Genomic DNA, 52,631 nt, shown 5'->3' on the forward strand with positions numbered 1-52,631 from the left:
AAAAATAAAGGAGGACTTTGTTTCTGGGTATAAAAGAAAAATGGTATAAAAGTAACTGGATGCTACCCCTATAATGCATATTCTAAGAATACCAGTGCTTTTCCAAGGATAAAGTAATAGACATACCGACAGAATGAATACTAGTCCAAGATGAAAGATATACCCATATCTAAATTCTCTAAAGAATGGGTTACCAATTAACAAACCCGCTACCATAATTGCTATGCTAAGCCAAACGACAATATAATATGTTTTTTTATTAAATTTATTATTAAACTCCCTCATACTTACCTCTTTGATTTTTAGTCTAAATCCATCCTTTAAATATATCATTTTTAAAGATGAAATAGGTAATCAATACTGTTGATTGAAGGAAATTTCAATTAGATGTCGGCTATTGGCTCACCATTTTCGAGGTGGGTCAAATAAACCAAGATTACCACAAGTAGTGGCAGTCTTGGTCTTTAATCAATGTCCAGTTCTACTTAGACAATCCCACAGGGATCGTTTAATAACCATTTACAAAGTTATTTATTGTTTCCCTTTCGTCATCCGTCAGTTCCCTTTTAACATGCTTTTTGAATTCCTCACTTACTTTCTGTTCATCACCACCGCAACTATCTGTATATTTCGCAATGGCCCTGAGCTTCGCAACTTCCTGAATAAATTCCTCTTTTGTAATAGGTCTTTGATGCGAAGGGATATATGTATCTGCATCAAATAATTCCAATTCGTCTAATAACTCCAGTGTTGTCTTGATGGTATAGTTATCTTTCTTCGAAAAAATATCTGGGTAAATGCAGTCACCGAGAAACAGAATCTTTTCTTCTTTGATATATACGATTACTGAATCTGCAGCATGATCTCCCCCGACATGTTGTACGATACAGGTTACCCCACCAAGGTCAATTTCCACCCGTTTTTCAAAGGTTACATCCGGCAAGACTATTCTGATATCCCGGTGATCCGTATATTCATTTTTAATGGCCCTCGCACAAAATTCAATTTCCGTTCCTTCTCTCACTCGTTCATCTATTGCTTCATCCGACCATGAAAGAGGAATGAGCTTCTCCATTTCAATCTTTGTTTTTGAAGAGGCAATTGAAACTGTATGAGGTAATCCCGAAAGACCAAAGATATGATCCCAATGCCAATGAGTAAGAACTACCATATCGGGATGTGAAACCTCACCTTTCAAAGTTTCTTTCACGAAGTAATTTGCATGATCTTCCGAGTTTCCTGCGTCAATCATTAACGTCTTGTTATTGCCCACCACCATTCCTAGAATGGGCCTGTCAGTCTCCGATATTGGAGTGATATACCAAAAGCTTTTACCTATCTTGTTAATTGAGTGCATAACGGGATGCCTCCTTTCTTTTATATTTTAAGTCGAATAGCGGTTGTTTACTCATAGAACGATTACTGCCTCTATTTATCGTACTGTTCACCTCACCTATTTAAGCCACTTTTGGAAAGTATCTTAAACTTTAAGAAATGTTCACATGAAACTTGTTCCCTCTATAAAAGACCGGCCATCCTTTGATATACTGAAAATGGGTGATGGATATGTACAAGGTGTTTATTGTTGAAGATGATCCTAAAATCAGAAATTTAATGGGACAGTACTTGGCAAAATGGAATTTCCAATCGGTTATGGCAGAGGACTTTGAAAATATTGATGGGCAAGTACTCCAAGAAAAACCCGACCTAGTCCTGCTCGATCTAAATTTACCCGGGCACGATGGTTTTTATTGGTGCAGTAGACTTCGTCAGCTTTCAGACATACCTATCATAATTATTTCTTCCCGTTCGCAAAGTATGGATATTGTGATGGCAATGAACATGGGTGGGGATGACTACATTCAAAAACCATTTTCACTCGAGGTCCTTGTGGCAAAAATGAATGCGGTCTTGAGACGCTCAGGCTTCATTCAAAACAAGGAAAAGGACTTATTTACGGTTGGGGAGATCACTCTTAATCTACATAACTCCTTTGTTACGTACCGGGGAAAAGAAATTTCCCTCACGAAAAATGAATTTCAAATACTATATCTCCTCATGAAAAAAGCAGGACAAATTACCTCCCGGGATGAAATTATGCGGGTCCTATGGGAGGATGAACAATTCATCGACGACAATACACTTACAGTCAATATGACGCGGCTACGCAGAAAGCTTGAGGAAATAGGTCTAGAGGGCACCATCACGACGAAAAAAAAACAAGGATATCTCCTTCAATGAGATGGAAACACTATCTTTTTGACCAGCGATTTCTATTGTTTACCTTTTCCATGGCTCTTCTTCTAACATCCATGATCTTAATCCTTGATCCGAATTTGCATATTCATCTAAGTAATCTTCTCTATCTATTACTTTTAATGATTCTGCCTTTTTCAACATACCTGCTAATTGATTTCCGCAAGAAGAAAAGATTTTTTCAGCTATTAAGGGAGAAGACCGAATCAGGATTTAGTCTAGAACCATCGCATTCTAACACATATGAACAGAGACAAATTACACAACTATTAAAAATTCAAAGTGAGCTATTTGAACGTAAAATTGAGGGATTGAAAAATGAACAAAAGGAATGGCATGAATATACAGTCTCCTGGGTTCATGAAATAAAAACACCCATTTCTGTCAGCAAGATGTTATTCGAAACCGAACATGGCTCGAAAAGCCTAGAAGAGGAAATAGATAAAATCGATTATTTAGTGGACCAAGCCCTGAACTATGCCAGAGTTAGCAATTTCAGCAAGGACTATTTTATTCAAGAACTGAATGTTGAACATATTATAAAAGAGTCCATAAAGGGGAATCGAAAGGTATTTTTAGCAAAAAACATAAAGCTTGTGCTCGACCTTTCCCGGCTTGAAGTTCTTTCCGATAAAAAAGGTCTGCTTTTCATTCTCAACCAGATCCTGTCAAACTCCTTAAAATATACGCCAGCAGGTGGCGAAATCACTGTTCAAATTAACAAAGATGATAAAAGAATTACCATACGGGACAATGGAATAGGGATTGTCAAAGAGGATTTGGTACGGATATTTGATAAAGGTTTCACCGGTAAAAATGGAAGACAATTTACCTCCTCAACCGGAATGGGGTTATATCTTGTGAAAAAAACAGCCGATAAATTGGAACTCCAGCTGTTCGTTGATTCCATCGAAGGCAGCTATACCGAAGTGTCCATCTCTTTCTCAAAAACGGTTGATTTGTTCAAGGAGGAATTAGATACCTTTATGTACTAGAAAGGGGCCGCCAACTAGAAGCCCCTTTCATTTACATTTTCACCAACAAATAATACTTCCGCCATGTTACAAGGTAGTATACAGAATAAATAGCTAGGTATATGGCAATCGTAGCCGAAAACGGCAGCAACACCTGGATATGCGCAAATCTGGCTAATGCCACAATGATAACGGTACTACTCGGGATGGCAATGACTAATGGAAGCATAAAGACCGGTAGTAATTGCTTGGCAATAGCATTGCTTATTTGCTTATGGCTCATGCCGATTTTTCTCAGTACTTGATAACGCCCCTGGTCAGCAGTGGCCTCGGTTAGCTGTTTGTAGTACAACATACTTCCAGTTGCGAGCAGAAAGACAATCCCCAAAAAGGCACCAATAAAAATCAGCAGTCCGTAGGTTTGGACTCCCTTTTGGTATTCGTGATAAAAGGAAGTGAATATAAATGAGTCATCTTCCATTCTTACATCCTTTCGAACCATTTCTTCGATTTCATTTATCAGTTTCTCCATCGACTTATCATTAACCAGTTTATAAATTTGCATCTTTTCAACATTCCCCTGTTCCCTCAACTCCTGATACATCTGATCATTGATTACCATTGGAAAGGCGGAATAGTTTTGATTTAATAAATGCCTTTTTTCATATTTATCAATTGTCACCTTTACCTGATCTGCCAGTATAATCGTTTTTCCGGTGTATGGATCCGTGGCTTGATTCAAATTCCCGTCATTAAAGACAAGTGCCTTGCCGTCTTCAATATCCTTCATTGAATCCAGGCCTATTTTTTCAGCCAATCGTTTGTACTCACTCTCCATAATAAGAATCACCGGAAACTGATCTGGCCATCTTTCCGTCGGAGAAAGGTCCCCTTCCACCTGTAAATACTCCATTGTATCTGAAAAAACAACCTTGTGTTCCTGGCTCTCATTAATCAACTTTCCAATCTGTGTATCGGTTTCGTTATTCCTCGATGTATACATGATACTCAAAGGATTATTTTCATTCGCGCCGGCATTCAAGTTTTGATGCAAGCTGAAGATGGTCCCCAGTACAAAAAGGGTAATGGTACTTAACAGGGCAATAACCGATAAAATAAGTACATTTCCTTTTATCCTGAAACGGAGATGGGAGACACTAATTAAATTTGTCCCTTTAAAATAGATACCCTTCATTCTTGCAATCCAATCTAATAAAGCAACCAAAACGGAATGCATAAACAAAAAGGTCCCAACCAAGACAAATAGCAGCGAAAACAGGAATGCGGTAAAACCATATTCCCTGTATATTCCCGAATCGCTTGGTAGCAGCATTCCATAACATCCTATTCCAATCATAACAATAGATAAGACGGCAGCAATCCTTGATCCCTTCTGCTGTTTATCACCCTGATTATCGGCTTTAAGGAGTTCCATCAGTGTATAGCGATAGATCATCCGATAATTTCGAAATGATGTAACCGCGATAATGGAGATAAACACAATCAACGACTGAATGATTGCTTTATTGGAAATATCAAAATGGGCGATGAAGGAAAATCCCATTAATTTAACTAACAGCATGGCGAACAATTTCGATAGAAGAATGCCTATTCCGATAGCCGCCCCGAGTGCGACAAACCCCATGATAAGATTTTCATAGAAAAGGAGCTTGGCAATCTGCTTCTTCCGCATTCCAAATAAAGAGTATAAGGCAACCTCTTTTTTTCGTTTTCTAGTAAAAAAATGATTGGAATACCAAATAAAAATAGCTGAAAAAATCAGCAGCAAAACCGATGCTGCCATGAAGGCTGGTTGTACCTTTCCTAAGGCCGTTGCCGAATGGACAATCTGGTTATTGTACTGGAGCGAAACAAAGATAAAGTAAATCATCATGCTGAATACCATCGGGTAGAAATACAACAAATAGGATCGGGTATTCTTTTTAATATTTGTTTTGGCAAGGCTAAATAATGTCATAGCGGCCGCCTCCCCCAAGAGTGGCAAGGATATCGATAATTTGCCCGAAAAATTGTTTCCGGGTTCGGTCGCCCTTCCTGATTTCCGTAAAAATTGCCCCGTCTTTGATAAATAAGACGGAATTGCTGAAACTCGCTGCATAGGCATCATGCGTTACCATCAGGATGGTTGCCTGCTGCTGTTCATTTAGTTTGGTGAGTGTGGAAAGTAGCATAAACGCAGACTTGGAATCCAGTGCCCCTGTTGGTTCATCGGCGAAAATCAAGCTGGGATTCGTAATAATGGCTCTTGCCACAGCCGTTCTCTGTTGCTGACCACCAGAAATGCTGTAAGGATAGGATTCTAAAATGCTATCGATCCCCAGCACTTCAGCTACATTTTTCACCCTCTTTTCAATCTCCTGGTAGGGAACATTCGATAAGGAAAGTGGCAGAATCATGTTTTCCTTTACAGTCAATGTTTCAATTAAATTGTAATCCTGAAAGATAAAACCCAGTTTCTCTCTTCGGAAATCAGCCAAATCCTCTTCTTGCAGGCGTAGGATACTTTTTCCCTCGATATTGATTGTCCCTGAAGTCGGGACATCGATGGTTGACAACACATTCAAAAGTGTTGTTTTGCCTGCACCCGATGGCCCCATAATGCTGACAAATTCCCCTTTAAAAACCTGAAGCTCGATATCATTCAATGCAGTATATACATTCCCCTTCGATCCAAATACCTTTTTAATGTTCGCGGCTTCCAAAACGATTTGTTTTTCCATTTCATCATCCCTTATTTAGCTTTATATATCTAACTATAAGAGAAATAGATAGCTCCAACCATAACTTATCCTTACAATTCATAAGAAATCCTTACAATTTTGTAACCCAGCAAAAAACTAATAAATAAGACTACATAATAATCTGATATAATATGAAAAAATGTATGTGAATGAATAAAGAATCAATATAATTAATCTGTAGGCGATTCATAATTTGAATTTTCGTGGGTGATAAGATGAAAATTTCAATAGAAGAAATAAACAAAGAACTGGCAGAAGAAATCCTGATAAGGTGCCATGAAGTAGATGAAGAAATAGACGAAATCGTAAACAAGCTGAAAACGGAAGAACTCATTGTACTCGGATATCAAAATGATCAAGTTCACCGTATTAAGCTTAGTGATATTTATTATTTCGAGGCAGTTGACGGAAAAGTTTTTATTTACTGCAAGGATAACGTTTTTGAGGTAAAACAAAAGCTTTATGAGTTAGAGGAATTATGCAGTGGGAAGAACTGCTTTCGTGCATCCAAATCAACTATTTTGAACATCGCTAAAATTTCATCCATTTATCCGTCCATAAGCGGTCGATTTGAGGCGGTGCTTGATAACGGGGAACGTGCTACTGTATCAAGACAGTATGTGCCTGTCCTTAAAAATAGGCTAGGATTGTAAAGGAGGGATAAGCTTGAAGATGTCCGAATTTGTACAAAAGATGATAAAAGACTTTTTAATCATCTTTGCATTCATCATCATTATGATTACTATTTTGCGGCAAATCTATTATCCCAATATGGTCTTTGAATTGAGGTCGATTTATATTATCATGGCCTTTTCATTTATAAGTGCAATAATGGGATTTATTTTGTATTCTCCTAATGACATAAGTGAGAGGAAAATGCGCATAAGAATGTTCATTCATTTTTTCAGTTTGGAAATCCTTTTGATTGTCCTTTGTAGCATTTTTGGAATTGTGAATAATGCGGTAGACGTAATCATTCTTGTACTGCAAATTGCTGTAATTTATTTTCTGGTTCGTCTGCTATCATGGCAAAAGGATAAAAAAGAAGCCCAAAAAATCAACGAAAAACTAAAGGCATTTAAGTAAGAATTTTAGGAGATTGGTCATTAAGTTCATAAAGCAGCAATGACTGCTACAGATTAGTATGCGGTAAGCCATGTAGCTTATCGCTTTTTTGCATCTTATTTGCCCGTGGATACAACTTATCGAATTTCTATATACTTCCTTTCAGTCGTTTAATATGATGAATTCATAAAAAATGATTCGAAAGAAGGAATAACTACTATGGGGATTATACTATTATTTATTGCTTTGATTTTTGAGGTTGTTTTTGCAATCTACTGTATTGCAACTAAACAAAAACATAATAAAATAAAAAATTGGTTTAGGATTGCTGTATTTTTCACATTTGTCATACTCACACTTTCATCGGTGATTGTGTGGAGTTTCCGCTGGGTCTTACTTACTGTACTGCTTTTCATTTTAGCGGTAAAAGGAATGGTTTCTCTTAACCGTAACAAGGGAATTACTAAAAAGCCCAAAACCTCTAGATTGGTGTGGAAATCCATTTTTATGATAGTGGTAACGGTATTTGCATTTGCACCTGCGATTGTTTTTCCACAGCATCATTCACTAGAAGTAACAGGTCAATATGAAGTTGAAACCGCTACTTACACATATATTGACAAAAACCGGGCTGAGGAATTCACTGACACAGGCGACAACCGATTTGTGAATGTGGAATTTTGGTATCCAAAAAATGGAGATGGAACATACCCACTATTGGTGTTCTCCCATGGAGCAACCGGTGTTAAATCAAGCAATACCTCTACCTATACTGAGTTAGCAAGCCACGGTTATGTAGTTGTTTCAATCGATCATCCTTATCATTCCTTTTTTACGGTTTCGGATGATGGAACGAGAGCTTTGATTAATTCAGATTATTATCTTGAAATTAGCAATCTGAATAAAGACGGCATTTATACAAATGAAGAACTCTATGGACTCATTCAAAAATGGATGAAACTTAGAACAGACGATATGAATTTTGTAATTGATACGATTCTTGATAAATCTAAAACTGAAAATAATACCTTATATCAACTTATTGATACAGAGAAAATCGGTGTGTTCGGTCACTCAATGGGCGGTGCTGCAAGTGTTTGGCTAGGCAGAGAACGTGAGGATATAGATGCAGTTGTAAATCTTGATGCCCCATTCTTTAGCGAGCTTCTTTACAAGAAAGAAATGGATGACTTTGTAGCAAGTAACGACTCATATACAACACCACTTTTTAATATTTATTCGGACGATGTTTGGACACAGCTCGAAAGTAACTCTCTTTATGCTGCGAACAAACTCAATAATGAACCATTCAAAAATGCATACACTGCTCATTTTCAGGGGGCCAAACATTTAAGCTTGACTGATTTACCTCTTTTTTCTCCTATGCTTGCAAATCTTCTGCAAGGTGGAAAAGCGGATATTGATCCATATTACTGTATCGAAACTACAAATGAACTGATTGTTAAATTTTTTGACTATGAATTAAAAGGCATTGGCCATTTCTCCCCTGAAGAGACATATTGAATATAGTCTAGCAGTTTAAAAAAATTCATTAAAGGCTGAGGTATACATGTGTAAACTGTATGGCTCAGCCTTTAATAAGGTATTAATACATTTTTTATCGAATATGATTTTAGTGATAAAGGAGTGATGTTGTTGAAAACAGCATTTGTTAATATTCTTTTAAATATCTTGTTCTATCCCTCACCGGAAATAATGATTACCAAGGAAGAAGAAAAACAATTTAATGATTTGTTTGAAAGCTCTTCTGAAAAAATGAATAAACTTGTTGATTACAACCTTTCATCCCCTAAATATAAGTTTCTCCATTATTTGTCGCATCACAAGTCATTCGTTTTGCACGGCTCAAATAATAAGCAAATAGATTCCTTTGAACCTCGAGAGCAAACCTTATTTAATGGTAAAAAGACAACAGCAGTTTTTGCTACTAAAGATCCGATTTGGTCCTCTTTCTATGCCACCTTGGACAAGAAAAAAATAATTGGAGATATTAGAAATGGATCCATTTCAACTAAAAAGAAAAAGATGTTTCACTTCTACTCCTTAACAAAGCCTACACTTTTAAATGATCCGTGGATTTCAGGCATGATTTATTTATTACCAGAAGATTCTTTCTCCCATATAGGCGGCAATGATACCATCCAATTTAATGAATGGATTAGCATGACAGCCGTAACACCAATTGTAAAAATAGAATTAGAACCAAGCGATTTTTACTTTAGAAATAAAGTGGCATCTCATCGTTCTAATGAATCTATTATTCAGTCATGGTTCTTTTACAAATTGCGAACTTTATATAAATGAACTACTCACTACTAAGTTACGAGATTCCTGTGAAAACAGTGTCACCACCAGTTATATTAACGGACTAGCTCTACCTAATAACCTTTTATAGGCAGTTGTATATGTAAATGGAGGTCGAATCATGAAATGAGGGAAAAGATATGAATTATGACTGGTACCGATCCAATCCAATGCCTTTTCCGTACCAATAGGGTTATGGACAGATGGCCATGTTGAGAAAACATGGACATGGTGATGAGCATCATGGTTCTCATGGCAAACCAGGACATCATGGCGGTGGCCACGGCAAACCATCACATGGGCACCACGGAGGATTTCAAGGTGGGCTGCCATTCTTGGGTGGATTAGCAGGAGGTTTACTGGCAGGAACATTATTGAACCAACCTGATTATTCCCCGTATGTGTCTAGTCCAAATTATGGCCACTATCCTGCATATACTCCAACACCATACCCACCCTATCCAAATTATTCGTACCCGCCGTATGGAAACTACTACTAAATCCTACCATCAACTAATTTAATAGCCATCACTAGGAAAAATTGTGATGGCTTTTGTTACGTCAGATTTTTGGCCCGGCCTTTACAGAATCGAGAACGACACTTCTTTCTCTTTAAGGGAGATATTAGCCTTTGTTTTTTGTCTTCCCTTCTCCTAATGTTTCTATAAAATTTACGAAGGTCTTCACGACATTCCATTCCATGGATTCCTTATGGTAATACATCCATGTTCTGCGTATTAATGGGTCTCCGTTTTGGTCAGTCAAATCTATTTTATATAATTCCTTCGTATCTTTAAGCATTCTGCTGGACATGATCCCATAGCCCAATCCGTTTATAACCATTTCCTTACAAGTATCAACATGGTCCACTTCTATGCTGATTAGCGGCGGCTGGGTATAGTTTTCGGCCCACCAATTATCAATTAACGAATTTAATAAGTAATCGCCGCTATAATCAATTCTGGGGAGATGAGGCAAATCTGCCATATCAATTTCCCTACTTGACATAACTGAAATACTTTCTTCAAATAATAAATGTTTCTTAAGTCCTTTATCGCTATAGTCGCCTCGAATAAAGCCGATATGAACATCCTTGTGGTGTATAAATTGAGTTACATCCTTACTCCAGCCAGTAATCACTTTAAACTCCACATGGGGATATTGTTCTTTAAATAATTTTAATAGATGGGGTAGTTCATAATTGGCGAAAAATTTAGACACACCTAATTTTAAGGTTCCTGCAACTTCATTACCTGCGTCATTATTCATATTCCGGACATGCTCTTTAATATTATTAAATTGAGCAAGGATATCATCAGCACAATGAACAAGATATTCTCCTTGTGGGGTAAAATGAACCCCTCTGCTTTCTCGTGTTACGATTTTGACACCCAATTCTTCCTGCATGTTCTTTATACGGTTCGTTAAAGCTGGCTGGGTAATAAATAAAAGCCTTGCTGCTTTTGATATGTTCTTCTTACTATAGAGAACCTTCAGTATTTCCCAATCACGGTAGTCCATTATTTACCTCCCAAAAAATGCCATATAAGTTTTTTTAATATCATCCTATATTTTTTTTGCATTTTATTTATTTCAATTATTGCATTATGATTGGTTTGTAGCAATTGATTATTACTTCCTTAAAACCTGATTGAGATCTTTGAACGCAAGGGTTTAAAAGGAAAATTTATAGAAGTCTCTATCTGCAGGACAAAACAAACTTATTATAGGGAGAGAAATTTTTTATGTGGATTATAACTTGTTATTTAGACTCAACTATTTCTTTGTTTGAATTTAGCACTGAACAGGAAGCAAGAGAAAAACTCAAAGACATGAAAGGTCTTAAAATCCTTTCTGAAGTTGTATACTACAATGATGAATGCTTTCTGCAAGAATCAGCATAAACTACCGAAATTTAATACAATTGTTTGCATAAAACGAAAAGGCCAATGTTTTAAACATTGGCTTTTTCGTTACTTTATTTAAAAAAGGATATTACTAATTTCACAACTAATTGTAGTCCTACTGATTGCCTTGGTCATTATTGCACTAAACCACTTTATATTAGCTCAAACAATCCCAACTTTTTAAAGTAATTACAAATTATACAAGAGAGGCTTAACTATTGTCGCTTTTTTCAACGACATGAATAGTTAAGCCTTTACATAATTATTAATTATTTTGATGAGCTTGTTTTGGAAAATGTATCTTAAGTTTACCGATAACCACAACGAAAATAGCCAATATAAGAGGCAAAATAATATGAAAGCTATGGCCGAGACCTTCAAAGAAATGGCCAATCACCTTATCACCTAAGATCATCTCACCAGCCGTATAGCCTAGCAGTCCTGCTCCTAAAATAACGATAATAGGGAACTTTTCCATAATGGCCATTAAAAGTTGGCTTCCCCAAATGATTAATGGAATACTAATAGCTAGTCCAATAAGAATTAGTAGCATGTTTCCATTTGCTGCACCCGCAACCGCAACAACATTATCTAAACTCATAACTAAGTCAGCAATAATAATTGTCTTGATAGCCCCCATTAAATTTGAACTTCCTTTAATATCTTCTTCTTCTTCGCCTTTTAATAGTTTAATAGCAATCCATAAAAGCAAAATACCACCAATAAAGTTCAAGTACGGAATCTGTAATAAATAAACAGCAACAAATGTTAACCCCACCCGTAGTCCTATTGCCCCAACGCTACCTAGAACCACAGCCTTTTTCTGATATTTTGCGTCCAAATTACGGCAAGCAAGAGCTATAACAACAGCATTATCGCCACTTAAAATAATATTAATAAGAATAATTTCAAATAAACCGACAATAAACTCACTGCTCATTGAATCTTCCCCCTTTTTAAAAAATTTAGGTAACGTAATAATATTAAACTATCTTATATAATTTAGTAAATTACTTATTTTGTTATAATTAAATTTTTTTTTCAAATGATAGTTCCTCATTTATCAGTTTGTATTTTTTGAAATTCTACTGTATCAGAATACTATTTAAAGGCAGCTTTCGAAAAGAACCACAAATAAGGCTGTTGATTTTACTCAACAGCCATAAAATGAATTAAATTAATGGGATTCTAATGCATCCAATCCCATTTGAGCTAGAATTTCATGTCCAACAAGAGATGGGTGGATATCTCCAGGTATAAGGTTATTAAACGGATACAATCCGATTTCATATGCATTTGCAATTCTTACACCTGGATAAAAATTATTTAATCCAACTAGTGATTGATTTATACCTAGAATAAGAGGATTACCATACAAGTTTATTGGGTGTGATGGACCAAGAGCATTAAACGGATTATAAAAATTATATAGTACTATTTTCACATTGGGATTTAAACCGTATATTTTTTTTATAATTAAAGGAATATTATTATTTAAGTTAAAAGCAGCTGGTTTAATTTGCTGTTCTATTAATCCCCTTATAGCCGCCTCGTCAAGGCTTCCTCCACTCGCCACTAATGCATCTTTTATTGGCTTTAACAAATCATTACTACCAATATTCAGTGTAATATAATCCGCCTTATTTACTGCTTGAATAAACTTTTGATCATTATTCAGTGCATTTAACAGATCTGTAGTTTTCCATCCTGGTACAGCAAGATTCCGAACACGCAAGTCAGCTTCTTTCCCGATTAAATAAGGAAATGCTTCTTTAGAGGGTTCTTCAGTACTGTCGGTAAGACCATATCCAAATGGTATGGAGTCCCCCAATGCAACTAACGATTTTTTTGCATTTTCACTCTTGGCAAATCCTGATGTTGTAAAAAATAAACTGATAACTAAAAGTAACGGCAACAGCTTTATAATTCTCTTCAACTTTTTCACTCCCTCGCCCTATTTATGTAATCAACTTCAATTATATTTAGGTAAAAAGAAGGTGTTTGTCGAACTAAAAAGTAGAATAATATTTATTTAATGCAAAAAAGCGACTAGTTGGCCAAAACAATGCTATATTTTGTAGAAATAATGGAAGAAGACTTGTTTAGTACCAGAAGAAGAATAATTAGCTACCCATAATTTTTGTGAATTTTAACCCAACGACTTCAAATATATATTCCCAAACTCTGCTGGCGTTCGTATTTCATATCTTCTTATAAAAGTTATATGAATATAGTGTCAATGTTTAATATCTACTATTACCAAAATAATGGTCCTTAGTGAGATAAATCACAATGCGCCAAAGTTTTTAATGCTAACATTATTAATGAGGTTAGATAATTATCACCTAGAAGTAGCCTTCTTTTTTTCACTAATATTTGTTCTATTATATTCTTCTCATAAAGGGAGATTGCATAAAGGAGAGTTATAAATGGCTGAAGAAAAATTGTCTGAATTAATTAGTCCTGAAGCTATCATTAATTTTGAAACTGGTGCAATTAAAGCAAGCACTTTGGATTCAATTATCAATCTTTTACCATTTGAAATGGGCTTTTGCGATGCTAACGATATTTTCCGCTGGTATTCAAATAATCCAAACCGCGTGCATGGTCGTCGTAAAGAAGCGATTGGCCGTCATGTGCTTGAGCTTCACCCAAAAGTGGCTCACCATGTTGAAAAATTGTTGAATGATTTTCATTCAGGAAAGCGTGACGATTGGGAATTTTGGTTCCCAAAACGCTCCGGTGAAACTAGTCAAATTTACCAAAAGTTCATGGCAGTACGAGATGAAAACGGGAAATATCTTGGATGTATGGATGTGACCGTTAATATTGACCTTTTCCAAGGAAAAGAAGGTAAGCATACCCCTGAAACTATTGACGAATTTATAGATTTTAAGCCTGAGTAAAAAATACCTTTTCCATATGAAAAGCCGCTGAAAGACACACTGGATTCCCAAATGTGTTTTTCTCTTATAACAGAAGTTTTGGTGGTTACTTATGCTACCATATAGAGCATTTCTTCTTAAAGAGGAATGCTTTTTATTTTTGCACAAATAAACACAATAACAACAAAATCTTTATAAAAATGAATAAAAGTTTATTGTTTACCGATAAATAACATGTTAATATCTAATAAACGAGTACTCAAAGAATGTCAGCTCGAAGATATTTTAGAATACAAAAGTGACTAAAAAGTAAAAAGAGGTTGATTAATAAACATTATGAAGGAAAGTAGGACTTAATAAAACAATCATTGAGGGAGGTAAAACCATGGACATAAACAATTTGATTATTAAAAATATTACTAACCCGCATGAGCTGGAGAGAATGTTTAGAAATGACCCCGAAGCCTTTAAAAAGTCATTCTTACACGCATGGGAACAAAATCCTGATTCGCAGGTTCTTGCTGTTTGGTATGAAAGATTGAATTTCAAGGAGACGGAACATACAGAAAAAGCTTCCTTGTTTCAGAAAGGTTTCTTATTCATGGGCATTTTAGCCATACTTGCCGGGATAAGCACCAGGATCATTTTCCATTATGTCGAACAGCAAGCAATTGCTCCAATAAACCTTGTTTTTGGAATTCTTCCCTTTATTGCAGTCTATTTTGTATACAAAAATAAACCTCAAAAAAAGGTTCTTTACACACTTGCAATGTTGTTCCTAATCTCCGGGTTGTATCTTAATATGCTGCCATTAAATGAAAACGACAGTACTATCCTTGCATATTTGCACCTTCCTATATTTTTATGGGGATTGATAGGACTTGCATTTACAGGAAATGAGTATTCAAAAGGCAGCACAAGATTAGCCTATCTTAAATTCAATTTGGAATTTTGTATACTCTACGCCAGCATGGCTATTAGCGGAATGCTTCTAGCAGGATTAACAATGCAGTTATTTAGCATTGTCGACTTGAATATAGAAGAATTCTATTTTAGAAATATCGTGTTATTTGGTGCTGCCGCTCTCGCTATTGTGGCTACCTACCTGGTATCAATGAATCTTAAACTTGCTAAGAATATTACACCATATATAGCTAAAATTTTTAGTCCACTTGTTCTAGCTACACTGATTGTCTATCTAATAACAGTCATTTCGGTCGGAAAAAATCCATTCTTGGATAGAAATTTCCTAATCGCATTTAACGGAATACTCCTTGGTGTCTTGGCTGTTACCATATTTTCGATTACAGAAAGCGGCACAGACGAGAAAAAGAACATCTCTGATTATATAAATTTTGCCCTAATTGTTCTTGCTCTTATCATTGACAGTGTGGCTTTATCCGCTATAGTATTCAGACTTTCTTCTTATGGAATTACGCCAAACAGACTTGCTGTTTTAGGCGTAAACATACTTATCTGGGGAAATCTAATTTGGATTATGGTCTCCTATATGCGGTTTTTACAAAACAAAACTGGGCCTTCAACCATCCAAGATGCGGTTACTAAGTATTTGCCTGTCTACGGACTTTGGGCGGCCTTCGTTACCTTTACTTTTCCTTTCATTTTTAATTAAAAAGGCTCAGTTAAAATAAAAAGATGCTGATCTTTCTTATATAGGCCAAAATGAACAAGTTTATTATTCATAAACTTGTTCATTTTTGGCTTTTTATCTATAAAAATCTCATTTACTTATGGTATGGCTCACCCCTATTAATACGAAAAGCCCGATACACCTGCTCCACCAAAATCAATCTCATTAATTGATGTGGAAAAGTCATTTTTGAAAATGACAAGGTATCATTAGCCCGCTTCATGACATCCTTGCTTAAGCCTAGTGATCCTCCGATGACGAAGGCAATTTTGCTTTTCCCGTAGGTTGCTAGGTTATCAATGTCCTCTGCTAGCTGTTCAGAAGACTTCATTTTGCCCTCAATTGCTAAAGCAATCACATGAGTGTCGTCCGATAGCTTGGCAAGAATTCGCTCTCCCTCTTTTTGTTTCACCTGCACCATTTCTGTCTCACTTAAGTTTTCCGGTGCCTTTTCGTCAGCAAGCTCCACAATTTCCACTTTGGCATAGGCTGTTAATCGTTTTAAGTATTCATTGATCCCTTGGATCAAGTATTTTTCTTTCAATTTACCAATTGTCACAATTGTGATGTTCACACTTATCCCCACTCTGCTCACATTTTACAAACACATTATCCACAGAACTTATCCACATATCCACATTTTCTATCCACATCTTGTATGGGAATATTAGTTCCCTACAACATATACCGCCTTATTTTGACAAAATTCACAGGTTGTTGATAAGTTTTCATCCTCAATTTTCGTCATAATCGGCGCAACCTCGTGTTCATCCACCACTATATCTAACGCTAATTCGATATGTTCTTCACAACATTTAATCATTTTTACTTCCTCCATCAAATCTTACCCACAACTACTTGGGAATTATGGGTATAACTTTTCTATAATCATTTTTTCTATCCACATGTTCTTATCTTACCCATTTTATCATATAAATTTGTCCACAAAAAAGCAGGAGAATCTCCACTCTCCTGTTTACGAATTCTACATAGATTCGCTTGCCAATTTTATTGTAGCCTTTTGTTTTTCGCCCGCTCGATAGAATGTTACCTCCATTGTGTCTCCTACCGATTTTTTATATAAATGCTTTCTCAGTTCAACTACAGATGAAATTTTTTTGCCGTCTAATTCCACGATTACATCAAGCTCTCGTAATCCCGCTTGTGATGCCGGTGTATTTCGTACCACTTCTAAAACAGCCACTCCCTCTGTTATGTCATTTGGTAGATGTAAGGTTTGCAGACGGTGATAGGAGGATATTTCGCTTAGTGACCGAAGCTGTCCCACTCCTATAAATGGTCGCTTCACCTCACCATATAGTTCAAGATCTTCAATAATAGGCTTTGCACTTGTAATGGGAATCGATAGACCAATTCCTTCAACCGCTTCCTGTGCAATTTTCATCGAATTGATGCCAATTACTTCGCCCTTAATATTCACAAGCGCTCCTCCACTGTTTCCTGGATTAATCGCTGCATCCGTTTGCATGACCTCAGCATTCCAATCAGGTATGCCGTCCTGATTAATATCAACCGGAATCGTCCGATTTAAGCCCGAAATGATTCCTTGCGTAACAGATCCAGAAAATTCAAGTCCCAATGGGTTTCCAATAGCAATGACTGGCTCGCCAAGATTAATATTGTCGGAGTTCCCAAATTCGGCAATCTTTTCTACATGACCCGCATCAATTTCAATTACCGCAAGATCCGTCCATATATCACTTCCAAGTAATTTTCCTTTCACTCGTGATCCATCACTTAGGCTTACTTCTATATCTGAAGCACCTTCGATGACATGGTGATTCGTGACGATAAATGCCTTGCCATTTCCTTTTTTATAGACAACCCCTGAACCTGTCCCCGCCGTCGTTGCTTCCTCCGACCAAAAATTTGTTTGCTGGAGATTAACGACTCCTACGACTGCCTCACTTACACGGTTCACAGCATTGGTGATCTCAGATGTCACATTTACGTTAATGGTTTGCTGGACACTTTCCCCGGTTGTTGGTGCTTTTTTCTCTACATCATCTAGCCCATTTACCTCTTCTGGCGGGGCATTCTCCCTGTATGGAAGTAAATCATACTTTGATAATGTCGGTAATAATACAATAACTAGTAATGCCCCTATTATGGCTCCAATTAATGCTGATAAAAACCAGCCACCACGACCACCTCCACTTCTAATCTTGCGATTTACATAATCCTGATCATAATACCCCATACCACCATTTCTCCTTTTTAACTTTATTCAGCTGAAGTCACCCACTTCTATAAGTGGGGGCAAATGCAATTAGAGTAACTAATCCAGTTGGGATTCAAACCCAGGCTGAATCAAGTTAAAGCCTCCGGCGGATGCCACAGATTTTCAAAGGTAATTTTTCGAGTAGGCTCGAAAAAATCTGGGCGCAAATACGCCAAGGCGCATTTGATAAAACATTCTATCCTCAATTTTACCCACATTTTATGGAAATCATGACCGGTTCTGGACATACGAAAGGCAGGAGCCAACTGCCCCTGCCTTTTTTCCCTATGATTATGCGTTTTTCCGTTCCATTACATTAATCCCAATTCCGATTAATACCACTCCCATTAATGTCAGAATACTAATCGGATATAGTAATTCACTCATGGGTGCTCCGTAAATCGTCGCTGCTTTTAAGCCTTCCATCGCATGTTTAATTGGCACAAAGTTCGATACCTTTAATAGAAAGTCTGAGCTGACAATTTCCAAGGGCCAATAAGCCCCACCAAGCATCGACAAACAGACTGACACGAGTGATATAATCGCATTAAATTGCTGTGTGCTTTTCACCACACTGACTAGAAACAGTGCTAAGGCAACAATTGAGAACACATATGGAATTAACACAATTAATGTTTTTCCAAATCCCCCGTAAAAGTCCACCCCAACTGCATAGCGGAACACGAAAAAGATAAGGGCAACTTGAACGTATCCCATGAGGAAGCTATAAACTAAATTCCCTGCGTACATCTCCCATTTTTTTAAAGGGGATAAAATCATTCGGTCCCAAACTCCCAATGTCCTCTCCTCCAAAATATTATGGACATTATAGGAGATCGTGTAAATGACGAAGAATAAGGTAAACCCAAAGATTGTCTGGAGCTGATTATCAATGATCACAGCATCATCACCACGGAAAGAAGCAGCCTGAATCTTGAATAACGGGTTCTCTTTCTTTTCTTTTAATTCCTCTAAAATGGGATTTGGATCGATATGTGCACTTGTAGCAGTTGCCTTTTTAATTTTATCTTCCATCAACATGTCGCTATAAAAGGTTTGAAGATAGCTTTCCAATAAATGAAGATTAGATGTCACTGTTGCAACAACTATTGTGTAAGAGTCCCCCTCAAGCTTCACAGCCGCCTCTGCATCACCTTCACTGACCATTTTCTTTGCCTCATCTTCGGTAACCGGCGTAAATTCAAAGGACTCAGACTGCGTTAAATCCTTCCAAAGTGCTGTTTCTTCAATATTTTCAATATCTGTATAAATAGGCACACTGATCGTTGAATAATTTGCCGCGCCTAATAACAAGGCAAAGACAATACTCATCACGGTCATGCCAATCATAAGCATTGGCTTGCGCAAAAATAATCTAAACTTTGCCTGTAAAATACTAATCATATGGCATCACCTCTTTTCGGAAAACTTAGAACAGCCGCTGTCAGCATCACCAAACCAAATCCGAGCAAATAATAAATATGGTGAGAAATCGCGGAAAGCTCAACTCCTTGCAGTAATTGCAATAATGAAGCCATACCTGCTCCATTTGGTGTAAAATTACCCAACATCCCGATGACCGATGAGGTTTCACCAATTGGGGTAAAGCTACCACCTAAAAAAGCGAAAATAGCGACGATCACATTTCCAAAAAAGCTCGATACACCTTCTGAATTGATTCGGTAATTTAACGCCGTCAACAATGCTCCGACTCCGCCTATCGCAAAGCATAATGATAAATTAACTAGGAAAAATCCGAGAAGATCCTTCCAAACGACATCAAATACAAGTGAAGTAACCCCATATAAAATTGATTGCTGAACCATTGCAATGATCACGATTGAGAAGAAGATACCTCCCAAATAGGACCATCTTGATGTATTGGATAAAATAATGCGGTTGAACACCTGCAATTGCTTTTCACGATACGCAAACGAGCCAACATGGGAAGCAATAAACATAATAAACATGACGCTCATACCGACAGAATAATATTGCAGGGAATTGATTGGTTCTCTTTCTGTTACTGTTTCGATTTCTCCTAGCTTCGCACTGCCAACTTCCTCTAACTGAATACCCGCTTTCCCAATGACAGTCATAGAAGTCATTTGCCTTTGAAAATTCGCCAAGATATCCTCCACTACCTTTGGAGCGATCTCTTTTGCTTCATTTTTATATAGCTTGATAGTCGCTATTGAAGGATCATCAAGCAATGCCGATGAAAGAATATCAAATGTATAATTCTCAGGTATCTCAATAACAGCGGAATAACTGTCATCATTTTTAATTTCATTCAATTCTTCCGGCTCGACTTGTTTAAGCTCGACAATTTCTTTTAATTCCTTACTACCAAACACTTCATCTAGCAATATTCGTGTGGGACGAAGCTGATCTGCTCCCTGTATTAACGCTGTTTCAGCTTCCTGTGGTAATCCTTCTGCCTTTACCTTCTGAACAAAAGCATCTATATCCTTTTGTTCATCACTATGGTCAATAAAAGCGACCTTAACTGAAAGGGATTCTGCGCCACTTGCCATCACTCCACCTAAAGCAAATCCAAGAATAGCAATGAGGACGAGTGGCATCAGAACTAAAACGAGTAGTTCCTGAGGATTCCGTAACAACACCAATAGATCTTTTTTTATAAATGGAATAATCATTTCCTCACCCCCTAGTCCCTTAACGCTCTACCTGTCAGATGAAGGAAAACATCTTCAAGTGTCGGTGCTTTTACTTCAACTGAAATTAATGTTGTTCCCGTTTCATCAGCAAATTGAGAGATTTTTTGGAACAGATTATACTCCTTCGGAACAATAACCGTAACATCACGGTCCTGACCCTTTACTTGACGAACGGTCGAATCTCCTTCAAGTAACTGAATAAATTCCTTTTTTGCCCGCTCTACCTTGATTGAAATTGTATTTTCAGAGGATAAAATATTCTTTAACTCTTCCTTTGTGCCGGACGCAATAATATGACCTTTATCCATGATATAAATCCGGTCACATAAGAACTCCACTTCCTCCATGTAGTGGCTCGTATATAAAACGGTCATTCCACGTTCCTTGTTAAGGCGCTTTACGGTTTCTAAAATATAGTTACGAGATTGTGGATCAATCCCCACCGTCGGCTCATCCATAATGATGATTTCTGGATTATGCAGCAATGCCACCCCGATATTCAACCTTCTTTTCATACCACCTGAAAAAGTTTTCACGAGATCCTTTCTACGGTCGGTTAAGCCGATCTGCTCCAATACCTCTTCAATTCGCTCCCTCAACTCAGCACCCTTTAACCGATATATCTCACCAAAAAATCGTAAATTTTCTTCCGCTGATAAATCCGTATACAACGCGATTTCCTGAGGAACCACTCCTAAAATTTTACGTATAGCCTGTGGGTGTTTAATTGTGCTTTCATTCCATAACCGTACATCCCCGGAAGTCGGAATCACTAATGAGGAAAGCATGGAGATGGTCGTCGATTTCCCCGCTCCATTCGGACCTAGTAATCCAACAATCTCTCCTTTTTCCAAAAACATATTAATTCCTTGTGCGGCAAACTTTTGCTTATACTTCTTCGATAAATCAATTATCTCTAACATCCCGTCATCCTCCTTTATAGTTTTATCATAGACCTTCGCGTCCCCATACAGCACTATCTCGCGTCACTTGTTTGTGGTAAAAACATGACCTGAGTCATTTTTGTTATAAAAGCACTATGCGCCCGCTTATCGGCGACAAGCATAAGACGAGCGCTGACAGAAGGCGCTTTTTGCTTTCAGAAGCAATTGCCTTAGACCAGAGAGCCCATGGCGCCTAGTGCTAGACATTGAAAAAGGGCTATCCCTCGTTTCTTGGATAACCCATTCCTATTATGTAATATCGTTTTTTACGGCAAAAATCGCTAACTGAGTACGGTCCCGAAGCTCTAATTTGTGCAAAATCTGTGTAATATGGTTTTTTACCGTCCCGATCGATAAAAATAATTCGTCGGCAATTTCTTTATTGGTCTTTCCTTCGCCTACTAATCTTGTAATATCCAACTCTCTAGCAGACAAAGGCAATTCAAACTTTTTCTCCACCTTATGTAGTAACCGCGGCATCACCTTTGCCATAACCTCTTCATGAATTGGAAGTCCCCCTTGAAAGCAGCTATAGACGGCCTGTATCAATGTTTGTTGATCTGATGTTTTTAGTAAAAAGGCATTGGCACCATATTTTAATGCCTGGATTGCATATTCGTCATCATTAAAAGTTGTGAGGATTAAAATCTTCACATTTGGCCAGCGTTCCTTGATCTTTCTTGTCGCTTCAAGGCCATTCATAACCGGCATCCGAATGTCCATTAGCACCATATCAATCACATGGCCCTCCATTTTTTTGATTGCTTCTTCTCCGTTTTCTGCCTCAGCAACTACCCTTATTTGTTGGTCCTGTTGCAGCATAAGCTTCAAGCCCTGTCTCACAATTGATTGGTCTTCTACAATCAACACATTCCACATGTAAGATCCCCTCCCTTACATTTTCACTAACGGAATCATTCCTTTAATCACAAACTGTTCATCCGTTTGATAGACTGCTAATGTTCCACCTAATTCCTCAATACGCTTTCGCATATTCGAAAGTCCAAACCCCTCTTCAAATGGTTCCTTCTTGTAAATTCGGTTTGTCATGATAAACTCCATGTTTCTGTCCGCCGTTTTCCCAAGTACCACCTGTATCTCACGTGAATGGGCATGGCGCATGGCATTTGTTAGGCCTTCCTGGATAACACGGTAGAGTACTACACTTTGTTCATTTGTGAGCCGATCTGAGAGGATTCCTTGCTTTGTTGTAAACTGAACCATGATATGACTTTCTGCCTCAAGCTTTTTAATCAGCTGTAAAATCGTAGCAATTCCTTCATGCTCCCTGTCCTTTAAAGTTCGTACTGCGAAACGGGTTTCTTCTAGGCTCTCTTTCGCCAATTCCTTTAACTCATTATAATGTTCTGGACCTTGCTTGATAGAAAGAATTTCTATTTGCATTAATAGTGCTGTGAGCTTATGTCCTACCGAATCATGAATATCCCTTGCAATCTTCGTCCTCTCCTGATAGCGTGCTTCCTCCTCCGAAACAAGTGCCACCCTTTTAAGCTTTCGATATTCACCAAGTAATTCCTCATAAAGATTTCTCTGTTCCTCCCGCTTTGTCCAGAGCCCATTAACCTGAATGGCAAGAAGATAGAATAAGAGAATATAAACGTACTCGGATAATTCCATTTCCGTCATCAAAAATAATCCAATTAAACTCGCTAGCGTTATAACCACAAGCTCTTTAAATCGTCTACTTCCTAGCTGGTTTGCTGCCAAAAACGCTACAAACATCAGTAATATGAGTGTAAATGGGTTCCCTTCTTCAATAATCCCAAGCACCAGAAGCAATCCGGTTATCCCTCCATATGAATAAATAGGTTTAGGAGAGATTTTCAGAAAAAAATAAAGGGTCATGACTGCCGCACAAATGATGATTGAATACGCGGTTGGTGTCGACTTTTCGAAGATAAAAAATAACCCCCAGAGCACCATTAAACCTGCTGTTTGTAAAACAAAAGCTTTCATACCATCCCCACTTTCATCCTAATTTCAAATTACTAGAAATTTATGGATACGGCAAGTGTTATTCCAAAACTAAAAAGCCCATCTGATAAAAATCAAATGAGCTCTTCCTTACACAAACGCAAGCTTAGTTGGAATCTTTGGATCGGTATCATACAAATCAAATTGTTCTCCAACAACATACCCTTTGCTTTCCAGGGTTTGCTTAACTGACATACGTGCTAATTCTTTTAAATTATTGTCCTTACTTAAATGGGCCAAATAGATTCGTTTCGTGCGGTCTCCGATAACATCTGACATCGCAAGTGCAGCATCCTCATTCGAAACATGCCCGACGTCACTTAAAATACGTCGCTTAATGCTCCATGGATAATGACCCATTTGAAGCATCGAGACATCATGGTTGCTTTCGAAAACATACGCATCCGCATTTTCAATCGTACCCTTCATACGGTCACTCACATAACCTGTATCCGTAATTAAAACAACCTTTTTCCCATCATGATGAAATGAATAAAACATCGGTTCAGCCGCATCATGTGAGACGCCGAACGATTCTACATCCATATTTCCAAATGTCTTTACCGTCCCCATTTGAAAAATGAACTTCTGCTCTGTTGGGATTTCTCCAATATTGTGCTCCATTGCCTTCCATGTCTTTTCATTAGCATAGATGGGAAGCTTGTACTTTCTAGCAAGTACCCCAAGCCCCTTAATATGGTCACTATGCTCATGTGTCACAAGGATCCCTGAAAGATGCTTAATCTCTTTGTTAATTTCCTTAAATAAAAGTTCTAGTTGTTTACCACTTAATCCGGCATCTACAAGCAAGGAATGCTTGTCTGTCCCAACATAGAACGCATTTCCCGTGCTCCCGCTTGCAAGCACACTAAAATGCAACCCCATAGTCCTTCACTCCGTCTTTTTAATAATTTGTCCTTCAATGGCATTCACATAAATTTCTATCTCATCATCAATGACAACATGCCAAGTCGGTGCCAATAGTTGTGATTCTGAATATGGAAGCAGTGGGTAATACCCAATTTCCACTTTAGACACATGACTGCCTGATTTTAAATGGTGATTATTTAAAAGGTTTGCTAAAGTCTTGAGTGGTGGGATTAACTCCTCCAGCTCATACTCTTGAAACTCCGGGATTACTGTTTGCTCATACGCTATAGCTTCATGGTCGTCATTCACATATAAATATATGACCCCACTAATATTGAGAGACTGGCCAAACACCTTGTAATTATTATGTTGTTGGACTAAAACGATAGTACCTGCCTCTTCGTCTACACTCCAAACCGTATATTTCTCACCAGCAAGCAAATGTTCCTTCACAAATTGCTGAATTTTCATGTGGTCGGTTAACGATATTTTAATAGGTTCCTTAAATTCACCCTTTAACACACCAGCGGTTTCAATATTAACCACTTGGTTTTTAAGACTTTTTACATCGTCCTCTGTAAAAGTCTGAACCTTTCCACTGATATAGCTTAATTCCTTCGGTTCCTTCGGTAAGGCCTCGTACGTAATATCCTCATTCGCTAGCTCTTCATCATTAGTCATTTCCGCAAGGGCATCTATTTGGCTGCTATCCCTTTTCTGAGCAAGCTGATATCCTAAAAAGATGTTGAGAATCAGGAAGACAATAATAAATAAAGACTGAGTTTTACTCCAATCCATCTTCATGCCCCCTTATTTCCTCATCCTTTATATCAACCTTTGACCAACTTCCATTATACCTGTATGACCAAACCGGTTGAAGTGAAAAAAACTGGGGATTATCTTCATTCTCCATCATCTCATATGCAACCGTCACACTATCAAGCAGTTCAGGATTAAAATTCGGCAAAGTGGTAATTGTCTCCATTACTTTTTCACCCTTGTGAAGCTTCGTATCATCTAGAGGCATACCAATTTGTAGGTGGATTAAGGGATGTTTATATTTCACAATCTCATTATTTTCCCAATGCTGTGTGATATCCGTTAGTCCCCTGCTACTAAAGACCGGAATGTTTTTGACATATAATTTAAACACAGTCGTTTGGCTCTCTTTATTCCAGCTAAAAAAGCGATAGTCGTCTGTCCAGCCAACATGTTCATTAACAAAATCGATGCTTGTCTGAATTAAATCTGTCGTGTCTGTCTGATTCCCGCTCATTCTCGTTGGATTAAAGAATTCAATATACTTCTTATTGTTATAGACTCTGAGAAGTTTTGTACCATCCGTATAAACCTCACCTGTTGTGAGCATATCTCTTTTTACAAGGTTTGGATCTGTAAATAAACCATCAATAAAGGTATTTATATTTATCGTATCGATAAAATAGTCAAGACGATTTACAAACGTTTCATCTTTTGGTAAAAAGACAGAGTTCGTGTCGGAAAGTTCATATTCGATCTGTTCGGGATATCTTGTCGCCGTTGTATAGAAGGTTCCTTTAAAATCCCTCGTAAACCTGCTCTCAATCCGGCCTTCATACACCAAGTTATCTCCTGTTGACACAAAGTACACAATTCCTTCCCCACGATCCTCTGAATTCACATCTATTACAATTCGATCAAATGAAATCAAAGAGTGTTCTTTATCATTAATGTTGATAAACGATTTATAAAGCTGCAAAGGAAATGGGTCAGGGAAGAATATTTCAACATGTCCATTTCGACTCAAAAAGTTCGCTACCCCATTTTCTTGGACTGTATGTGTAATGTTTTGAACCTCGTGAACCTCCCATGGGCTGATCTCTTTCATAACTCGATTTAACTCTGTCTCATTAAAGGTTCCAAAATGTTGACCCTCAATATGATAGAGAATTTTACTTGGTTTAATGATTTGAGACGTTTCCTTTGTAAAATTTTCGTTTACTTCATCCATTAAATCATCTGTTGCCAGTTTTTTGTATTCGGGCTGATAGGTCCACAAAGTCCACGTCAGAACGATGCTTGAAAGCACCAAGACGATTAATATGGTCGTTTTAATTGATTCATACTTCATCCCAATCATCCTCTAGCCCTTCTTGATTTTCATCAGTTGGTAGAGTAAAGAAAACAGTTGTTCCAACCCCTTCTTCACTTTCAGCCCAAATTCTACCTCCATGAGCAGCAACCATTTCTTTGGCAATGGCGAGTCCTAACCCTGTTCCTCCTAATTTACGGGTACGTGCTTTATCTACGCGATAAAAACGGTCAAAAATACGATTAATATTATCTTTAGGAATCCCAACACCCTGGTCACTTACACTAATCACAATTTGATTATTTGCCTCAACCACTTGGAAGATAACCGTACCTCCCTCTGGTGAGTATTTCAAAGCATTTGAAATGATATTATCAAGCACCTGTGTAATCTTGTCCGGATCCATTTCAAGATAAATTGGCTTCTCCGGTAAATTACGTACGAAGGATACATGCTGCTCTTTCGTCATTTCAAAACGGTCAATAATTCTATGGAAGTATTTAATAAAGTTGATTAAGTCCTTTGTTAATTGGTAGTCCTTGCTATCAAGTTTTGATAGCTTTAGCAAATCATTCACGAGTCGAATCATTCGCTCAGTCTCTGTTTGTGTGACATTTAAAAATTGAGGCGCAATTTTTTCGTCTTTCCATGCACCATCTGCTAATGCTTCAAGATAACTCCGCATTGTCGTTAATGGTGTTCTTAATTCATGTGATACATTCGCAACGAACTCTCTTCGTTCACTTTCAATCTTTTCTTGCTCAGTGACATCATATAAAACGGCAATTAACCCATTAATAAAGCCTGACTCCTTCTTAATAACCGAAAAGCTAACCTTAATAATGTATTGCTTTTTATGGGTACTAAAATCAAGTATTTCCGTATCAATATCATGAACAAGCTGCTCAAACGTATATTGTTCATCTAATCCCAAGATGGATACAATGGATTGATTTAGAACTGTTTCACGTGAAACATCCAGCATGTTGACTGCGGGCGTATTAATCAAAATAATTCGGCCTTTTTTGTCTGTAGCAATGACCCCATCTGTCATATGTGCCAATACAGAGGAAAGCTTCCGTCTTTCACCTTCTGTCGTTGCCTGCGCATCCTGAATTTTATTGGATAAATTATTAAAGGTCATCGCTAGTTGACCAATCTCGTCACGGCCAAATACTTTTACCTTCTTCGAATAATTTCCTCTTCCCAATTCCACAACATGCTTCCTCATCGCAGAAATCGGTCTAGTAATGGTTTGTGCAACAAAGATTCCTAGTATCGCAGTAATTGCCATCGCAATCCCTGTCCCTGTTACAAAAATATCGTTGATTTCTTTAATGTCATCATAGACATTTTCCATCCTGCCGATTAAATAAATAGCACCAATGATGTCTCCATTTGAACGAATCGGGGTTGAGGAAATATATACACGATCAACGGACTTTTCATCTAAACGTACGCCATCCGGATTGTCACCAAGTAATAACGTACGTTTGACCAAATCATAATTGGCTTTTCGTCCAACAATACCTTGGTTGTACGGATCTGAACTTCCGATCACACGGCTTTTATTATTAATTACCTGGATTTCCTGAATATCCTCTGACTCATAGTCTTGTAAAATGTTCCGGATGTCCTTTTCTAAAGTTGAGGGATCCTCCCTCTCCTTCATCATTTCCTGCTCCATGCTAAACGATAGCATATTGACGCGTTCATTTAACGATACTTTAAAGTTTTCTACTAATCGCAGCTCCAATTTCCCAATAAAATATACACCGATAATTTGCATCGCAATTAAAATGAGAAGCAAATAAATGAGTGCAAATTTAAAGTGAATGGACTGGAAAAAAGCTAGTCTTTTCATTTTTGGATTTACTCCTGATCAGGGTTTCGTAAATAATAGCCCACTCCACGTCTTGTTACAATCCACGTTGGATGACTTGGGCTGTCTTCAATTTTTTCCCGTAAACGACGAACGGTTACGTCTACTGTTCGGACATCCCCGAAATAGTCATAGCCCCATACGGTTTGTAATAAATGCTCTCTTGTCATAACCTGGCCAAGGTGCTTGGCTAAATAATGCAAGAGTTCAAATTCACGATGGGTTAATTCAATCGTTTCACCACGTTTACTTACGACATATGCATCCGGATGGATGACAAGCGAACCTACCGTGATTTCACTTGATGTATCCTGGCTAACGGCCTCCGAGATTTGTTGGTGTCTTCGTAGATTTGCTTTTACACGAGCAAGCAGTTCTCTTGTACTAAATGGCTTTGTTACATAATCATCTGCGCCAAGCTCGAGTCCTAATACTTTATCAATTTCAGAATCCTTTGCCGTTAACATGACAATTGGCATATCATGTTTCTTTCGTATCTCACGACATACCTCCATACCGTCTTTATGAGGTAGCATGATATCAAGAAGAATAAGATCAGGGTCCACTTCTTCTACTTTTTCTAATGCTTCTTTGCCATCATAGGCACAAATCACCTTATATCCTTCTTTTTCAAGATTAAACTGTAATATATCCGCAATTGGTTTCTCATCATCAACTACAAGAATTACTTTTTCCATTTGCATTTTCTCCTTCACTTTGAAATAAACGCACTTTTAAGAAGTCTCCATATATATAGTTCGAATTGTCCTTATTATTTTGCTCCTTTATCTCTAACTTTAGCAGAAAAAGGGAGGTATATCATTAAATGTGTTAAAAAAAACAGTGATATAGGCCTTCCGTCCATCCTTCATCATTCTTTATACTTATGAAAAAACCTTCAGCATCATGCTGAAGGTTTTGAATCTAATTATTTATAGATAATCTAATGGGTTTTTTAAGGCCCCATTTATATATACTTCAAAATGTAAGTGAGTTCCTGTAGAGTTACCAGTTGACCCCATTACACCAATTTGTTGACCTTTTGACACGGTTTGTCCAACACTTACATTGATGGAAGACATATGAGCATAAACTGTTTTCATTCCATTGTTATGGTTAATCACAATTTTATTGCCAAAACCTCCATCATATCCAGCTTCAACAACTGTTCCGTTATCAGCTGCCTTAATCGCATAATTGCTAGGTCTTGCAATATCAATACCTTTATGGAGACTTCCCCATCTATATCCAACATGACTAGAAATATAACCGCCAACTGTTGGCCATGCAAGCTGACCAGATCCTCTAGAAGGAACAACCTTTGTTCCTTTTTCGATAATCTCTGACACTGGTTCTTTGATGATAACTTCATCAAGCTTATTCGTTTCGGTTGTCACGCCATTGATCGTTTTATATTCATAGTGAACAGTCTTTTCACCATCTTGACCTTCTTGGGTTACTTTTCTGTCACCTTTAAACATATTTGGATTATCATTAATCTTCGTTTCAAACTTAATTGTTTCTTTTTGGTTCTGCTCTTTTTTAACAGCAACTGTTAAAAATGGTTTATATGCTGTTACATTTAACTCTTGTCCAATTTGAAGCAGAGCATCTGCTGTCATCCCTGGGTTTAACGCTAATAAATCAGCTGTCGCTAATTCATGGGCTACTGCAATCGAACCTAGAACATCCCCTTCTTTGACCTGATACTTTTTCTCTTCTAAAGTCCCCTTTTGAAGCAATGTAACAGTATCAACTGGGCTATGAACTTGTTCTGGTGAAATTTTTTCATCAGAAGTTGAAACTTTTTCTACAAATGAAACGTCTAATAAACGAGATTGTCCTTCAGCTAATGCTGGTAAAGGTTCTTCAGAGTTTGATCTAGCCTCAAGCTCCTGCAACTCTTCTTCGTTTACATATTGTAATTTTAGTTGTTTAAGAGCTTCATTTGCATCTTCCTCATTCTTAAGGTATGCAACTGGCTCTCCGTCAATTATAATAGCCTTTGCTTCTGCTGCAATTTCAAGTTCGATCTCTAGCTTCTTTGCAGCTGTTGTATTATTAAATGTCGGAAGAAAAGCTTGTTCTTCAATAACGGATACATTATCTGCAACCAAGGATAATCCTTGATACTGATCCTTTAAAGAATTGACCTTCTGATCAATTGCTTTTTCAACGACATTTTTGTTATCTACTGTTCCAACTCTTTTGCCATCTATGTATACGTGATACACGGTTTGGATCTTTGTATCGGCTGATACTGTTCCAAATACGAGTGTAGAAAGTGCGACAGATGTAATGGCAACTCGTTTAAATAACGTCATGTATGTTCTTGGTGCTTTTTCTTTTTTATTTTGGTTTGACACGGTCTTTCCTCCCTAAACAAAGGTTGCTTGTCCGAAATACTCGTTCCTCTCACCCTGTGAGTTGAAAAGCGTTGTCTTACAAAATACGCCAAGACGTATTCGATAGTTCGACAAATCTCTCTATTTTACACTTTACTAATTTACCATAGAATTTGAAAAAAAGTATACTAGTTTCCAATATGTAATACAAATGTAGTATTACTGTCATATTTTTACACTAAAATTGTTGGATTTTGACATCGACTTAGTTCTTTCCTCTTATAAAACCATGCATTATTTAAGGACTTCTGTCGATTTTCCACATCGAAAGGCACATTTGTAAAAAATGGCGTAGCTGAAATGGCATAAGACGAAAAAAGACGCATCACATAAGTGACACGTCTTTTTAGTCTAGTTCCAGGCGCCATCGGCTCGAGGCTATAAGCCAATCGCTTCGGAAGGTAAACTGCACCTTCTGTCAGCGCTCGTCTTATGCTTGACTTGTACAGGAAGTGCTGACATCGACGTTTGCCACAGGACGTAGCGGTAGTTAGTCGATGTTCCTCATACTGGGCGCCTTGCGCTTTTTTCGCATTATGCACCTGGTGGCATATCTGTATCATCAAACCTTCGTTCGAGATTGACGAATTTATTGTATTCCTTTACGAATGCCAGTGATACTGTTCCAACTGGACCGTTACGTTGCTTAGCAATAATGATCTCAATGATGTTCTTATTCTCTGATTCTTTGTCATAATAATCGTCACGGTATAAGAAGGCTACAATATCCGCATCCTGCTCGATACTTCCTGATTCACGAATATCTGACATCATCGGACGCTTGTCCTGTCTTTGTTCAACTCCACGGGAAAGCTGTGATAAGGCAATAACCGGAACCTTTAATTCACGAGCTAAAGCTTTTAAGGAACGTGAGATTTCAGAAACCTCTTGTTGTCGGTTTTCGCCACTTCTACCGCTTCCTTGGATTAACTGAAGGTAATCAATCAGAATCATCCCTAATCCACTTTCCTGCTTAAGTCTACGGCATTTTGAACGAATCTCATTCACTCGAATACCTGGAGTATCATCAATATATATTCCTGAGTTTGATAAGCTCCCCATTGCCATCGTGAGCTTTCCCCAATCCTCAGCTGTTAATGACCCTGTACGTAGGTTTTGAGCGTTGATGTTTCCTTCTGCACAAAGCATCCTCATTACGAGCTGCTCAGCACCCATCTCAAGGCTAAATATCGCAACATTCTCATCTGTCTTTGTTGCCACGTTTTGTGCAATATTAAGGGCAAAGGCTGTCTTACCAACAGATGGACGGGCTGCCACGATGATTAAATCATTTCGTTGAAACCCTGCTGTCATTTTGTCCAGTTCAGAAAACCCTGTTGGGATTCCTGTAATATCGCCTACACGATTATTAAGTGTTTCAATATTATCATAGGTTTGGACAAGTACATCTTTAATATTTTGGAAAGCACCCGCATTTTTACGGTTCGCTACTTCCATAATATTCTTTTCAGCCTCACCTAAAAGTGCATCCACTTCATCTTCGCGTGAATAACCATCGGTTGCGATCGTTGTTGCAGTACGAATGAGTCGGCGTAAAATGGACTTTTCTTCAATGATTCTTGCGTAGTATTCTATATTGGAGGCTGTTGGTACGGATCCTGCCAAATCACTTAAGTAGGAAACTCCACCAATTTCATCTAAAATTTTCGCATCCGCTAACTCCGAAGTAACCGTAACAAGGTCAACCGGTTCACCTTTATCTGAGAGACTTAGCATCGCGTCAAAGATCTTCTGGTGGGCTGTCCGATAAAAGTCTTCTGGAATCAATAATTCTGAAGCAAGAGTTAGCGAGCTCGGTTCTAGAAAAATTGCACCTAAAACGGCTTGCTCCGCCTCTATGTTTTGCGGAGGAATACGATCAGCAAAAATGTCACTCAACTATTCTCCACTCCCTTTATTTATATGAATTTATGTTTATTGTCTAGCTCCAGGCACCATCGGCTCTCTGGTCTAAGCCGATAAGCAGGCACCTTGCGCTTTTCTTAGTCTATTTATCTATTATACTTATTTCGGAATGAAAAAGCTTGTTATACGAAAAAAATGTGGTCTTGTATGATAACAAAACCACATTCTTTATTTTATCTGTTTCCTCTATTCCATTTCAATGGAAATTACTGTTCTTTGACTTGTACCTTCACAGTTGCTGATACTTCTTGATGTAATTTGACAGGTACATTTGTATAGCCTAACGCTCTAATTCCATCAGGAAGGTCAAATTTACGCTTATCGATTTTGATTCCATGCTTTTTCGTAAGCTCATCGGCAATTTGCTTACTTGTTACGGAACCGAATAAACGTCCGCCCTCACCCGCTTTTGCTTGCAATTCAACAGTTAGAGTCTCAAGCTTTTCTTTCAATTGCTTTGACTGCGCTAATTCTTCTGCCGCTTCTTTTGATTCCTTATTTTTCTTTGCTTCTAATGTTTTCATGTTTGCTGGTGTCGCTTCAATAGCGAGGTTTTGCTTGAGTAGGAAATTGTGTGCATACCCATCAGATACGTTCTTCACTTCTCCCTTTTTTCCTTTACCTTTTACATCTTTTAAGAAAATAACCTTCATTCCTTGGTACCTCCCTCTAAATACTCATCTATGACTAAAAGTAGTTGTTCTTCTGCTTCTTCTATCGTTGTATCATCTAACTGTGTAGCCGCATTTGTCAAATGGCCACCGCCACCTAGGCCTTCCATAATCAACTGTACATTGATCTCTCCTAATGAACGAGCACTGATCCCAACTCGTGAGTCGTGCCTCATCGAAATCACAAATGACGCGACTACATCGTTCATTGTTAGCAATGTATCTGCTGCTTGAGCAATCATCACTTGGTCGTAAGTCTCATTTTCATTTCCTTTTGCAATCGCAATTCCATTTTTATATATAAACGCTGACTCAATAAGTCTTGAGCGCTTTTTAAAATGATCCATGTTTTCCTTTAGGAACTTCTGAACAAGAACGGTGTCCGCACCTTGAGCACGTAGATAGGATGCTGCATCAAATGTTCTTGATCCTGTCCGAAGTGTAAAGCTCTTTGTATCTACAATAATCCCCGCAAGTAATGCGGTTGCTTCAAGCATATCAATTTTCTTCCGCTTTGGCTGATACTCAAGTAGCTCTGTAACCAACTCTGCTGTTGATGACGCATACGGCTCCATATAGACGAGTAATGGTGATTGAATAAATTCCTCGCCTCGACGGTGATGGTCAATGACCACCACTTTATCAATTTTTGATACAAGTTTTTCCTCAATAACGAGCGATGGCTTATGTGTGTCAACAACAACGAGTAGCGTGTCATTTGTAGCAATTTCAAGCGCTTGTTCCGGTGTAATAAAATACGACCAAAGCTCCGTATTTTCCTTCACTTCCTCAAGTAGTCGCCCTACGCCTGAATCGATTTCATTCGGATTTAAGACAATGTATCCATCTTTGTGGTTCATTTGTGCCACCTTTAAAATTCCAATAGCAGCCCCTACTGCATCCATATCAGGGTATTTATGGCCCATTATGATGACTTTATCACTGTCTGAGACAATTTCCTTTAAGGCATGTGAAATCACGCGTGCGCGGACCCTAGTCCGTTTTTCCATTGGATTCGTTTTGCCACCATAAAACTTAACCTTTCCATTCGGAAGTTTTATCGCAACTTGATCTCCACCACGTCCCAATGCTAGGTCCAAACTTGATTGTGCGGCAGCCCCTAACTCCGGTAGGGTTGGAACTCCAATTCCAATCCCAATACTTAGGGTTAATGCTACACTCTCCTTCGCTGTTGTTTCCCTCACATCATCCAAAATGGTAAACTTTGTTTTTTCAAGATTTGATAAGATCTCTTCGTTTAACACAGCAATAAAACGTTCTGACGATGTTCTTTTTAAAAATACGCCATGTTCATTTGCCCATTCATTAAGGATAGATGTAACCTGGCTATTTAACGAACTTTTTCGTTGATCATCCATTCCCTGTGTTACTTCATCATAATTATCTAAAAAGATAATTCCTAAAACGGTTCGCTCCGCTTCATACAATTGCACAATTTCCATTTGTTCCGTTACATCAAAGAAATAAAGCAAGCGTTCTTCTCTCTTTATTATGACTTTGAATTTCTGCTCATTTAACGTTATCGTATCACTTTCGATCTCTTGTTGTATTAAGGGAACAATCAGTTCCTCGACCTCGTAAAGGGATCTTCCTACTAATGAATCTGCATCCAAACAGTTAGATAAATAGGCATTCGCCCACTCGACCTGAAACTCCTCATTATAAAGCAAAATCCCAATTGGCATTTCCATTAATGCCTCTTCGCCAACCTTTTTTAAGCGATACGAAAGGGTTGAGATATAATGCTCCATTTCCTTTTTTAGATGTGAGTTTGCTTTGTATAAAAAATACACAATGAATCCAAGGAGCAGAAAACATGCTAACCCAATTACCCATTGAAAATAAATAAGAATTGCACTAAAAATACTTGTAATCACAAGCAATGCATATAAGGGATAGCGAAATAACTTCCTTTTGTAAAAGTCTGGCATGTAATTTTCAGCTCCTAAAGCTTTGTTTTACTTCTTTTCTCTTATTCGTTGTCGCAGTTGGAATCCTAAGTCAATTATACCTAAGATTCGAATAATATAAAGGAGAAATGGTGTTAGAATTGTCAGCACAATTGGCACTGCCTTTGGAATTCTTTTTTGATGGCAGAAGTAATAAATAAATGATAATCCTTGAATGACCATGAGCATCTGCAAAACAAAAAATAAATTTAAAAAGGCCGTATACCCAAACGTACCCTTATCCAGTTCAACAAAGCTAAAAAGTAAAATCAGTAAATAATACCATAAGATACTCTTAGGAAAGGTGATCTCACGAAAAGGCGGGAACGGATTCATTTTCACTTGAAGTCGTACAAGCACTGGTTTCATTGCCACAACCGTAACAAAGGCTAAAAACATAGCAATCAATACAAACATACTTGGGATCATGTATTGCATCATGTCAATGGAATCTTCCAGTTGCTTAATAGCCTCTGTATTTACATCTCCCCCTGTTGCCCTCATTATACTCTCAGCCATTGCAAAAGATTCCCGCGAGCTTTCTCGGATCATGTCAATGACATCAATTTGCAGGACCACAATCGCTGTTACATAAAGCAAAACGATTGAGAACAAATAGGATAAACAGGATCCTAAAAATAGTTCAATTCCACTTCTTCCCCTGTTAATCAATTCACCTAATAAGATACCTGTTATTCCAAACATTAGCGTATGTAATATCCCAATGACAGAACCGAATAACCCCGATAATAAAAAAGCAATGAGAATAAATAGTAATGATGGCTTTACCCTATACCTCACTGTAAACAGGATAAATGGAACGGGCAAAAAAAATAAAAGCACGATTCCAAGTAGTGGAACATATAAAGCAACAAGTAACAGTACACTATATATTGCTAAAAGCATACCGCCTTCTGTTAATATTTTTGCATTTTTCACCTTTTCACCTCAAATTAAATAACACACACCTTTTTTACAATCACTTTCTATTTTAAAGTTTTACGATAAAGTCTTCAACCTTTCAGGACTATGAAAACTAGAAAGCGAAACTTTTTGTTTTACTTTTCCCTATTTTCCATTATGATAGTAGTTATATAAGGAAACGTAACCACAAGGGGAGCAAATTTGCTGAGAGTGAACATTTAAGTTCAGACCCTTCGAACCTGTTAGTTAACACTAGCGTAGGGATGTGGAGTTATTTTGAGAACCAATACTTTTATTAAAGTTGTTCTCCTTGGGGTACGTTATTTTACAACATACTTTAAGGGGGATTTTTTTATGAGAAATACAAGATTACAGGCAATGATTGAAGCAGCTATTTTTGCTGTATTGGCGCTTGCATTGGACATTTTTGTACCATCCATTAAAATCGCTACTATATCAATTTCTTTTGCAATGGTTCCCATATTTATTATCGCATTAAGATGGGGATTCAAAACAGGATTTCTGTCAGGATTAATATGGGGGTTATTACAGCTTGTATTTGACCCTCAAATTATTCATCCGTTACAAGGTTTTATTGAATTTGTTATTGCATTTCCTTTTATAGGTTTTGCTGGCTTATTAAAAAACCCAGTTCAAAGGACTTTAATCAATAATAAAAAGGGATTAGCTATAGGTATTATTGTCATTGCAATATTCATAGGAAGTGTAGCGCGTTACTTCTGGCACTTTCTTGCCGGATTCATCTATTGGGGCATGTATGCACCAAAAGGAATGGACCCAGTGTTTTACTCCTTTACGTTTAACAGTATTGCAATGCTAGGATCCTTTATTGCATGCTCCATAGTTTTGATTTTACTTATCGTAGCTTCACCACGCTTTTTCATTCAAAAGGAAACTATGTAATTATATATTTGCCTCTTTTAGAGGCTTTTTTATATGTTTCCTTTTACGATAATCAAATAGACGAACTCCGTTTGAAATTATGATGTCTTGTCCTTAATGAGTAACCAACAAAAAGTAAAATAAGCGTAGGTTTTCCGATTAAATGCAGAATGGAGCTCGTTTCAGGGGATATGAGCGGAGATATTCCGACAATGCAAAGAAAAATCCCCCATTCTTACGGTTTTCGAGCCAATAGGCGGAAACTCTCTGTCTATTTAAGCTTTATTTAATATAAATTACTAATTAAGCGGAATTTTTACGTCTATTTATCAGTCTGGGGGCTTATCTAAATATCGTGTTATTGAAATAATATTAAAACAAATAAGGCACCCAAATCATTATGATTGGGTGCCTTAAATTTAAATTATTACTCACCAGATACATATGGTAGTAATGCCATTTGACGAGCACGTTTAATAGCAATTGTTAATTTACGTTGGTATTTCGCACTTGTACCAGTTACACGACGAGGTAAGATTTTACCACGCTCAGAAACGAATTTTTTAAGTAAATCTACTTCTTTGTAATCGATGTGTGTGATTCCATTAGCTGTGAAGTAACACACTTTACGACGCTTTGCACGTCCACCTTTACGTCCGCCTGCCATTTATTTTCTCCTCCTTTTCAATTTAAGATTTTATCGATTAGACTTACAAGTTAGAATGGAAGATCATCATCTGAAATATCAATGGGTTGTCCATCATTAGCAAATGGATCTTGGTCTACTCTTGTAGGTCCTTGGTTTTGATTTGGGTTCTGACTCTGTCCAAATGGAGAGTATCCACCTTGGCCACCGCCTTGGTTTCCACCCTGGTTGCCTCCATAGCCACCTTGATTGCCCCCTTGATTACCACCATAGCCTCCGCCATAGTTTCCACCAAAGTTTCCTCCACCGCTGCGCTGTTGGTCATTCGCATTTCTAGGTTCAAGGAATTGAACACTTTCTGCTACAACCTCAGTAACATATACGCGTTTGCCATCCTGGCCTTCATAATTTCTTGTTTGAATACGACCATCAACGCCAGCTAAGCTTCCCTTTTTCAAGAAATTAGCGACATTTTCAGCTGGTCGGCGCCAAATCACGCAATTAATGAAGTCAGCTTCACGTTCACCTGACTGATTCGTAAATGTTCTATTCACTGCAAGTGTGAAGGTTGCAACTGCAACTCCACTTGGGGTATATCGTAATTCCGGATCCTTTGTAAGTCTCCCAACGAGAACTACGCGATTCATCATCAGAACCATCTCCTTAACAGGATATTGAAACAGAGTCTATACTCTAAAAAATTCTTATTCTTCTTCTTTAACAATGATATGACGGATAATGTCTTCACTGATTTTCGCTAAACGATCGAATTCGTTAACAGCTTCAGAGTTAGACATTACGTTAAGAATCATGTAATAACCATCGCGGAAATCATTGATTTCATAAGCTAAACGGCGCTTACCCCATTCTTTTACGTTTGTAATCTCCGCACCATTATCAGTTAGAACGCCATTAAAACGCTCAACTAAAGCCTTTTTCGCTTCATCTTCAATGTTTGGACGGATAATATACATAACTTCGTATTTTCTCATCACATTACACCTCCTTTTGGACTAACGGCCCTTTATCTAAAAAGGGCAAGGAGCAATTATTTTAATTACTCACAGAAAAAGATTATACCACATTAATAATTTGCAGGCAAGAAATGTTTAAAAATGAAAGTAGCCACAAAACGAAAACCGTCCTATGGCTACTTTTACATAAAAATCTTATACATTAAATCGGAAATGGATAACATCCCCATCTTGAACAATATATTCTTTACCTTCAAGACGTACCTTACCTGCTTCACGTGCAGCATTCATAGAGCCACCTGCAAGCAAGTCCTCATATGAGACCGTCTCCGCGCGAATAAACCCTCTCTCAAAATCAGTGTGAATAATCCCTGCACATTGAGGTGCTTTCATACCTTTTCTGAACGTCCACGCTCTTACCTCTTGTACACCTGCAGTAAAATAAGTAGCAAGGCCTAATAAGTGATACGCAGTACGAATTAATTGGTCGAGCCCAGATTCTTCAATTCCAAGCTCTTCAAGGAACATCTCCTTTTCTTCCCCTTCAAGCTCCACAATTTCAGACTCAATCTTCGCACAAATAACAATTACCTCAGCATTTTCCTTTTCTGCAAACTCACGAACTAATTGAACATACTCATTTGAAGAAGGATCTGCTACATCATCTTCACCAACATTGGCAACGTATAAAACTTGTTTACTTGTTAGTAAGTGCATTCCCTTTACATATTTCATTTGTTCTTCCGTAAATTCAATCGCACGAGCAGGTTGTTCATTTTCAAATGCTTCTTTTAACATCACAAGCACTTCATGCTCTGCAACAGCATCTTTATCCTTTTGCTTAGCAAGTTTCCCAACACGGTCAATACGCTTATCCACTGATTCAAGGTCTGCTAATATCAACTCTAGATTGATTGTCTCAATATCCGAAATCGGGTCTACCTTACCAGCAACGTGAGTAATATTGTCGTCCGCAAAACAACGAACAACATGACAAATCGCATCAACCTGGCGGATATGAGATAAGAATTTATTGCCAAGACCTTCTCCTTTACTCGCACCTTTTACGATCCCTGCAATATCTGTGAACTCAAAGGTTGTTGGAACAGTCTTTTTGGGTTGTACTAATTCTGTTAATTTATTTAAACGTTCATCTGGCACTTCAACAATCCCCACATTTGGGTCGATTGTACAGAACGGATAGTTCGCTGATTCTGCGCCTGCTTGTGTAATTGCATTAAAAAGAGTTGATTTTCCAACGTTTGGAAGACCAACGATTCCTGCTGTTAACGCCATTGATTATTCCACTCCTCTTATCCGTAACATACTAACTAGCCTTCAACAATTATAGATATTCCTTATAAAAAATACAAGCCGTTTAGGCTTATTCGACTTTAGGTGAGATTATCAAATATTCTATTCTTTCACCTTCTCAATTCCGACAAGGCAATCATATAAAGTACTACCAAGTCCATTATCGGAAACCTGATGAGAGGTAAGCTGGTTCACACTGCCACCAAATATATGCCACTGCCCTTCATCAATACAAACAATATTCGGTGCTGAATCCTTTAAAATCTGGACTTTTCCTGTAATTTCACCACGATCATTAAACACCCTCACCCTATCATTTGCTTCAAGACCTTTTTGTTCTGCAATATCCTTCGAAATTTCAACCTTTACCGATTGCAATCCTTCAATCAAATGATAATTTTGTGAATGATTCGAGCGCAAAGGATGAATCGTTAATAACGAATATGGATATCTTGTTGCTAAATCTTGGTCTGAATGAATTGATTCTCTCGGATACGAAATTTTCAAACGCCCATCATACCCTTTTATTTCCCCTAGTGAGGAAGTAAACTCAAATTTCCCAGACGGGGTTGTAAATTGTAAATCATGCCAAGGAACAAGCTGTACTGGAAGTGGAACATGACTTTTCTCTTTAATCAATTCAAAAGTAATTCCTTCATCCTGTAATGAACCTATTCCCATTTTTATAAATTCTTCTCTCGTATAGTCAAAATCATCGCCAAAACCTAACCTTTTTGCTAATTCCGTCCAAATCCATACATCTGATTTTGCCTCACCACGAGCTTCGACTAGCTTTGGACCATAATTGACAAAGTGATGAAACATAGATGAATAATAGATATCTTCTTCCTCAAAAACAGTCGCAGAAGGAAGCACATAATCCGCTAATCTTGCTGTATCAGTCATAAACTGTTCAAGTACAACTACTGTGTCTACCGACTGAAAAGCCTCCTGCACAAGAGCTGTATTTGGTACTTGTGTTAACGGATTCCCACACGACACCATAATCATTTTTATTGGCGGTTCTGAAGCCGTTAAGATTTTTTCCGCTTGTTCAGTCATTACAAATGCTCTAGATTCTTTCTTCCTTTCAGGAAGTGTCAATGCCGCACTATCAAAGCTTTGACCAACCTGTGTATTACCAAAGTTAGCTCCACCACCAGGAATCCCAACATTCCCACTAACTGCAATTAGGGCATCAATTAAACGGATTGTATTACCCCCATTAGCGTAACGCTGCATTCCTAATCCCATATAGGTCGTTGTTGGACCATCACTATAAATGTAGGCTAAATTTGTAATTGTTTCACGTGGAACATTGGTTACTTTCTCTATTTGTTCCATTGAAATGGATTGTAGAATATCCATTAAGTCTTCAAAACCAACTGAATTCTTTTCAATAAAATTTTTATCTTGCAGTCCTAAACGAAGCAATTCCTTCATTATTCCAATCGCTAAAAACCCATCCATTCCTGGGGTAATGGAGATATATGAATTTGCAATTTTAGCCGTACCATTATAGATAGGATCAATGACAATTAGATTGACCCCCTTCTTTTTCACTTCCTGTAAGTAACCAAAAAGATGCATATTCGTGCGTGTTACATTTCTTCCCCAAATAATGACATTTTTACTATTGTATATATCATCGGGAGCATGACTGGCTGCATTTCCAAAATCCCAATTTTGAGCTTCAATTCCTGAACCCCAACATATGCTGCCAATTAGTTCGGTCGCTCCGCCAAAACAATTAAAAAACCGATCCGGAATTTTCGTTAAAAGTCCTCCATTTGCATAGTCATGACTGTGCAACACAGCAGTGGAACCATATTTCTGTCTCACTTCTGCAAGTTTTGCTGAAACTTCCTTTAAAGCCTGTTCCCACGTAATTCTATGAAACTCTCCATTTATTTTTTTCATAGGATAAAGAATCCGTTCATCGGAGTTTGTTCTTGCTTCTAACATACGACCTCTACCACAGATTTTCCCCTTCGTAATAGGATGTTCTTTATCACCATCAATTTTAATAATTTTCCCGTTTTCTACTTCAACGACAAAACCACAGCTATCCCAACAATTTAATGGGCAAGCAGATTTAAATGTGGTCAATCCTCTCATCTCCCCACATAGTTCCAACTTTCATATCCTATATATTATAATTCACCTCTTCAAAATTTCTAGAAAAAAGATTTAATATACCAAGGAACTTTTATCCACTAAAAAAGCACAAGGTTTTATTCCTCATGCTTTACTAAAATCTTTTTCAATTTTCGTCCGAATTCTTTTCGTGGTATGAGCACACTATGTTCGCAGCCCTCACATTTAATCCGAATATCCATCCCTAGTCGAATAATTTTCCATTTATTTGTTCCGCACGGATGAGGTTTCTTCATTTCTACAATATCATGTAATCCGTAGTCTTTATCAACCATGACATTCCACCCTTTATCCTTATTATATGAAATATTGTAACAGGAAATCATTTTAAATTGTAGCGATTTACAATTGGATAAAGCAAAATGACCGCTAATAAATACAAATTTGCGATACCATATAATGGATATAAAATTGAAACTAGGGTTGAAAAACCAAAAGTTGTAAAAGGTACCATAAGCAAAATCAAAAGAATAGAAATCATCCACAATGGCATTTTCATTTTTTCCTTAAAACGTGTGGATAATCCTAATAATCCCGATGCAGCGGTTGTGAATATTGCACCAAATAAAAGAATCGACATAATAAATACGGCTACGTAAGGGAAATTTCTTAAGATCACAAATAACGGAATTTCATATAACATGATTTCCTGTGCTATTTCAATAAGAGCCTCATTATAAATAAATGTTATAAAACCTAAAAACAATCCACTTCCAATACTTGCAACCCACGCCTCCCCTTTTGATTTCATCTCCTTTCCAATTGCGCCTAACACCGCAACAAGAGGTAAAATGTTTAGTGCCGTAAACGTAAAGGCAGATGGCCAATTGCTCTGTTCATGAAGCTCAAAGGAAAATTCCTTTCCACTAGATATTAAGAAAATAAATAAAACCGTGACTAAAAAAATAATTAAGGCAGGAATAATCGCCATATTAATAGAAACTAAACCATTAATATTCCATAAAAAAACTAAAACAAGGAGAAAGCCAAAAATTAAGATCCCCCACCAAAATGAAATATTAAACAACTCTAAAGTAGCACCACCACCTGCTAACATCACAACCGTGGTAGAAAATAAGTATAAAATAGTAATTACATCATATACATGTGAAACCTTTTCCCCTACTAATTCTTTTAAAACTGGAACAAAATGCTCTGCCTTTTTCTCAAAGCTAATTTTCATAATGATGTAGCAGCAAATGATAAAAATAAATGTAAAGAAAATGATGGCTAAGCCACTTTGCTCGCCATAAAATTGCCAAATTTCTCTTCCGGATGCATAACCTGCACCAATCGCTGTACCTAAAATCAGAAACATCCACCGAATTCCTGCCTGAAACATACAATCCCCCCACCACTCATATTCCATCTATCTGCTTTAATGAACAAATTACAAATCTAAGATTCTTTTTATTCAGATGTATAGAATCTAAGATTCTTCCGTATACTGTTACTACAGTTAAAAAGGGGTGAAAAACCTATGAATCTTAGATACAAATTATTTGACCATCTAAAAAATGAACCTTATCGAATTCCACATGATCAAGAACTAGCTGACCACCAAATTGCTTTACAAATCACTTCAATGCTTCCACCTATGAACGATCAACCAATTGTTATATTTTGTATCGGCACAGACCGTTCCACTGGCGATTGTCTTGGACCATTAATCGGCACAAAAATTACCGAAAAAAGACTGTCCCACTTTCATGTATATGGCACATTGGACGAACCTATTCATGCAGTTAATCTTCAAGAGAAAATCGAGATAATCAATCAGAAGTACTCAAACCCTTTTATCATTGGAATTGATGCCTGTTTAGGCAGATTAAAGAGTGTGGGGTCTATCACCATTGGTGAGGGTCCAATTAAGCCAGGCGCAGGCGTAAACAAGGAATTAACCCCTATCGGAGACATGCATATAACAGGAATTGTAAATGTGAGTGGATTTATGGAGTTTTTCGTCCTCCAAAACACGAGATTGAGTTTAGTTATGAAAATAGCAAATACCATTTCTAGTGGCATCTGTAAGGCTGAATTTGAGTATCTTCGAAAGATGGAGCTTGATACAATCGAGAAAGATAGATTTACCATATAAAAAAACCTCTTCTATAATAGAAGAGGTTTAAAAAATGGAACTTGCAAAATAAAGAATTGAATTCCAATAATATACCCCCGTTACAAGGATAGCTACTACTAGAATGCCAGGTAATAGATTCGCAACACGTATATTGGTTATGCCTAATAGATTTGTCCCGATTGCGACAATCATCAAGCCCCCAGCTCCTGTCATTTCAACAATAAATGTGTCCATTAACTCTGCTGGAACCCATTTATCAATTTGTGTCGCAAATAAGGCAATAGAGCCTTGGTAAAGGATGACAGGAACTGTGGAAAATAGCACACCAACACCTAACGTCGTCGTTAAAATCAAACTAGTAAAACCATCAAGAATGGACTTTGTATAAAGAACACTGTGATCATTCCGTAATCCACTATCAAGTGCCCCAATGATCGCCATTGCACCTATTACAAATATCAAGGTAGCTGTAACAAAACCCTTTGCAATCGTCCCCTCGCCTGAAGATGATCCTACTTTCTTTTCGATCCAGTTGCCTAACTTGTTTAATTTATCTTCAAGATCCCACCATTCTCCGAGAATACCGCCAAATACTAAACTAAAAATAACAATTAAAAATTGTTCGCTCTTTAGTCCCATTTGAATTCCTAATAAACAAACAGCTAGTCCGATTCCATGCATAACAGTTGTTTTTACCTTTTCGGGAATTCGGTGTAATACCTTGCCTAATAAGGTTCCGGCTGCTATACATAATCCATTTACAATTGTACCTAATAGAACCAATTTTCATTTCCCCTAAGCTTATAAATTTGTAAGTAATAAAAAACGCTGCACAGTCTTAATTTAAAAAATAAGAACATGCAGGTTTTCTATTGGTCATTATGAGATTTTTGGTGATTCTAGCAATTCAAGAATTCTTTCAAGGTCTTCATTTGAAAAGAATTCAATTTCAATTTTTCCTTTTTTCTTCGTTTGCTTAATCGTAACAGATGTACCAAAACGATCACGCAGGAAGGACTCTTGTTCTTTAATAAAGATATCTTTTTCCTTTTTTGGCGGCTTAGATGTTTCACGTGGAACATTTTGATTCACTTGATTAACCAACGCTTCTAATTGGCGAACATTAAGTTCCTCAACAATGACCTTTTCAACAATCGCATTCAACTTTTCTTTCTTTTTAAGTCCTAATAGCGTACGCCCATGCCCCATGGACAATTTACCTTCAGAAATGAAGTTCTGTACATGTTTAGGAAGAGATAAAAGACGAAGATGGTTTGCAATATGCGGTCTACTTTTTCCTACTCTTTTTGCAAGCTGTTCTTGAGTTAATTTCAAATGGTCCAATAGGGATTGGTAAGCAAATGCCTCTTCTATAGGTGATAAATCTTCACGCTGTAGATTTTCAAGCAATGCAATCTCCATCATTTGCTGTTCGTTTAATTCACGAACAACGACAGGAACTGTAGTTAGCTTAGCTTCTTTTGCAGCACGGTAACGCCTTTCACCCGCTACAATTTCAAATCCTTTAATGCTTTTTCGAACTATTATAGGCTGTAAAATCCCATGTGTAAGGATAGATTCCTTTAGTTCAGCAATTGCCTCTGGCTCAAATGTCTTTCTTGGTTGATATGGATTCGGACGTAATTGATTCAGTTTAATCTCTTGGACAACCTCTTCCTTCCCTGCTTCCATCGATGGGAATAAAGCATTAACACCTTTACCTAACCCTTTAGCCATTCACAATCACTTCCTTTGCAAGATCTAAGTATACTTCAGCACCTCTTGATTTTGGATCATAGATGATGATTGGTTCTCCGTGACTCGGAGCTTCACTTAATCGTACATTTCTTGGAATAATTGTTTTATATACTTTATCTTGGAAATACTTTTTCACTTCTTCAATAACCTGAATACCTAAATTTGTTCTAGCATCAAGCATAGTAAGAAGTACTCCATCAATCATTAAATCACTATTAAGATGTTTCTGAACCAAACGAATTGTATTTAATAGTTGACTTAGCCCCTCTAGAGCGTAATATTCACACTGAACTGGAATAATTACTGTATCAGAAGCTGTTAAAGCATTTAATGTTAACAGTCCTAATGATGGTGGACAGTCAATAATTATATAGTCATATTGGTCTCTAACTTCATCTAAGGCTCTTTTAAGACGAACCTCGCGAGAAATCGTTGGCACTAATTCAATTTCAGCACCCGCTAATTGGATCGTTGCTGGAATCATATATAAATTTTCAACTGTAGTTGGAACTGTAACATCCTTCGCTTCTACATCATCAACAAGCACATCATAAATACACTGATTTACATTTGCCTTTTCTATGCCACAGCCACTTGTTGCATTCCCTTGAGGGTCAATGTCGACAAGTAAAACCTTCTTTCCGACATAAGCCAAACAAGCACTAAGGTTAACAGAAGTAGTTGTTTTCCCTACTCCACCTTTTTGGTTTGAGATTGAGATGATTTTCCCCACGATGTCACCTACTTTCAATTTTAAACTACTTTTTTCTACATTTTTTTACAAAGTGAGGACTTTATAAAACTATTACTATCACTTTTTCTATTCTATCATGAAAAAATGATAGGGTTTATCTTTTTTTATAAAAAATGTTCCACGTGAAACATTTTTTATAAAAATTAAATATTTATTGCTGTGTCATAGTCTTGATTTTAGTTTTGTAGAGCTAATTCAAAAAAAATTCCCTTACCGCGTGTAGGGCAAGGAAATGGATTTGTTTATTTATTTTTAGGAATTCGAATTGTAAATTGGATATAGTCGTCAAATTCTTCTTCTTCTGTATTTAAATTGACTCCACTTTCCTCAACCATTGTTAATGATTGACGAATCGTATTCATCGCGATTCTCATATCTCGACTTACTGCTTTAAATTTAGGCTTTGGTCGTTTTTGTTCCTTTTCTAATTCAAGGATTCTATCGACGCGATCTTCCGTTTGCTTAACATTAAGCTGTTTTTCAATAATGTCATGCATAAGCTTAATTTGCTTTTCTGGATCCTTAAGAGGGATTAAAGCTCTCGCATGACGCTCTGTAAGCTTCTTTTGCATAAGCATTTGTTGGACTTCTTCAGGCAACTTTAATAAACGCAGCTTATTGGCGATTGTCGACTGACCTTTCCCTAATCGCTGAGCTAACGCTTCTTGTGTAAGATTATGTAATTCTAGTAATCTAGCATAAGCATACGCTTCTTCAATCGCTGATAATTCTTCTCGTTGTAGATTCTCGATCAACGCAACGGATGCAGTTTCTGCATCATTGAATTCTTTGATGATTGCTGGAATTGTCTCCCATTCAAGAGTTTGAACGGCTCTCCAACGTCGTTCACCAGCAATAATTTCATACTGGTTATCAGTAAATTGTCGAACAACAATTGGTTGAATGATTCCATGTGTACGTATGGTTAATGCAAGCTCTTTAATTTTATCCTCTGCAAAAACAGTTCTCGGTTGATATCGGTTTGGAACAATCTCATTTATCGGAATTTGTCGAACTTCCTCCAGCTGTGTCTCTTCATCATCTATTGAATCTTCTAATAGAGTTTCTACCACCTGGTCCTGATTCACTTGTTGTTTATCATCTTTTTCACCGATACTGAATAACCGCGAAAATGGATGCTTCATAATTCCACCACCCCTTAGAACTCCCACTAATCAAATGCGCCATGGCGTATTTGTGCCCGATTTTTTTAGGCCCACACGATGTGGGTTACAAAGACGCTACCACAGGATGTGGCGCTCTTAGTCTTTGATCCTTTGCTCGAAAAACTTCCACTGAAAAATCGTGGCATCCGCCAGATGCTTAACTTTATTTAGCAACGTGTTGAACGCTTCACGTATATCGTGACACCGTACATTCTTCTTACCACTTAGATAAGTAGAAAATTTTGCTGAATAAAGTTAATAATTCTCTATTTTCTCTCTCATTCCTTCTATTATAACATGAATTTTACAAAAATCTTACTATCTTTCTACTAATTCATGTAGTTAAAAAGTATATGTGTAATAAATCGTTCACCCTTCATTACTTAATGGGTGAACGATTTGGTGTCCCTGGTTTACGAGGGTATTTTTTGGGCGTTGGTTTCTTCTTCTCAATGATTACGATATTACGATCACTATTTTCCATCGGCAATAAGAAGTGGTGTACATCTTTTACATGACCGCCTAGTGTTGTGATAGCTTTCTTGCCATCTTCTATCTCATCCGCAACAGATGCAGCCTTCATCGCGATAAATGCTCCATTTACCTTTACAAGCGGCAAGCATAATTCACTTAATACCGACATTCTAGCAACAGCTCTTGCCATTACAATATCAAACGATTCACGAATTTCTCCCTTTTGCCCAAAGGTTTCAGCTCGATCATGATAAAATGTCACATTTTCAAGCCTAAGCTCCTTAGAAAGCTCATTGAGGAAGGTAATACGTTTTTGCAATGAATCAACAATTGAGATTTTTAAATTTGGATAACAGATTTTTAGAGGGATACTTGGGAATCCTGCACCCGCTCCAACGTCACAAATCGAATATTCCTTTGTAAAATCAAAATAAAATGCAGCTGAAATAGAATCATAAAAATGCTTTAAATATACCTCAGGCTTATCTGTAATCGCTGTAAGGTTCATTTTTTCGTTCCATTCAACTAATAATTTGTAATAGGTTTCAAACTGATTCAGTTGGATTGGAGAAAGAGAAATCCCCTTCTCCTCCAACATCGATGTAAATAATGAGGTGTCCATTTTGTGTTTCCTTCCAATTTTAATCAAATACACCTTGGAATTACTAGAAAAATGTTAGTTTACTCGTGCGATTTTCCCTTGCTCAAGGTATACGAGCAGTATGGAAATATCAGCTGGATTTACTCCTGAAATCCTAGAGGCTTGAGCAATAGATAAAGGATGCACTTCTTTTAAGTTTGCTTTTGCTTCATTTGCTAAACCAGAAATAGCGTCATAATCAATATTTTCTGGGATTTTTTTGTCTTCCATTCGCTTTAATTTATCAACTTGTTGTAAAGATTTTTGAATATAGCCTTCATACTTGATTTGGATTTCAATTTGTTCCGCAACATCAGGATGAATCTCTAGATCGCTAGGAGCTAATTTGCGAATATGCTCATACGTCATCTCAGGTCGTTTTAACAAATCAGATGCTAAAATGCCATCCTTCAATTCACTTCCACCAACTGAACGGATTAGCTCTTGTACTTCGTCTGTTGGTTTAATTCGAATACCTTGAAGACGTTCCATTTCCTGTTCAATTGCTGCTTTTTTATCTAAGAACTTTTGATATCGATCTTCAGAAATTAACCCAATATCATGACCAAGCTCAGTTAGACGTAAATCTGCATTGTCATGACGAAGGAGTAAACGATATTCCGCACGAGAAGTTAATAGACGATAAGGCTCAGCTGTACCCTTTGTAACCAAATCATCAATAAGAACACCGATATAAGCATCTGAACGACTTAAAATGACTTCCTCTTTATCAAGTGCACGGCGTCCCGCATTAATACCAGCCATAATCCCTTGGGCTGAAGCTTCCTCATATCCAGACGTTCCATTAATTTGACCGGCAGAATAGAGATTTTTAATTTTTTTCGTTTCAAGTGTAGGCCAAAGCTGCGTTGGAATGATTGCATCATATTCAATTGCATACCCTGGTCTCATCATTTGTGCATTCTCAAGGCCTGGAACGGATGAAATCAATTGATGTTGGACATCCTCAGGTAAGCTTGTAGAAAGTCCTTGAACATAGACCTCCTGCGTGTTTCTTCCTTCTGGCTCAAGGAAAATTTGATGTCTTGGCTTGTCATGGAATCGCACTACCTTATCCTCAATTGATGGGCAGTAACGGGGACCGGACCCTTTAATCATTCCAGAATACATAGGGGAACGATGTAAATTTGCATCAATGATTTGGTGTGTTTTTTCACTTGTATAGGTTAACCAGCATGGGAGCTGATCAGTAATATATTTAGTCGTTTCATACGAAAAAGCTCTTGGTGTTTCATCACCAGGTTGGATTTCTGTTTTACTATAGTCAATCGTATGACTGTTGACACGTGGTGGTGTACCTGTCTTAAAACGTACTAAATTAAAGCCTAAATCCTCGAGATGCTCAGACAATTTAATAGACGGTTGTTGGTTATTTGGTCCACTAGAATACTTTAATTCCCCAATAATGATTTCACCGCGTAAAAATGTGCCTGTTGTAATCACAACTGTTTTGGCATGATATACTGCACCCGTTTTTGTAATTACACCTTTACACACATCGTCCTCAACAATTAAACGTTCCACCATTCCTTGAACAAGGGTTAAATTGGGTTCATTTTCTAAAGTTCTCTTCATTTCGTGTTGGTATGAAAACTTGTCTGCTTGTGCACGTAATGCACGGACGGCCGGACCCTTTCCTGTGTTCAGCATTCTCATTTGAATATGTGTTTTATCAATATTTTTTGCCATTTCCCCACCTAAGGCATCAATTTCACGGACAACTGTACCTTTTGCTGGTCCACCAATAGATGGATTACATGGCATAAACGCAACCATATCTAAATTTATTGTAATCATCAGCGTTTTCGCGCCTAGACGAGCTGAAGCTAAACCTGCTTCAGAGCCCGCATGCCCTGCACCAATGACGATGACATCGTAATTTCCGGCATCAAAGCTCAATGTTACTTCCTCCCTTTTCATCCCATTTACATTTTAGAAATGAGATTTGAATAAAGTTTCTATTTTCCTAAACAAAATTGTGAAAATAACTGATTGATTAAGCTCTCGTGTACAGCATCCCCGACAATTTCCCCTAATAGCTCCCATGTTCGGGTTAAATCTATTTGAACCATATCAATTGGTAGATCAGACTCCACCCCTGAAATGGCATCTTCAATTGATTTTTTTGCTTGCGTTAACAAGGCAATATGACGAGAATTAGAAACATATGTTAAATCATTTGCTTCGACATTTCCAGTAAAAAATAAGGAGGAAATAGCTTCTTCTAAAGCATCTACCCCTTTTTCTTCTAACAATGAGGTTGTAACAATTGGATCGTCTTTAGCAAGCTCCTTAACCTTTTCCATATTAATCATTTGCGGAAGGTCTGTTTTATTAATGATGACGATTGTTTCCATACCTGAAACGGCTTCAAATAAACGCTCGTCCTCAACCGTAAACTCATCCCCATAGTTTAACACAAGTAAAATAAGATCTGCTTTTTTCAAAACCTCGCGAGAACGCTCGACACCAATGCGTTCCACAATATCCTCCGTTTCACGGATTCCAGCTGTATCGACAAGACGTAATGGAACACCACGTACATTGACATATTCTTCGATCACATCACGCGTTGTTCCCGGGATATCTGTTACAATTGCCTTATTTTCATGAACTAAACTATTTAATAAAGATGATTTACCTACATTCGGCCTACCTATAATAACAGTAGATAAGCCTTCTCGTAAAATTTTCCCTTGGTTAGAGGTTTCTAATAATTTTTTGACTTCATCGTGTACCTTATTGGCTTTTTCAAGTAGCACACGATGAGTCATTTCTTCAACGTCATCATACTCCGGATAATCAATATTTACTTCAATATGTGCTAATGTCTCAAGCAATTCCTGACGCAAACGATTAATAAGGGTAGATAATCTACCTTCCATTTGACCAATTGCAACATTCATCGCACGGTCGGTCTTTGCGCGGATTAAATCCATTACTGCTTCTGCCTGTGAGAGGTCTATCCGACCATTTAAAAAGGCCCGCTTTGTAAATTCTCCAGGTTCCGCTAATCTTGCCCCATTTGTAAGAACAAGCTGGAGGACTCGGTTAACCGAAACTAGTCCACCATGACAATTGATTTCAATTACATCCTCCCTTGTGAAAGTCTTTGGTCCTCTCATCAAGGTAAGCATTACTTCTTCTACAACTTGTTTCGTATCTGGATCTACAATATGTCCATAATGGATTGTATGTGAGTCTACCTCTTTTAAATTTTTCCCTTTAAAAACTCGATTTGCAATATCAATCGCATCATCCCCACTTAACCGGACGATTGCAATTGCTCCTTCTCCCATTGGAGTTGAAATGGCTGCTATTGTATCAAACTCCATTTT

Annotated in this window: 49 protein-coding genes, 1 pseudogene and 1 riboswitch; of the genes and pseudogenes, 11 read left to right on the top strand and 39 right to left on the bottom strand. The window is 37.5% G+C overall.

Annotation, left to right across the window (positions count from 1 at the left end; genetic code table 11):
* Both V7147_RS12015 and V7147_RS12020 read right to left on the bottom strand, forming a co-directional pair.
* A pseudogene (locus tag V7147_RS12015) lies at positions 1-285 on the bottom strand (sensor histidine kinase); the annotation flags it as partial.
* Between the two features lie 223 nt (positions 286-508).
* Positions 509-1,357: an MBL fold metallo-hydrolase gene (locus V7147_RS12020; RefSeq protein ID WP_335368101.1), complete on the bottom strand. Its 849-nt coding sequence runs from the start codon at positions 1,355-1,357 to the stop codon at positions 509-511.
* 209 nt (positions 1,358-1,566) lie between these two features.
* On the opposite strand from V7147_RS12020, the gene V7147_RS12025 reads away from it, so the two are divergent.
* Positions 1,567-2,241, top strand: coding sequence for a response regulator transcription factor (locus tag V7147_RS12025; protein ID WP_335368102.1), 675 nt, complete (start codon positions 1,567-1,569; stop codon positions 2,239-2,241).
* Positions 2,238-3,251: a sensor histidine kinase gene (locus tag V7147_RS12030; protein WP_335368103.1), complete on the top strand. Its 1,014-nt coding sequence runs from the start codon at positions 2,238-2,240 to the stop codon at positions 3,249-3,251. Before V7147_RS12025 ends, V7147_RS12030 begins: the two co-directional genes overlap by 4 nt.
* Positions 3,252-3,282: 31 nt before the next feature.
* Here the strand turns inward: V7147_RS12030 and V7147_RS12035 are convergent, their stop codons facing one another.
* Together V7147_RS12035 and V7147_RS12040 are read right to left on the bottom strand one after the other, a co-directional pair.
* Positions 3,283-5,208 (bottom strand): ABC transporter permease, encoded by a 1,926-nt coding sequence (locus V7147_RS12035; RefSeq protein WP_335368104.1) that lies wholly within the window; start codon positions 5,206-5,208, stop codon positions 3,283-3,285.
* The gene (locus V7147_RS12040) at positions 5,195-5,971 is read right to left on the bottom strand and encodes an ABC transporter ATP-binding protein (RefSeq protein ID WP_335368105.1); all 777 of its coding nucleotides are present in this window, start codon (positions 5,969-5,971) and stop codon (positions 5,195-5,197) included. Before V7147_RS12040 ends, V7147_RS12035 begins: the two co-directional genes overlap by 14 nt.
* Before the next feature lie 236 nt (positions 5,972-6,207).
* On the opposite strand from V7147_RS12040, the gene V7147_RS12045 reads away from it, so the two are divergent.
* The 5 genes from V7147_RS12045 to V7147_RS12065 all read left to right on the top strand — a co-directional run bounded on the left by V7147_RS12045 (position 6,208) and on the right by V7147_RS12065 (position 9,882).
* Positions 6,208-6,645 carry a LytTR family DNA-binding domain-containing protein gene (locus V7147_RS12045; protein WP_335368106.1) on the top strand — a complete coding sequence of 146 codons (438 nt, stop codon included), beginning with the start codon at positions 6,208-6,210 and terminating at the stop codon, positions 6,643-6,645.
* A gap of 19 nt (positions 6,646-6,664) precedes the next feature.
* Positions 6,665-7,078 carry a DUF3021 family protein gene (locus V7147_RS12050; RefSeq protein ID WP_335368156.1) on the top strand — a complete coding sequence of 138 codons (414 nt, stop codon included), beginning with the start codon at positions 6,665-6,667 and terminating at the stop codon, positions 7,076-7,078.
* A 198-nt stretch (positions 7,079-7,276) separates the two neighbouring features.
* Entirely contained in the window at positions 7,277-8,581 is a 1,305-nt protein-coding gene (locus V7147_RS12055; protein ID WP_335368107.1) for an alpha/beta hydrolase family protein, read from the top strand.
* A gap of 132 nt (positions 8,582-8,713) precedes the next feature.
* Complete coding sequence (locus tag V7147_RS12060; RefSeq protein WP_335368108.1) at positions 8,714-9,382, top strand: hypothetical protein; 669 nt, start codon at positions 8,714-8,716, stop codon at positions 9,380-9,382.
* 203 nt (positions 9,383-9,585) lie between these two features.
* Positions 9,586-9,882 (top strand): hypothetical protein, encoded by a 297-nt coding sequence (locus V7147_RS12065; protein WP_335368109.1) that lies wholly within the window; start codon positions 9,586-9,588, stop codon positions 9,880-9,882.
* A gap of 124 nt (positions 9,883-10,006) precedes the next feature.
* On the opposite strand, the gene V7147_RS12070 is transcribed toward V7147_RS12065, so the two are convergent.
* From V7147_RS12070 to V7147_RS12080, 3 genes are all read right to left on the bottom strand, one after another.
* Positions 10,007-10,903, bottom strand: coding sequence for a LysR family transcriptional regulator (locus tag V7147_RS12070; RefSeq protein ID WP_335368110.1), 897 nt, complete (start codon positions 10,901-10,903; stop codon positions 10,007-10,009).
* A gap of 651 nt (positions 10,904-11,554) precedes the next feature.
* A complete protein-coding gene (locus V7147_RS12075; protein ID WP_335368111.1) occupies positions 11,555-12,229 on the bottom strand; it encodes a TerC family protein in 675 nt (224 codons plus the stop codon).
* A 237-nt stretch (positions 12,230-12,466) separates the two neighbouring features.
* On the bottom strand, positions 12,467-13,225 hold the full coding sequence (locus tag V7147_RS12080) for an SGNH/GDSL hydrolase family protein (RefSeq protein WP_335368112.1): 759 nt from the start codon (positions 13,223-13,225) through the stop codon (positions 12,467-12,469).
* Between the two features lie 493 nt (positions 13,226-13,718).
* On the opposite strand from V7147_RS12080, the gene V7147_RS12085 reads away from it, so the two are divergent.
* Both V7147_RS12085 and V7147_RS12090 read left to right on the top strand, forming a co-directional pair.
* Positions 13,719-14,195 (top strand): PAS domain-containing protein, encoded by a 477-nt coding sequence (locus tag V7147_RS12085; protein ID WP_335368113.1) that lies wholly within the window; start codon positions 13,719-13,721, stop codon positions 14,193-14,195.
* Positions 14,196-14,559: 364 nt separating this feature from the next.
* Positions 14,560-15,807, top strand: a complete 1,248-nt coding sequence (locus tag V7147_RS12090) for a DUF4153 domain-containing protein (RefSeq protein ID WP_335368114.1) — start codon at positions 14,560-14,562, stop codon at positions 15,805-15,807.
* A gap of 112 nt (positions 15,808-15,919) precedes the next feature.
* Here the strand turns inward: V7147_RS12090 and rlmH are convergent, their stop codons facing one another.
* From rlmH to V7147_RS12180, 18 genes are all read right to left on the bottom strand, one after another.
* A complete protein-coding gene (rlmH, locus tag V7147_RS12095) occupies positions 15,920-16,399 on the bottom strand; it encodes a 23S rRNA (pseudouridine(1915)-N(3))-methyltransferase RlmH (protein ID WP_335368115.1) in 480 nt (159 codons plus the stop codon).
* Positions 16,400-16,492: 93 nt separating this feature from the next.
* Positions 16,493-16,648: a CxxH/CxxC protein gene (locus tag V7147_RS12100; protein ID WP_010677398.1), complete on the bottom strand. Its 156-nt coding sequence runs from the start codon at positions 16,646-16,648 to the stop codon at positions 16,493-16,495.
* Between the two features lie 162 nt (positions 16,649-16,810).
* Entirely contained in the window at positions 16,811-18,046 is a 1,236-nt protein-coding gene (locus tag V7147_RS12105; RefSeq protein WP_335368116.1) for a S1C family serine protease, read from the bottom strand.
* A gap of 312 nt (positions 18,047-18,358) precedes the next feature.
* Positions 18,359-19,471 carry an ABC transporter permease gene (locus V7147_RS12110; RefSeq protein WP_335368117.1) on the bottom strand — a complete coding sequence of 371 codons (1,113 nt, stop codon included), beginning with the start codon at positions 19,469-19,471 and terminating at the stop codon, positions 18,359-18,361.
* On the bottom strand, positions 19,468-20,727 hold the full coding sequence (locus V7147_RS12115) for an ABC transporter permease (protein WP_335368118.1): 1,260 nt from the start codon (positions 20,725-20,727) through the stop codon (positions 19,468-19,470). Before V7147_RS12115 ends, V7147_RS12110 begins: the two co-directional genes overlap by 4 nt.
* A gap of 11 nt (positions 20,728-20,738) precedes the next feature.
* Entirely contained in the window at positions 20,739-21,671 is a 933-nt protein-coding gene (locus V7147_RS12120; RefSeq protein WP_335368119.1) for an ABC transporter ATP-binding protein, read from the bottom strand.
* Between the two features lie 270 nt (positions 21,672-21,941).
* The gene (locus V7147_RS12125) at positions 21,942-22,571 is read right to left on the bottom strand and encodes a response regulator transcription factor (RefSeq protein WP_335368120.1); all 630 of its coding nucleotides are present in this window, start codon (positions 22,569-22,571) and stop codon (positions 21,942-21,944) included.
* Between the two features lie 15 nt (positions 22,572-22,586).
* Positions 22,587-23,669, bottom strand: coding sequence for a sensor histidine kinase (locus tag V7147_RS12130; RefSeq protein WP_335368121.1), 1,083 nt, complete (start codon positions 23,667-23,669; stop codon positions 22,587-22,589).
* Between the two features lie 108 nt (positions 23,670-23,777).
* A complete protein-coding gene (locus tag V7147_RS12135; RefSeq protein WP_335368122.1) occupies positions 23,778-24,572 on the bottom strand; it encodes an MBL fold metallo-hydrolase in 795 nt (264 codons plus the stop codon).
* Between the two features lie 6 nt (positions 24,573-24,578).
* Complete coding sequence (locus V7147_RS12140) at positions 24,579-25,355, bottom strand: two-component system regulatory protein YycI (RefSeq protein WP_335368123.1); 777 nt, start codon at positions 25,353-25,355, stop codon at positions 24,579-24,581.
* Positions 25,342-26,667 (bottom strand): YycH family regulatory protein, encoded by a 1,326-nt coding sequence (locus tag V7147_RS12145; protein WP_335368124.1) that lies wholly within the window; start codon positions 26,665-26,667, stop codon positions 25,342-25,344. The genes V7147_RS12140 and V7147_RS12145 overlap by 14 nt, the downstream gene beginning before the upstream one ends.
* Positions 26,657-28,492: a cell wall metabolism sensor histidine kinase WalK gene (gene walK, locus V7147_RS12150; RefSeq protein WP_335368125.1), complete on the bottom strand. Its 1,836-nt coding sequence runs from the start codon at positions 28,490-28,492 to the stop codon at positions 26,657-26,659. The genes V7147_RS12145 and walK overlap by 11 nt, the downstream gene beginning before the upstream one ends.
* Before the next feature lie 8 nt (positions 28,493-28,500).
* Entirely contained in the window at positions 28,501-29,208 is a 708-nt protein-coding gene (gene yycF, locus V7147_RS12155; protein WP_335368126.1) for a response regulator YycF, read from the bottom strand.
* A 234-nt stretch (positions 29,209-29,442) separates the two neighbouring features.
* Positions 29,443-30,876 (bottom strand): M23 family metallopeptidase, encoded by a 1,434-nt coding sequence (locus V7147_RS12160; protein ID WP_335368127.1) that lies wholly within the window; start codon positions 30,874-30,876, stop codon positions 29,443-29,445.
* A 573-nt stretch (positions 30,877-31,449) separates the two neighbouring features.
* Positions 31,450-32,814 (bottom strand): replicative DNA helicase, encoded by a 1,365-nt coding sequence (gene dnaB, locus V7147_RS12165; protein ID WP_335368128.1) that lies wholly within the window; start codon positions 32,812-32,814, stop codon positions 31,450-31,452.
* 233 nt (positions 32,815-33,047) lie between these two features.
* Positions 33,048-33,494 carry a 50S ribosomal protein L9 gene (gene rplI / locus V7147_RS12170; protein ID WP_335368129.1) on the bottom strand — a complete coding sequence of 149 codons (447 nt, stop codon included), beginning with the start codon at positions 33,492-33,494 and terminating at the stop codon, positions 33,048-33,050.
* Positions 33,491-35,464, bottom strand: coding sequence for a DHH family phosphoesterase (locus V7147_RS12175; protein WP_335368130.1), 1,974 nt, complete (start codon positions 35,462-35,464; stop codon positions 33,491-33,493). Before V7147_RS12175 ends, rplI begins: the two co-directional genes overlap by 4 nt.
* Before the next feature lie 27 nt (positions 35,465-35,491).
* Entirely contained in the window at positions 35,492-36,421 is a 930-nt protein-coding gene (locus tag V7147_RS12180) for a YybS family protein (protein WP_335368131.1), read from the bottom strand.
* Positions 36,422-36,585: 164 nt separating this feature from the next.
* Positions 36,586-36,687, top strand: a riboswitch (TPP riboswitch).
* Positions 36,688-36,760: 73 nt separating this feature from the next.
* Between V7147_RS12180 and thiT the strand changes: the two genes are divergently transcribed.
* The gene (gene thiT, locus V7147_RS12185) at positions 36,761-37,330 is read left to right on the top strand and encodes an energy-coupled thiamine transporter ThiT (protein ID WP_335368132.1); all 570 of its coding nucleotides are present in this window, start codon (positions 36,761-36,763) and stop codon (positions 37,328-37,330) included.
* Positions 37,331-37,736: 406 nt separating this feature from the next.
* Here thiT and rpsR read toward each other — a convergent pair whose 3' ends face one another.
* The 7 genes from rpsR to V7147_RS12220 form a co-directional block, all read right to left on the bottom strand.
* Positions 37,737-37,976, bottom strand: coding sequence for a 30S ribosomal protein S18 (rpsR, locus tag V7147_RS12190; protein ID WP_335368133.1), 240 nt, complete (start codon positions 37,974-37,976; stop codon positions 37,737-37,739).
* A 50-nt stretch (positions 37,977-38,026) separates the two neighbouring features.
* Positions 38,027-38,605 (bottom strand): single-stranded DNA-binding protein, encoded by a 579-nt coding sequence (ssb, locus tag V7147_RS12195; RefSeq protein WP_335368134.1) that lies wholly within the window; start codon positions 38,603-38,605, stop codon positions 38,027-38,029.
* 54 nt (positions 38,606-38,659) lie between these two features.
* On the bottom strand, positions 38,660-38,947 hold the full coding sequence (rpsF, locus tag V7147_RS12200; protein WP_335368135.1) for a 30S ribosomal protein S6: 288 nt from the start codon (positions 38,945-38,947) through the stop codon (positions 38,660-38,662).
* Between the two features lie 177 nt (positions 38,948-39,124).
* The gene (gene ychF, locus V7147_RS12205; protein WP_335368136.1) at positions 39,125-40,225 is read right to left on the bottom strand and encodes a redox-regulated ATPase YchF; all 1,101 of its coding nucleotides are present in this window, start codon (positions 40,223-40,225) and stop codon (positions 39,125-39,127) included.
* A 120-nt stretch (positions 40,226-40,345) separates the two neighbouring features.
* On the bottom strand, positions 40,346-42,352 hold the full coding sequence (locus V7147_RS12210; protein WP_438824582.1) for a molybdopterin-dependent oxidoreductase: 2,007 nt from the start codon (positions 42,350-42,352) through the stop codon (positions 40,346-40,348).
* A 125-nt stretch (positions 42,353-42,477) separates the two neighbouring features.
* Positions 42,478-42,675 carry a DUF951 domain-containing protein gene (locus V7147_RS12215; RefSeq protein WP_335368137.1) on the bottom strand — a complete coding sequence of 66 codons (198 nt, stop codon included), beginning with the start codon at positions 42,673-42,675 and terminating at the stop codon, positions 42,478-42,480.
* A gap of 47 nt (positions 42,676-42,722) precedes the next feature.
* Positions 42,723-43,742, bottom strand: a complete 1,020-nt coding sequence (locus V7147_RS12220; RefSeq protein ID WP_335368138.1) for a YkvI family membrane protein — start codon at positions 43,740-43,742, stop codon at positions 42,723-42,725.
* Positions 43,743-43,880: 138 nt separating this feature from the next.
* Between V7147_RS12220 and yyaC the strand changes: the two genes are divergently transcribed.
* A complete protein-coding gene (gene yyaC / locus V7147_RS12225) occupies positions 43,881-44,498 on the top strand; it encodes a spore protease YyaC (RefSeq protein WP_335368139.1) in 618 nt (205 codons plus the stop codon).
* A gap of 27 nt (positions 44,499-44,525) precedes the next feature.
* Here the strand turns inward: yyaC and V7147_RS12230 are convergent, their stop codons facing one another.
* The 7 genes from V7147_RS12230 to mnmE form a co-directional block, all read right to left on the bottom strand.
* Positions 44,526-45,263 carry a DUF554 domain-containing protein gene (locus V7147_RS12230; RefSeq protein ID WP_335368140.1) on the bottom strand — a complete coding sequence of 246 codons (738 nt, stop codon included), beginning with the start codon at positions 45,261-45,263 and terminating at the stop codon, positions 44,526-44,528.
* Between the two features lie 96 nt (positions 45,264-45,359).
* A complete protein-coding gene (locus V7147_RS12235) occupies positions 45,360-46,217 on the bottom strand; it encodes a ParB/RepB/Spo0J family partition protein (protein WP_335368141.1) in 858 nt (285 codons plus the stop codon).
* Entirely contained in the window at positions 46,210-46,971 is a 762-nt protein-coding gene (locus V7147_RS12240; protein ID WP_335368142.1) for a ParA family protein, read from the bottom strand. The genes V7147_RS12235 and V7147_RS12240 overlap by 8 nt, the downstream gene beginning before the upstream one ends.
* Before the next feature lie 263 nt (positions 46,972-47,234).
* The gene (gene noc, locus V7147_RS12245; protein WP_335368143.1) at positions 47,235-48,137 is read right to left on the bottom strand and encodes a nucleoid occlusion protein; all 903 of its coding nucleotides are present in this window, start codon (positions 48,135-48,137) and stop codon (positions 47,235-47,237) included.
* A 400-nt stretch (positions 48,138-48,537) separates the two neighbouring features.
* Positions 48,538-49,254: a 16S rRNA (guanine(527)-N(7))-methyltransferase RsmG gene (gene rsmG, locus V7147_RS12250; protein WP_335368144.1), complete on the bottom strand. Its 717-nt coding sequence runs from the start codon at positions 49,252-49,254 to the stop codon at positions 48,538-48,540.
* A gap of 54 nt (positions 49,255-49,308) precedes the next feature.
* Positions 49,309-51,213, bottom strand: coding sequence for a tRNA uridine-5-carboxymethylaminomethyl(34) synthesis enzyme MnmG (mnmG, locus tag V7147_RS12255; protein WP_438824583.1), 1,905 nt, complete (start codon positions 51,211-51,213; stop codon positions 49,309-49,311).
* Positions 51,214-51,251: 38 nt separating this feature from the next.
* Entirely contained in the window at positions 51,252-52,628 is a 1,377-nt protein-coding gene (mnmE, locus tag V7147_RS12260) for a tRNA uridine-5-carboxymethylaminomethyl(34) synthesis GTPase MnmE (protein ID WP_335368158.1), read from the bottom strand.
* Between the last annotated feature and the right edge of the window lie 3 nt (positions 52,629-52,631).

The organism is Bacillus sp. JJ1521 (assembly GCF_036965165.1).
Taxonomy (GTDB): Bacteria; Bacillota; Bacilli; order Bacillales; family Bacillaceae_L; genus Ferdinandcohnia.

Bases quoted from the DNA above. Each gene is read 5' to 3' on its own strand.
- V7147_RS12135 (WP_335368122.1), bottom strand. From the start codon at position 24,572: ATGGGGTTGCATTTTAGTGTGCTTGCAAGCGGGAGCACGGGAAATGCG.
- V7147_RS12140 (WP_335368123.1), bottom strand. From the start codon at position 25,355: ATGGATTGGAGTAAAACTCAGTCTTTATTTATTATTGTCTTCCTGATT.
- V7147_RS12035 (WP_335368104.1), bottom strand. From the start codon at position 5,208: ATGACATTATTTAGCCTTGCCAAAACAAATATTAAAAAGAATACCCGA.
- rsmG (WP_335368144.1), bottom strand. From the start codon at position 49,254: ATGGACACCTCATTATTTACATCGATGTTGGAGGAGAAGGGGATTTCT.
- V7147_RS12030 (WP_335368103.1), top strand. From the start codon at position 2,238: ATGAGATGGAAACACTATCTTTTTGACCAGCGATTTCTATTGTTTACC.
- rplI (WP_335368129.1), bottom strand. From the start codon at position 33,494: ATGAAGGTTATTTTCTTAAAAGATGTAAAAGGTAAAGGAAAAAAGGGA.
- yycF (WP_335368126.1), bottom strand. From the start codon at position 29,208: ATGGAAAAAGTAATTCTTGTAGTTGATGATGAGAAACCAATTGCGGAT.
- V7147_RS12120 (WP_335368119.1), bottom strand. From the start codon at position 21,671: ATGTTAGAGATAATTGATTTATCGAAGAAGTATAAGCAAAAGTTTGCC.
- V7147_RS12145 (WP_335368124.1), bottom strand. From the start codon at position 26,667: ATGAAGTATGAATCAATTAAAACGACCATATTAATCGTCTTGGTGCTT.
- V7147_RS12215 (WP_335368137.1), bottom strand. From the start codon at position 42,675: ATGGTTGATAAAGACTACGGATTACATGATATTGTAGAAATGAAGAAA.
- V7147_RS12020 (WP_335368101.1), bottom strand. From the start codon at position 1,357: ATGCACTCAATTAACAAGATAGGTAAAAGCTTTTGGTATATCACTCCA.
- yyaC (WP_335368139.1), top strand. From the start codon at position 43,881: ATGAATCTTAGATACAAATTATTTGACCATCTAAAAAATGAACCTTAT.
- noc (WP_335368143.1), bottom strand. From the start codon at position 48,137: ATGAAGCATCCATTTTCGCGGTTATTCAGTATCGGTGAAAAAGATGAT.
- mnmG (WP_438824583.1), bottom strand. From the start codon at position 51,213: ATGAAAAGGGAGGAAGTAACATTGAGCTTTGATGCCGGAAATTACGAT.
- V7147_RS12045 (WP_335368106.1), top strand. From the start codon at position 6,208: ATGAAAATTTCAATAGAAGAAATAAACAAAGAACTGGCAGAAGAAATC.
- rpsF (WP_335368135.1), bottom strand. From the start codon at position 38,947: ATGAGAAAATACGAAGTTATGTATATTATCCGTCCAAACATTGAAGAT.
- V7147_RS12220 (WP_335368138.1), bottom strand. From the start codon at position 43,742: ATGTTTCAGGCAGGAATTCGGTGGATGTTTCTGATTTTAGGTACAGCG.
- V7147_RS12065 (WP_335368109.1), top strand. From the start codon at position 9,586: ATGGCCATGTTGAGAAAACATGGACATGGTGATGAGCATCATGGTTCT.
- V7147_RS12085 (WP_335368113.1), top strand. From the start codon at position 13,719: ATGGCTGAAGAAAAATTGTCTGAATTAATTAGTCCTGAAGCTATCATT.
- V7147_RS12055 (WP_335368107.1), top strand. From the start codon at position 7,277: ATGGGGATTATACTATTATTTATTGCTTTGATTTTTGAGGTTGTTTTT.
- V7147_RS12070 (WP_335368110.1), bottom strand. From the start codon at position 10,903: ATGGACTACCGTGATTGGGAAATACTGAAGGTTCTCTATAGTAAGAAG.
- rpsR (WP_335368133.1), bottom strand. From the start codon at position 37,976: ATGGCAGGCGGACGTAAAGGTGGACGTGCAAAGCGTCGTAAAGTGTGT.
- V7147_RS12025 (WP_335368102.1), top strand. From the start codon at position 1,567: ATGTACAAGGTGTTTATTGTTGAAGATGATCCTAAAATCAGAAATTTA.
- V7147_RS12050 (WP_335368156.1), top strand. From the start codon at position 6,665: ATGTCCGAATTTGTACAAAAGATGATAAAAGACTTTTTAATCATCTTT.
- walK (WP_335368125.1), bottom strand. From the start codon at position 28,492: ATGAAAAGACTAGCTTTTTTCCAGTCCATTCACTTTAAATTTGCACTC.
- V7147_RS12040 (WP_335368105.1), bottom strand. From the start codon at position 5,971: ATGGAAAAACAAATCGTTTTGGAAGCCGCGAACATTAAAAAGGTATTT.
- V7147_RS12090 (WP_335368114.1), top strand. From the start codon at position 14,560: ATGGACATAAACAATTTGATTATTAAAAATATTACTAACCCGCATGAG.
- V7147_RS12130 (WP_335368121.1), bottom strand. From the start codon at position 23,669: ATGAAAGCTTTTGTTTTACAAACAGCAGGTTTAATGGTGCTCTGGGGG.
- V7147_RS12235 (WP_335368141.1), bottom strand. From the start codon at position 46,217: ATGGCTAAAGGGTTAGGTAAAGGTGTTAATGCTTTATTCCCATCGATG.
- ychF (WP_335368136.1), bottom strand. From the start codon at position 40,225: ATGGCGTTAACAGCAGGAATCGTTGGTCTTCCAAACGTTGGAAAATCA.
- mnmE (WP_335368158.1), bottom strand. From the start codon at position 52,628: ATGGAGTTTGATACAATAGCAGCCATTTCAACTCCAATGGGAGAAGGA.
- ssb (WP_335368134.1), bottom strand. From the start codon at position 38,605: ATGATGAATCGCGTAGTTCTCGTTGGGAGACTTACAAAGGATCCGGAA.
- thiT (WP_335368132.1), top strand. From the start codon at position 36,761: ATGAGAAATACAAGATTACAGGCAATGATTGAAGCAGCTATTTTTGCT.
- V7147_RS12105 (WP_335368116.1), bottom strand. From the start codon at position 18,046: ATGGGGTATTATGATCAGGATTATGTAAATCGCAAGATTAGAAGTGGA.
- V7147_RS12115 (WP_335368118.1), bottom strand. From the start codon at position 20,727: ATGATTATTCCATTTATAAAAAAAGATCTATTGGTGTTGTTACGGAAT.
- V7147_RS12110 (WP_335368117.1), bottom strand. From the start codon at position 19,471: ATGATTAGTATTTTACAGGCAAAGTTTAGATTATTTTTGCGCAAGCCA.
- V7147_RS12100 (WP_010677398.1), bottom strand. From the start codon at position 16,648: ATGATTAAATGTTGTGAAGAACATATCGAATTAGCGTTAGATATAGTG.
- V7147_RS12175 (WP_335368130.1), bottom strand. From the start codon at position 35,464: ATGCCAGACTTTTACAAAAGGAAGTTATTTCGCTATCCCTTATATGCA.
- V7147_RS12075 (WP_335368111.1), bottom strand. From the start codon at position 12,229: ATGAGCAGTGAGTTTATTGTCGGTTTATTTGAAATTATTCTTATTAAT.
- V7147_RS12125 (WP_335368120.1), bottom strand. From the start codon at position 22,571: ATGTGGAATGTGTTGATTGTAGAAGACCAATCAATTGTGAGACAGGGC.